The sequence below is a fragment of the Streptomyces tricolor genome, from assembly GCF_002155905.1.
Lineage (GTDB): Bacteria > Actinomycetota > Actinomycetes > Streptomycetales > Streptomycetaceae > Streptomyces > Streptomyces tricolor.
Window position 1 is genome coordinate 217 of sequence record NZ_MUMF01000006.1, and the last position, 48,383, is coordinate 48,599.

General features: G+C 73.0%; 41 protein-coding genes, 1 pseudogene and 1 riboswitch. Of the genes and pseudogenes, 29 read left to right on the top strand and 13 right to left on the bottom strand.

Features of this window, described 5'->3' with window-relative positions; genetic code table 11:
- Positions 1–169 precede the first annotated feature (169 nt).
- A riboswitch (cobalamin riboswitch) is annotated at positions 170–310 on the top strand.
- 103 nt (positions 311–413) lie between these two features.
- Genes CCN44_RS00315 through cobI form a run of 7 tightly spaced genes read left to right on the top strand, consistent with a single transcriptional unit; the run spans position 414 to position 11,186 of the window.
- Entirely contained in the window at positions 414–1,358 is a 945-nt protein-coding gene (locus CCN44_RS00315) for a cobalamin biosynthesis protein (protein ID WP_059248595.1), read from the top strand.
- Positions 1,355–2,863, top strand: a complete 1,509-nt coding sequence (locus CCN44_RS00320; RefSeq protein WP_059248596.1) for a cobyric acid synthase — start codon at positions 1,355–1,357, stop codon at positions 2,861–2,863. Before CCN44_RS00315 ends, CCN44_RS00320 begins: the two co-directional genes overlap by 4 nt.
- On the top strand, positions 2,860–6,510 hold the full coding sequence (cobN, locus tag CCN44_RS00325) for a cobaltochelatase subunit CobN (protein WP_086696558.1): 3,651 nt from the start codon (positions 2,860–2,862) through the stop codon (positions 6,508–6,510). Before CCN44_RS00320 ends, cobN begins: the two co-directional genes overlap by 4 nt.
- The gene (locus tag CCN44_RS00330; protein WP_086696559.1) at positions 6,507–8,504 is read left to right on the top strand and encodes a putative cobaltochelatase; all 1,998 of its coding nucleotides are present in this window, start codon (positions 6,507–6,509) and stop codon (positions 8,502–8,504) included. Before cobN ends, CCN44_RS00330 begins: the two co-directional genes overlap by 4 nt.
- Positions 8,504–9,112, top strand: coding sequence for a cob(I)yrinic acid a,c-diamide adenosyltransferase (gene cobO / locus CCN44_RS00335; RefSeq protein WP_059248599.1), 609 nt, complete (start codon positions 8,504–8,506; stop codon positions 9,110–9,112). Before CCN44_RS00330 ends, cobO begins: the two co-directional genes overlap by 1 nt.
- Complete coding sequence (locus CCN44_RS00340; protein ID WP_086696570.1) at positions 9,109–10,458, top strand: cobyrinate a,c-diamide synthase; 1,350 nt, start codon at positions 9,109–9,111, stop codon at positions 10,456–10,458. Before cobO ends, CCN44_RS00340 begins: the two co-directional genes overlap by 4 nt.
- Positions 10,455–11,186 (top strand): precorrin-2 C(20)-methyltransferase, encoded by a 732-nt coding sequence (gene cobI / locus CCN44_RS00345; protein WP_086696571.1) that lies wholly within the window; start codon positions 10,455–10,457, stop codon positions 11,184–11,186. Before CCN44_RS00340 ends, cobI begins: the two co-directional genes overlap by 4 nt.
- Positions 11,187–11,197: 11 nt before the next feature.
- Here cobI and CCN44_RS00350 read toward each other — a convergent pair whose 3' ends face one another.
- The gene (locus CCN44_RS00350) at positions 11,198–11,926 is read right to left on the bottom strand and encodes a ZIP family metal transporter (protein ID WP_059248601.1); all 729 of its coding nucleotides are present in this window, start codon (positions 11,924–11,926) and stop codon (positions 11,198–11,200) included.
- A gap of 82 nt (positions 11,927–12,008) precedes the next feature.
- Between CCN44_RS00350 and cobM the strand changes: the two genes are divergently transcribed.
- From cobM to cobC, 6 genes are read left to right on the top strand one after another with little or no spacing between them, the layout of a single operon-like run.
- Positions 12,009–12,827, top strand: a complete 819-nt coding sequence (cobM, locus tag CCN44_RS00355) for a precorrin-4 C(11)-methyltransferase (RefSeq protein ID WP_059248602.1) — start codon at positions 12,009–12,011, stop codon at positions 12,825–12,827.
- The gene (gene cbiE, locus CCN44_RS00360) at positions 12,824–14,059 is read left to right on the top strand and encodes a precorrin-6y C5,15-methyltransferase (decarboxylating) subunit CbiE (RefSeq protein ID WP_086696560.1); all 1,236 of its coding nucleotides are present in this window, start codon (positions 12,824–12,826) and stop codon (positions 14,057–14,059) included. Before cobM ends, cbiE begins: the two co-directional genes overlap by 4 nt.
- Complete coding sequence (gene cobJ / locus CCN44_RS00365; RefSeq protein WP_086696561.1) at positions 14,056–15,756, top strand: precorrin-3B C(17)-methyltransferase; 1,701 nt, start codon at positions 14,056–14,058, stop codon at positions 15,754–15,756. The genes cbiE and cobJ overlap by 4 nt, the downstream gene beginning before the upstream one ends.
- Positions 15,753–16,340, top strand: a complete 588-nt coding sequence (locus CCN44_RS00370; RefSeq protein ID WP_059248605.1) for a precorrin-8X methylmutase — start codon at positions 15,753–15,755, stop codon at positions 16,338–16,340. The genes cobJ and CCN44_RS00370 overlap by 4 nt, the downstream gene beginning before the upstream one ends.
- Positions 16,337–17,272, top strand: a complete 936-nt coding sequence (locus tag CCN44_RS00375) for a sirohydrochlorin chelatase (protein WP_059248606.1) — start codon at positions 16,337–16,339, stop codon at positions 17,270–17,272. The genes CCN44_RS00370 and CCN44_RS00375 overlap by 4 nt, the downstream gene beginning before the upstream one ends.
- Entirely contained in the window at positions 17,262–18,335 is a 1,074-nt protein-coding gene (cobC, locus tag CCN44_RS00380) for an Rv2231c family pyridoxal phosphate-dependent protein CobC (protein WP_237481938.1), read from the top strand. The genes CCN44_RS00375 and cobC overlap by 11 nt, the downstream gene beginning before the upstream one ends.
- Positions 18,336–19,073: 738 nt before the next feature.
- On the opposite strand, the gene CCN44_RS00385 is transcribed toward cobC, so the two are convergent.
- From CCN44_RS00385 to CCN44_RS00405, 5 genes are all read right to left on the bottom strand, one after another.
- Positions 19,074–19,982, bottom strand: a complete 909-nt coding sequence (locus CCN44_RS00385; protein WP_086696563.1) for an SCO1860 family LAETG-anchored protein — start codon at positions 19,980–19,982, stop codon at positions 19,074–19,076.
- 135 nt (positions 19,983–20,117) lie between these two features.
- Positions 20,118–21,209, bottom strand: a complete 1,092-nt coding sequence (locus CCN44_RS00390) for an amidohydrolase family protein (RefSeq protein WP_086696564.1) — start codon at positions 21,207–21,209, stop codon at positions 20,118–20,120.
- Between the two features lie 18 nt (positions 21,210–21,227).
- Positions 21,228–22,022 (bottom strand): amino acid ABC transporter ATP-binding protein, encoded by a 795-nt coding sequence (locus tag CCN44_RS00395; RefSeq protein ID WP_059248610.1) that lies wholly within the window; start codon positions 22,020–22,022, stop codon positions 21,228–21,230.
- Positions 22,019–22,852 carry an amino acid ABC transporter permease gene (locus CCN44_RS00400; protein WP_059248611.1) on the bottom strand — a complete coding sequence of 278 codons (834 nt, stop codon included), beginning with the start codon at positions 22,850–22,852 and terminating at the stop codon, positions 22,019–22,021. The genes CCN44_RS00395 and CCN44_RS00400 overlap by 4 nt, the downstream gene beginning before the upstream one ends.
- Positions 22,849–23,700: a transporter substrate-binding domain-containing protein gene (locus tag CCN44_RS00405; protein ID WP_059248612.1), complete on the bottom strand. Its 852-nt coding sequence runs from the start codon at positions 23,698–23,700 to the stop codon at positions 22,849–22,851. The genes CCN44_RS00400 and CCN44_RS00405 overlap by 4 nt, the downstream gene beginning before the upstream one ends.
- A gap of 150 nt (positions 23,701–23,850) precedes the next feature.
- Between CCN44_RS00405 and CCN44_RS00410 the strand changes: the two genes are divergently transcribed.
- From CCN44_RS00410 to thpD, 5 genes are all read left to right on the top strand, one after another.
- Positions 23,851–24,951, top strand: coding sequence for a pyridoxal-phosphate-dependent aminotransferase family protein (locus CCN44_RS00410; protein ID WP_086696565.1), 1,101 nt, complete (start codon positions 23,851–23,853; stop codon positions 24,949–24,951).
- 316 nt (positions 24,952–25,267) lie between these two features.
- Positions 25,268–25,786 (top strand): diaminobutyrate acetyltransferase, encoded by a 519-nt coding sequence (gene ectA / locus CCN44_RS00415; protein WP_059248614.1) that lies wholly within the window; start codon positions 25,268–25,270, stop codon positions 25,784–25,786.
- 13 nt (positions 25,787–25,799) lie between these two features.
- A complete protein-coding gene (gene ectB / locus CCN44_RS00420; RefSeq protein ID WP_086696572.1) occupies positions 25,800–27,071 on the top strand; it encodes a diaminobutyrate--2-oxoglutarate transaminase in 1,272 nt (423 codons plus the stop codon).
- A gap of 21 nt (positions 27,072–27,092) precedes the next feature.
- Entirely contained in the window at positions 27,093–27,497 is a 405-nt protein-coding gene (locus CCN44_RS00425) for an ectoine synthase (protein WP_059248615.1), read from the top strand.
- Positions 27,498–27,503: 6 nt separating this feature from the next.
- A complete protein-coding gene (thpD, locus tag CCN44_RS00430) occupies positions 27,504–28,397 on the top strand; it encodes an ectoine hydroxylase (RefSeq protein WP_059248616.1) in 894 nt (297 codons plus the stop codon).
- A gap of 64 nt (positions 28,398–28,461) precedes the next feature.
- Here thpD and CCN44_RS00435 read toward each other — a convergent pair whose 3' ends face one another.
- The 4 genes from CCN44_RS00435 to CCN44_RS00450 form a co-directional block, all read right to left on the bottom strand.
- On the bottom strand, positions 28,462–29,568 hold the full coding sequence (locus CCN44_RS00435; RefSeq protein ID WP_189397446.1) for an aminotransferase class V-fold PLP-dependent enzyme: 1,107 nt from the start codon (positions 29,566–29,568) through the stop codon (positions 28,462–28,464).
- Between the two features lie 61 nt (positions 29,569–29,629).
- Positions 29,630–30,346 carry a DsbA family oxidoreductase gene (locus CCN44_RS00440; protein WP_059248618.1) on the bottom strand — a complete coding sequence of 239 codons (717 nt, stop codon included), beginning with the start codon at positions 30,344–30,346 and terminating at the stop codon, positions 29,630–29,632.
- Positions 30,347–30,421: 75 nt separating this feature from the next.
- Positions 30,422–30,928 (bottom strand): GNAT family N-acetyltransferase, encoded by a 507-nt coding sequence (locus tag CCN44_RS00445; protein WP_237481934.1) that lies wholly within the window; start codon positions 30,926–30,928, stop codon positions 30,422–30,424.
- On the bottom strand, positions 30,925–31,902 hold the full coding sequence (locus CCN44_RS00450; RefSeq protein WP_059254892.1) for a GlxA family transcriptional regulator: 978 nt from the start codon (positions 31,900–31,902) through the stop codon (positions 30,925–30,927). The genes CCN44_RS00445 and CCN44_RS00450 overlap by 4 nt, the downstream gene beginning before the upstream one ends.
- 70 nt (positions 31,903–31,972) lie before the next feature.
- On the opposite strand from CCN44_RS00450, the gene CCN44_RS00455 reads away from it, so the two are divergent.
- On the top strand, positions 31,973–33,355 hold the full coding sequence (locus CCN44_RS00455) for an MFS transporter (protein WP_086696567.1): 1,383 nt from the start codon (positions 31,973–31,975) through the stop codon (positions 33,353–33,355).
- Here the strand turns inward: CCN44_RS00455 and CCN44_RS00460 are convergent.
- Together CCN44_RS00460 and CCN44_RS00465 are read right to left on the bottom strand one after the other, a co-directional pair.
- The gene (locus CCN44_RS00460; RefSeq protein WP_059248620.1) at positions 33,315–33,917 is read right to left on the bottom strand and encodes a DUF1349 domain-containing protein; all 603 of its coding nucleotides are present in this window, start codon (positions 33,915–33,917) and stop codon (positions 33,315–33,317) included. The two genes, CCN44_RS00455 and CCN44_RS00460, sit on opposite strands and share 41 nt — an antisense overlap.
- Before the next feature lie 37 nt (positions 33,918–33,954).
- Complete coding sequence (locus CCN44_RS00465; RefSeq protein WP_079080920.1) at positions 33,955–35,484, bottom strand: aldehyde dehydrogenase (NADP(+)); 1,530 nt, start codon at positions 35,482–35,484, stop codon at positions 33,955–33,957.
- A gap of 154 nt (positions 35,485–35,638) precedes the next feature.
- Here CCN44_RS00465 and CCN44_RS00470 point away from each other — a divergent pair, with 154 nt between their 5' ends.
- From CCN44_RS00470 to CCN44_RS00495, 6 genes and pseudogenes are all read left to right on the top strand, one after another.
- On the top strand, positions 35,639–36,412 hold the full coding sequence (locus CCN44_RS00470; RefSeq protein ID WP_059248622.1) for an IclR family transcriptional regulator: 774 nt from the start codon (positions 35,639–35,641) through the stop codon (positions 36,410–36,412).
- 25 nt (positions 36,413–36,437) lie between these two features.
- Positions 36,438–36,911, top strand: coding sequence for a GNAT family N-acetyltransferase (locus CCN44_RS00475; RefSeq protein ID WP_059248623.1), 474 nt, complete (start codon positions 36,438–36,440; stop codon positions 36,909–36,911).
- Positions 36,912–37,036: 125 nt separating this feature from the next.
- Positions 37,037–38,491: a peptidoglycan D,D-transpeptidase FtsI family protein gene (locus CCN44_RS00480; protein WP_086696568.1), complete on the top strand. Its 1,455-nt coding sequence runs from the start codon at positions 37,037–37,039 to the stop codon at positions 38,489–38,491.
- 282 nt (positions 38,492–38,773) lie between these two features.
- Positions 38,774–39,343, top strand: a complete 570-nt coding sequence (locus CCN44_RS00485) for a SigE family RNA polymerase sigma factor (protein WP_059248625.1) — start codon at positions 38,774–38,776, stop codon at positions 39,341–39,343.
- Complete coding sequence (locus CCN44_RS00490) at positions 39,340–40,194, top strand: hypothetical protein (protein ID WP_059248626.1); 855 nt, start codon at positions 39,340–39,342, stop codon at positions 40,192–40,194. Before CCN44_RS00485 ends, CCN44_RS00490 begins: the two co-directional genes overlap by 4 nt.
- A gap of 231 nt (positions 40,195–40,425) precedes the next feature.
- Positions 40,426–41,463: pseudogene (locus CCN44_RS00495) on the top strand (glycoside hydrolase family 43 protein); the annotation flags it as partial.
- 7 nt (positions 41,464–41,470) lie between these two features.
- Here the strand turns inward: CCN44_RS00495 and CCN44_RS00500 are convergent.
- On the bottom strand, positions 41,471–42,268 hold the full coding sequence (locus tag CCN44_RS00500; RefSeq protein ID WP_059248627.1) for an HAD family acid phosphatase: 798 nt from the start codon (positions 42,266–42,268) through the stop codon (positions 41,471–41,473).
- Positions 42,269–42,481: 213 nt separating this feature from the next.
- Here CCN44_RS00500 and CCN44_RS00505 point away from each other — a divergent pair, with 213 nt between their 5' ends.
- The 4 genes from CCN44_RS00505 to CCN44_RS00520 are packed head-to-tail and all read left to right on the top strand — an operon-like array spanning position 42,482 to position 48,009.
- Entirely contained in the window at positions 42,482–42,847 is a 366-nt protein-coding gene (locus CCN44_RS00505) for a hypothetical protein (protein WP_059248628.1), read from the top strand.
- Positions 42,837–47,105, top strand: coding sequence for a DUF6531 domain-containing protein (locus CCN44_RS00510; RefSeq protein WP_237481932.1), 4,269 nt, complete (start codon positions 42,837–42,839; stop codon positions 47,103–47,105). Before CCN44_RS00505 ends, CCN44_RS00510 begins: the two co-directional genes overlap by 11 nt.
- Positions 47,102–47,539, top strand: a complete 438-nt coding sequence (locus tag CCN44_RS00515) for a hypothetical protein (protein WP_059248629.1) — start codon at positions 47,102–47,104, stop codon at positions 47,537–47,539. The genes CCN44_RS00510 and CCN44_RS00515 overlap by 4 nt, the downstream gene beginning before the upstream one ends.
- Entirely contained in the window at positions 47,536–48,009 is a 474-nt protein-coding gene (locus CCN44_RS00520; RefSeq protein WP_059248630.1) for a hypothetical protein, read from the top strand. Before CCN44_RS00515 ends, CCN44_RS00520 begins: the two co-directional genes overlap by 4 nt.
- Positions 48,010–48,383 lie beyond the last annotated feature (374 nt).

Below are 48,383 nucleotides of genomic sequence, written 5' to 3' on the forward strand. Positions count from 1 at the left end.
GCGGCGGTGGCGTACGGCATCTACCTGATCGTGGCCAAGCCCTGACGGTCCCGGACCGTACCGACGGCCCTGCCGGGCCACCGCTTCGGCGGTGCCCGGCAGGGCCGTCGCGCGTGTGCGGTGTGGGCCTCAGCACAGTCCGGCGTCCCAGGTCAAAGGCAAGTTGACGGCCGTTCCGGGCGCGTGGTGGACTGCCCAGGCCAGTCACGGCGGCAGGAGAGGAAGCCGGTGCGAATCCGGCGCGGTCCCGCCACTGTCACCGGGGAAGAAACCCCGGGAGCCAGGAACTCTCACCGCCGATTCACGTCGAACCAGGGCGCGGACACCCTGAGTGAGGACACATATCGCCATGCTCGGCTGCCGTTCGAGGACCAGTACCAGGACCGTTCCTGCGCCCACGGCCGGCTGAGCCGATGGGTGCCGATCGCACGTACGCGTACGGCGCCGCCGCAGGCGTCCTCGGTGACCTGCTTCTCGGCGATCCCCGCCGCGGGCATCCGGTCGCCGCGTTCGGCCGCGCGGCCGGGGCCGTGGAAGGCGCGTTGTGGCACGACCACCGCGGCTGGGGCGCCCTGCACACCGCCGTGTGCGCCGGCGGCGCCGTCGCTCTGGGCGCGCTGGCCGCGCGCGCCGTACGCCCCTCCCCCGCCGCCTCCGTCGCGCTGACCGCCGCCGCCACCTGGGCCGTGGTCGGCGGCACCTCGCTCGCCCGGGAGGCCCGCGCCGTCGGGCGCGCCCTGGAGGCCGGGGACATCGAGGCCGCCCGGAACCGGCTGCCCCATCTGTGCGGCCGGGACCCACAGGCGCTGGACGCCGACGGCATCGCCCGGGCCGTGGTCGAGTCGGTCGCCGAGAACACCTCGGACGCCGTGGTCGGCGCTCTCGTCTGGGGCGCCGTGGCCGGGGTGCCGGGGCTCCTCGGGTTCCGGGCGGTCAACACCCTCGACGCGATGGTGGGTCACAAGTCGCCCCGGCTGCGCCGGTTCGGCTGGGCCTCCGCCCGCCTCGACGACGTCGCCGGCTGGCCGGGCGCCCGGCTGACCGCCGTGCTCGCCGCCGCGGCCGGGCCGGACCCGCGCGGGGCGCTGCGCGCCTGGAAGGCCGACGCGGGCAAGCACCCGAGCCCCAACGCCGGTCCCGTGGAGGCCGCCTTCGCGGGCGCCCTCGGCGTGCGCCTGGGCGGAACGCTCTCCTACGGCGGCCGGGTCGAGCACCGGCCCGTGCTCAACGGCGCCGCCGGACGGCCGGTGCGGGTCACCGACATCGACCGGGCCGTACGGCTCTCCCGCCGGGTCGGCCTGCTCGCCCTCGGCGGCACGCTCGCCGCACGCCGACTGCTGAAAGGACGCGGGAAGTGAACGGTGGTCTCCTCGTCGCCGGCACCACCTCCGACGCCGGCAAGAGCGTCGTGACGGCCGGGATCTGCCGCTGGCTGGTGCGCCAGGGCGTGAAGGTGGCGCCCTTCAAGGCGCAGAACATGTCGCTCAACTCGTTCGTCACGCGCGAGGGCGCGGAGATCGGGCGGGCGCAGGCCATGCAGGCCCAGGCCTGCCGGATCGAGCCGACCGCGCTGATGAACCCGGTGCTGCTCAAGCCCGGCGGCGAGCAGAGCAGCCAGGTGGTGCTGCTGGGCAAGCCGGTGGGCGAGCTGAGCGCGCGCGGCTACCACGGCGGGCGCCAGCAGCGGCTGCTCGGCACGGTGCTGGACTGCCTGGCCGAGTTGCGGGGCACGTATGACGCGGTGATCTGTGAGGGGGCGGGGAGTCCGGCCGAGATCAACCTGCGGCGGACCGACATCGTCAACATGGGCATCGCCCGCAACGCGCGGCTGCCCGTGCTGGTCGTCGGCGACATCGACCGCGGGGGCGTCTTCGCCTCCTTCTTCGGCACGGTGGCGCTGCTCTCCCGGGAGGACCAGGAGCTGGTCGCCGGCTTCCTGGTGAACAAGTTCCGCGGCGACGTCTCGCTGCTGGAGCCGGGCCTGGACATGCTGCACGGGCTGACCGGGCGGCACACGTACGGCGTGCTGCCCTTCCGGCACGGGCTCGGTATCGACGAGGAGGACGGGCTCCGCGTCTCGCTGCGCGGCACGGTCCGCGAGTCGACCGTGACTCCCCCGGTCGGCGAGGACGTGCTGCGGGTCGCCGTCTGCGCGATCCCGCTGATGTCCAACTTCACCGACGTGGACGCGCTGGCCGCCGAACCGGGCGTCGTGGTGCGGTTCGTGGACCGGCCGGAGGAGCTGGCGGACGCCGACCTGGTGGTGGTGCCGGGCACGCGCGGGACCGTACGGGCGCTGGAGTGGCTGCGGGAGCGCGGCCTCGCGGACGCGCTCGTACGACGGGCCGCCGAGCAGCGCCCCGTCCTCGGCATCTGCGGCGGCTTCCAGATCCTCGGCGAGCACATCGAGGACGAGGTCGAGAGCCGGCGCGGTCATGTCGACGGACTCGGCGTGCTGCCCGTCCGGGTGCGCTTCGCCCGCGAGAAGACCCTCACCCGGCCGGCGGGCGAAGCCCTCGGCGAGCGGGTCGAGGGGTACGAGATCCATCACGGAGTCGCCGAAGTCACCGGCGGCGATCCCTTCCTGGACGGCTGCCGGGTCGGCCAGACCTGGGGCACCCACTGGCACGGCTCGCTGGAGTCGGACGGCTTCCGGCGGGCCTTCCTGCGCGAGGTGGCCGCCGCCGCGGGCCGCCGCTTCGTGCCCGCGCCGGACACCTCCTTCGCCGCGCTGCGCGAGGAGCAGCTCGACCGGCTCGGCGACCTGATCGAACAGCACGCGGACACGGACGCGCTGTGGCGGCTCATCGAGTCCGGCGCGCCGCAAGGACTGCCTTTCATTCCACCGGGAGCGCCCGCATGAGCACAGTGTTGTTGTTGTCGACCGCCGACACGGATCTGCTGGCGGCCCGGGCCTCCGGCGCCGGCTACCGCATCGGCAACCCCACCCGCGTCGACGTCGCCGGGGAGCTGCCGGGTCTGATCGAGGGCGCGGACCTCGCCGTCGTCCGGCTGCTGGGCGGCAAGCGGGCCTGGGAGGACGGGCTGGCCGCGCTGAAGGCGTCCGGCATCCCGACCGTGCTGCTGGGCGGCGAGGCCGTGCCGGACGCCGAGCTGATGGCCGAGTCGTCCGTGCCCGCCGGTGTGGTCGCGGAGGCGCTGAAGTACCTGGTCGAGGGCGGCCCCGCGAACCTGCTGGAGCTGTCCCGGTTCCTGTCGGACACCGTGCTGCTGACCGGTGAGGGCTTCGAGGAGCCGCGCCGGATGCCGGAGTTCGGCGTGCACGGCGGGTACGAGGTCCGGGAGGGCCGGCCGACCGTGGGCGTGCTGTTCTACCGGGCGCACGAACTGAGCGGCAACACCGCCTTCGTGGACACCCTGTGCGCGGCCATCGAGGCGAAGGGCGCCAACGCCCTGCCGGTGTACTGCGGTTCGCTGCGCGGCGCGGACGCCGGGCTGTACAAGCTGCTGGGCCGGGCCGACGCGCTGGTGGCCACCGTGCTCGCGGCCGGCGGCACGCACGCCTCCCAGGCCTCGGCGGGCGGCGACGAGGAGGCCTGGGACATCGGCGCGCTCGCCGAGCTGAACGTCCCCGTGTTGCAGGGCCTGTGCCTGACCTCGTCGAAAAAGGCGTGGAACGAGTCGGACGCCGCCCTGTCCCCCATGGACGCCGCGATGCAGGTCGCGATCCCGGAGTTCGACGGCCGGCTGATCACCGTCCCGTTCTCCTTCAAGGAGCAGGGCCCCGACGACGTGCCGGTGTACGTCGCCGACCCCGAGCGGGCCGGCCGCGTGGCCGGGATCGCCGTCCGGCACGCCCGGCTGAAGCACAAGCCGAACGCCGAGAAGAAGATCGCCCTGGTCTTCACCGCGTACCCGACGAAGCACTCCCGGGTCGGCAACGCGGTCGGTCTGGACACGCCCGCGTCGGCGGTGCGGGTGCTGGACGCGCTGCGCGACGCGGGCTACGGCGTCACCGGCTACCCGGCCGGCGGCGACGAGCTGATCCACCGCCTCATCGAGGCCGGCGGCCACGACGTCGAGTGGCTGACCGAGGAGCAGCTGGCCGCCGCGCCGGCGCGGGTGCCGCTGGCCGACTACCGGGCGTGGTTCGAGAAGCTGGACCCCGGGCTGCGGGACGCGATGACCGAGGCGTGGGGCGAGCCGCCGGGGTCCCTCTACGTCGACGGGGACGACATCGTCCTCGCGTCGCTCCGGTTCGGGAACGTCGTCGTGATGATCCAGCCGCCGCGCGGCTTCGGCGAGAACCCGATCGCGATCTACCACGACCCGGACATGCCGCCGTCGCACCACTACATGGCGGCCTACCGCTGGCTGGAGAACAGCTTCGGCGCGGACGCGGTGGTGCACATGGGCAAGCACGGCACGATGGAGTGGCTGCCGGGCAAGGGTCTGGGCCTGAGCGCCGGCTGCGCGCCGGACGCCGTCCTCGGCGACCTCCCCCTGGTCTACCCCTTCATCGTCAACGACCCCGGTGAGGGCACCCAGGCCAAGCGGCGCGGGCACGCCACGGTCGTCGACCACCTGGTGCCGCCGATGGCCCGCGCGGACACCTACGGCGATCTCGCCAAGCTGGAGCAGCTGCTGGACGAGTACGCGCTCGTCTCCGACCTGGACCCGGCGAAGGCCCCGGCCGTCCGCGCCCAGATCTGGACGCTGGTCAAGGCCGCCGAGCTGCACCACGACCTGCACGTGGACGAGCAGCCGGACGACGACGAGTTCGACGAGTTCGTCATGCACATCGACGGCTACCTGTGCGAGATCAAGGACGTGCAGATCCGGGACGGCCTGCACATCCTCGGTGGCGGCCCGGTCGGCGAACCGCGCGTGAACCTCGTGCTGGCCGTGCTGCGCGCCTCGCAGGTGTGGGGCGGGCAGGCGAACGCGCTGCCGGGTCTGCGGGCCTCGCTGGCGGCCCATTTCGGGCTGGTGGAGAAGGAGTTGCTGGCCGAGCCGGGCGCCCCGGTGAAGGTGCCGGTGGAGCTGACGGACCTGGTCGAGGGGCCGTCCCGGACCGCCGCCGACACGATCGACCTGCTGGAGCAGCTGTGCCGGCGGATCGCGGAGGAGATGGAGGCCCGGGCCTGGGACCGCGCGGTCGTCCCGGCGGTGCTGCGGGGCGTGCTCGGCGCCGAACTCCCCGACGCCGTCGCGGTGCTGGAGTTCGCGTGCGCGGAGGTCGTGCCGCGGCTGGCGCGGACCACCGACGAGATCGGGCACATCCTGCGGGCCCTGGACGGCGGTTACGTCCCGGCGGGCCCGTCCGGGTCGCCGACCCGCGGCCTGGTCAACGTCCTGCCGACGGGCCGGAACTTCTACTCGGTCGACCCCAAGGCCATCCCGTCCCGGCTGAGCTGGGAGGTCGGGCAGTCGCTCGCGGACTCGCTGGTGCAGCGGTATCTGAGCGACACCGGGGAGTACCCGAAGTCCGTGGGCCTCACCGTGTGGGGCACGTCCGCGATGCGCACCCAGGGCGACGACATCGCCGAGATCCTGGCGCTGCTGGGCTGCCGCCCGGTGTGGGACGAGGCCTCGCGCCGGGTGACGGGGTTCGAGGTGATTCCCCTGGCCGAGCTGGGGCGGCCCCGTATCGACGTCACGGTCCGCATCTCCGGGTTCTTCCGGGACGCGTTCCCGCATGTGGTCGCTCTGATCGACGACGCGGTACGGGCGGTGGCGGAGCTGGACGAGCCGGCCGAGTCCAACTACGTGCGGGCGCACGTGGACGAGGACACCGCCGGGCACGGCGACCGGCGCCGGGCCACGGCCCGCATCTTCGGCTCCAAGCCGGGTGCGTACGGCGCCGGTCTGCTGCCGCTGATCGACGCCCGCAACTGGCGCAGCGACGCCGACCTCGCCGAGGTGTACGCGGTGTGGGGCGGCTACGCCTACGGGCGCGGGCTCGACGGGCGGGCGGCGCGCGGGGACATGGAGACCGCGTTCAAGCGGATCGCGGTGGCGGCGAAGAACGTCGACACCCGCGAGCACGACCTGGTCGACGCCGACGACTACTTCCAGTACCACGGCGGCATGGTCGCCATGGTCCGGCACCTGACGGGCGCCAACCCGGAGGCGTACGTCGGTGACAGCGCCGTACCGGACCAGGTGAAGACCCGCACGCTGGGCGAGGAGACGCACCGCGTCTTCCGCGCGCGGGTGGTGAACCCGCGCTGGATGGCGGCCATGCGCCGGCACGGCTACAAGGGCGCCTTCGAGATGGCGGCGACCGTGGACTACCTGTTCGGCTACGACGCCACGGCCGGCGTGGTCGACGACTGGATGTACGAGAAGCTGAGCGCGGAGTACGTCTTCGACCCGGAGAACCGGGACTTCATGAAGAAGTCCAACCCGTGGGCGCTGCGCGGCATCACCGAGCGCCTGCTGGAGGCGGCGGACCGGGGGCTGTGGGCGGAGCCGGACGCGGACACGCTGGAGCGGCTGCGCGCCACCTACCTGGAGCTGGAAGGCGACTTGGAGGGCGACCAGTGACCACCCCGTTCCCCTTTACGGCCGTTGTCGGTCAGGACGATCTGCGGCTCGCGCTGCTGCTGAACGCCGTGTCGCCGGCGGTCGGCGGTGTGCTGGTGCGCGGCGAGAAGGGCACCGCGAAGTCGACGGCGGTGCGGGCGCTGTCCGCGCTGCTGCCCGCGGTGGCCGTGGTGCCCGGGTGCCGGTTCTCTTGCGACCCGGCCGCCCCGGACCCGTCGTGCCCGGACGGGCCGCACGAGGCCGGCACCGGTACCGAGCGGCCCGCGCGGATGGTCGAGCTGCCCGTCGGTGCCTCCGAGGACCGGCTGGTCGGTGCCCTGGACATCGAGCGGGCGCTCGCGGAGGGCGTGAAGGCGTTCGAGCCGGGCCTGCTGGCCGACGCGCACCGCGGGATCCTGTACGTCGACGAGGTCAACCTCCTCCACGACCACCTGGTCGACCTGCTGCTGGACGCGGCGGCGATGGGCGCCTCGTACGTGGAGCGCGAGGGTGTGTCCGTGCGGCACGCGGCCCGCTTCCTGCTGGTCGGGACGATGAACCCCGAGGAGGGCGAGCTGCGGCCCCAGCTGCTCGACCGGTTCGGGCTGACCGTGGAGGTCGCGGCCTCGCGGGAGCCGGAGCAGCGGGTGGAGGTCGTCCGGCGCCGGCTGGCGTACGACGACGATCCCGCCGGGTTCGCCGCGCGCTGGGCCGACGAGGAGGCCGCCGTACGGCAGCGGATCGTCGCCGCGCGGGAGCTGCTGCCGCAGGTGCGGCTGGGCGACGGGGCGCTGCGGCAGATCGCGGCGACCTGTGCCGCCTTCGAGGTGGACGGCATGCGCGCCGACATCGTGATGGCACGGACCGCGACCGCGCTGGCCGCGTGGGCCGGGCGGACCGACGTGCTCGCCGAGGACGTGCGGCAGGCGGCGCTGCTCGCGCTGCCGCACCGGCGGCGGCGGAACCCGTTCGACGCGCCGGGCCTGGACGAGGACAAGCTGGACGAGACGCTGGAGCAGTTCTCCGGGGACGACGGGGACGGCGACGACGATCCCGGTCCGGACGGTCCCGGTGGGGGCGGCGGGCAGCCGGCGCCGGACGGCGGCCCGCAGGACGACGGCGGCAGCGCCGCTCGGCCCGAGGCCGGCGAGGACGGACAGCCGCAGGCGTCCGGCGCGGGCGAGCAGTCGGCCGTCCGGGCCGCCGAGCCGTTCCGGACCAGGGTGCTGAGCGTGCCCGGCATCGGCGAGGGCGCCGCCGGGCGGCGGTCCCGGGCCCGCACCGAGCACGGGCGGACCACCGGGGCCCGGCGGCCCCAGGGCGCGCTGACCAAGCTGCACCTGGCCGCGACCGTGCAGGCCGCCGCGCCGCACCAGCGGGCGCGGGGCCGGTCCGGGCCGGGGCTGGTGATCCGCCGGGACGATCTGCGGCAGGCGGCCCGGGAGGGGCGCGAGGGGAACCTCGTGCTGTTCGTCGTGGACGCCTCCGGTTCGATGGCCGCGCGGCAGCGGATGAGCGCCGTGAAGGGCGCCGTGCTGTCGCTGCTCCTGGACGCCTACCAGCGGCGGGACAAGGTGGGGTTGGTGACCTTCCGGGGGTCGGCCGCCGAGGTGGCGTTGCCGCCCACGTCGTCCGTCGACGCCGCCGCCGCGCGGCTGGAGTCGCTGCCGACCGGCGGGCGTACGCCGCTCGCCGCCGGGCTGCTCAAGGCGCACGAGGTGCTGCGGGTGGAGCGGCTGCGGGATCCGGCGCGGCGGGCGCTGCTGGTCGTGGTGACGGACGGGCGGGCCACCGGTGGCCCGGAGCCCGTGCTGCTCGCCTCCCGGGCCGCCGGGCTGTTCGCGGCCGAGGGGGTCGCCTCGGTGGTCGTGGACTGCGAGTCGGGGCCGGTGCGGCTCGGGCTGGCCGGGCAGCTGGCCGGGGATCTGGGCGGTACGGCGGTGACGCTGGACGAGCTGCGGGCGGACTCGATCGCCGGGCTGGTGAAGGGAATTCAGGGCAGGAGGGCCGCGTAATGCCGCAGGGACAGCCGAGTGTCGTACCGGACGACGGGCTGACGACCCGTCAGCGCCGCAACCGTCCGCTGGTCGTCGTGCACACGGGCGTCGGCAAGGGCAAGTCCACCGCCGCGTTCGGGCTCGCGCTGCGCGCCTGGAACCAGGGGTGGCCCATCGGGGTGTTCCAGTTCGTCAAGTCGGCGAAGTGGAAGGTCGGCGAGGAGAACGCGCTGCGCGTGCTCGGCGCCTCCGGGCAGGGCGGCACCGTCGACTGGCACAAGATGGGCGAGGGCTGGTCCTGGGTCCAGCGGGACATCCAGGGTGACAACTCGACCAACGAGGAGAAGGCCCGCGAGGGCTGGGAGCAGGTCAAGCGGGACCTGGCCGCCGAGACGTACCGGCTGTACGTGCTCGACGAGTTCGCCTACCCGATGCACTGGGGCTGGGTCGACACCGACGAGGTCGTCGACGTGCTGCGCAACCGGCCCGGCACCCAGCACGTGGTGATCACCGGGCGGAACGCGCCGGAGAAGCTGGTGGACTTCGCCGACCTCGTCACCGACATGTCCAAGGTCAAGCACCCCATGGACGTGGGCCAGAAGGGCCAGAAGGGCATCGAGTGGTGACGAGGTCGGTGCCTCGGCTGGTCGTCGCCGCGCCCTCCTCGGGCAGCGGCAAGACCACCGTGGCCACGGGGCTGATGGCCGCGTTCGCCGCGCGGGGGCTCGCCGTGTCCCCGCACAAGGTCGGGCCGGACTACATCGACCCCGGGTACCACGCCCTCGCGACCGGGCGGGTGGGGCGCAACCTGGACGCGTACCTGTGCGGGCCGGAGCTGGTCGCTCCGCTGTTCCTGCACGGGGCGCGGGGATGCGACATCGCCGTGGTCGAGGGAGTGATGGGGCTGTACGACGGGGCCGCCGGCGAAGGTGAGCTGGCGTCCACCGCGCAGGTCGCCAAGCTGCTGCGGGCACCGGTCGTGCTCGTCGTGGACGCGTCCTCGCAGTCGCGGTCGGTGGCGGCGCTGGTGCACGGGTTCGCGTCCTTTGACCCGCAGGTGCGGATCGGGGGCGTGATCCTGAACAAGGTCGCCTCGGACCGGCACGAGGAACTGCTCCGGGAGGCGCTGGACTCCTCCGGGGTGCCGGTGCTGGGTGCCTTGCGGCGGGTCGCCCAGGTGGACACGCCGTCCCGGCATCTGGGGCTGGTGCCCGTCGCCGAGAGACAGGCCGCCGCGGTCGGCGCGGTGGCGGAGATGGCCGCGCAGGTGGAGCGCGGGTGCGATCTGGAAGCCCTGCTCGGCCTGGCGCGGGGTGCCGGAACGCTGCCGGGTGCCGCGTGGGAACCGCCCGTCACCGCGGCGCCGAGGCGCGAGGTGGTCGCCGTCGCCGGCGGGTCCGCCTTCACCTTCTCCTACGCCGAGCACACCGAGCTGCTCACCGCCGCCGGAGCCGAGGTCGTCACCTTCGATCCGCTCCGGGACGAGCGGCTGCCCGAGGGAACGGCCGGGTTGGTCGTCGGGGGCGGTTTCCCCGAGGTGTACGCCCAGGAGCTGTCCGCCAACGAGCCCCTGCGCAGGGCCGTCGCCGAACTGGCCCTCTCCGGTGCCCCCGTGGCCGCCGAGTGTGCCGGGCTGCTCTACCTCTGCCGCGAGCTGGACGGGCAGCCCATGTGCGGGGTGCTCGACGCCACCGCCCGGATGTCGGATCGGCTGACCCTCGGCTACCGGGACGCGGTGGCCGTCGGCGACAGTGTGCTGGCGCAGGCCGGGACGCGGATGCGGGGCCACGAGTTCCACCGCACCGTCGTGGAGCCGGGCGCCGGCGCCGCTCCCGCCTGGGGCGTACGGGCCCCGGTCCGCCGGGTCGAAGGTTTCGTGCAGCGGGGCGTGCACGCGAGTTATCTGCACACGCACTGGGCGTCCCGGCCCGGTGTCGCCCGTCGGTTCGTGGAGAGGTGCCGGACGTCATGAGCAGCAGGCTGGTCGGAGTGGGGGTCGGCCCCGGGGATCCGGAGCTGGTGACCGTCAAGGGGGTCAACGCGCTGCGTTCGGCCGATGTCGTCGTCGTACCGGTGATGGACACCGGGGAGCGGGGGCGGGCCGAGGCGACGGTGTTGCACTACGTGCCCGAGGAGAAGGTCGTCCGGGTGGTGTTCGCGCTGAACGAGCGGACCGACCGGGCACGGCGGGAGGCCGCCTGGGACGCGGCGGGCGAGCGGGTCGCCGGGCTGCTGGCCCGGCACGGGTCCGTCGCCTTCGCGACCATCGGCGACCCCAACGTGTACTCGACGTTCACCTATCTCGCGCAGACCCTCGCGGAGCTGGTGCCGGGCGTCGTCGTGGAGACCGTGCCCGGGATCACCGCCATGCAGGATCTCGCGGCGCGGTCCGGGGCGGTGCTGACCGAGGGCACCGAGCCGCTCGTCCTGGTGCCGGTGACGGCCGGGTCCACGGTGCTGAAGGAGGCCCTCGCCGGGCCGGGGACGGTCGTGGCGTACAAGTTCGGGCGGCAGGCCGCCGAGGTGGCTGAGGCGCTGCGGGAGACCGGGCGGATCGAGGACGCCGTGTGGGGGTCGGCGCTCGGTCTGCCGGAGGAGTCGATCCGGCCGGCCGCCGAGCTGGACGGGGCCGCGCTGCCGTACCTGTCGACGCTGATCGCGCCCGCGCGGCGCGACGGCGGGCGGGGCGGGAAGCTGTGAGACCGCCCGGGTCACCCCGTGACGCCCACCACCAGCCAGATGAACGCCGCGCCCGCGACCGTGCACAGCAGGGTCGACCGGGCGGGGTGCTCGTGGTGGGCCTCGGGGAGGATCTCGGCCGCGGCGAGGTACAGCAGTGCGCCGCCGAACAGGCCGAGATAGCCGCCGAGGACGCCCTCCGGGACGGTGAGGAACGTGGACGCGGTGGCTCCGGCGACGGGTGCGACGGCGTCCGCGAAGAGCATGGCGAGGGCCTTGCGGCGGGCGTTGCCGTACAGGCTGGTGAGGGTGAAGGTGTTGAAGCCGTCCGCGAAGTCGTGGGCGATGACGGCGAGCGCCACCGCGGTGCCCATGCCCTCGCCGACCTGGAAGGACGCGCCGATCGCCACCCCGTCCATCAGGCTGTGCCCCACCATCGCCGCGGCGGCCGTCAGGCCCACCTCGGGGGCTCTTCGCTTGTGCTCTTCGGCGCCGTGGGCGGCGCGGCGGGCCGCGAGCAGGCGTTCCACCAGATGGGCGAGGAGAAAGCCGGCCACGAACAGCAGGAGCGCGGCCGGGACGCCGTAGACCTCGGTGTCCGCCGCCCGCAGGGCCTCCGGCAGCAGGTCCAGGCCGACCACGCCCAGCATCAGCCCGCCGGCCAGGCCCAGCACCAGATGGCGGCGGTCGGTCACGCGCTGTGCCGTCCAGCCGCCGGCCAGCGTCATCAGGAACGCGCCGAGCGCCACGAAGACCGCCATAGGCCCTTGCTATCGGATCGACCCGCGTTCCCGCACGTCCGACAGCCACAACCGCAGTACTCGTAGGAGAGGACCGATTCCCATGGCCGATGCCACCACCGGCAAGGTGACCTTCGTCGGTGCCGGCCCCGGCGCCGCCGACCTGCTGACGTTCCGTGCCGCGCGGGCCATCGCCGAGGCCGACGTGGTGATCTGGGCCGCGAGCCTGGTCCAGGCGGAGGTCCTCGACCACGCGCGCGAGGGCGCCGAGATCCTGGACTCGGCGGCCATGCCGCTGGAGGACGTCGTCGCCGTGTACCGACGTGCGTTCGAAGAGGGGCTGAAGGTCGCCCGGATCCACTCCGGCGACCCCGCCCTGTGGGGCGGCACGCAGGAGCAGCTGGACCGCTGTGCGGAGATCGGCATCCCCACCGAGGTGGTGCCGGGCGTGTCCTCCTTCTCCGCCGTGGCCGCGCTCGCGCAGCGCGAGCTGACCATCCCGGAGGTCGCGCAGTCCGTGGTGCTGACCCGGCTGGGCGGCGGCAAGACGCCGATGCCGCCCGGCGAGGAGGTCCGCGAGTTCGCCCGCCACGGCACCACCATGGCGATCTTCCTGTCGGCGGCGCGCAGCGGGCAGCTGGTGCGGGAGCTGCTGGAGGGCGGCTACCCCACGACCACGCCGGTCGTGGTCGCGTACCAGGCGACCTGGCCGGAGGAGCTGGTCGTGCGGTGCACGATCGGCACGCTGGAGGAGACGGTCAAGGAGCACAAGCTCTGGAAGCACACCCTGTTCCTGGTCGGCCCGGCGCTGGACGCCCACGGCACGCGGTCGCACCTGTACCACCCGGGGCACTTCCACGGCTACCGGAAGGCCGACCCCCAGGCGCGGCGGGCGCTGCGCGAGCAGAGGGCGAAGAGTTGATCACGGTCGTCGGTACCGGGACCGGGGCGCCGGTGCCCGAGGACGTCCTCGCCGGGGCCGCGCTGGTGGTCGGCGGGCGGCGGCACCTGGACGCCGTACGGCTGCCCGGGGGCGCGGAGCGGGTGGTGCTCGGGCCGCTGGCGCCCGCCCTGGACACGATCGCCGGGTACGTCGGCAAGGAGCTGCCGGTCGTGGTGCTGGCCTCCGGCGACCCGGGGTTCTTCGGGATCGTGCGGGCGCTGGCCGAGCGGTTCGGGTCCGGGCTGCTGGACGTCCGGCCCGGAGTGTCCTCCGTGGCCGCCGCCTTCGCCCGGATCGGGCTGCCCTGGGACGACGCGGTCGTGGTCAGCGCGCACGGCCGGGAGCTGCGGACGGCGGTGAACGTGTGCCGGGCCCGGCCGAAGGTGGCCGTGCTGACCGGTCCGGGCGCCGGGCCGGCCGAGCTGGGCGCCGCGGTGCCGCCGGACCGGGTGCTCGTGGTGGCCCGTGCCCTCGGCGATCCGGAGCGGGAGCGGGTGGAGCGGGTGACGCCCGCCGAGGCGGCGGCCCGGGACTGGGGTACGGCGGTGAGCGTGGTGCTGTGCCTGGACGAGGCGCGGGCGCTCGGCGCGGTGCGGACGGTCGCCGGGGTGCCCGGGGCGCCGGCCCGCTGGGCGCTGGACGAGGGCGAGTTCGGTCACCGGGACTCGATGATCACCAAGTTCGAGGTGCGGGCGCTGGCCCTGGCCCGGCTGGGGCCGCGCCTGGGCGACCTGGTGTGGGACGTGGGCGCCGGGTCGGGCTCGGTCGCGGTGGAGTGCGCGCGGCTCGGCGCGGCCGTCGTCGCCGTCGAGAAGACCCCGGACGGGGTGGCGCGGATCCGCGCCAACGCGGACGCCCACGGCGTCGACGTGGACGTGGTGCACGGCTCGGCGCCGCAGGCGCTGGCCGCGCTGCCCGACGATCCGGACGCGGTGTTCGTCGGCGGCGGGGGCCGGGAGCTGCCCGCCATCGTGACCGCGTGTGCGCGGCGGGCCCGGCGGACGGTCGTCGTCGCCATGGCCGCGCTGGACCGGGTGCCGGCGGCGCGCGAGGCGCTGACGGCGGCCGGGTTCGGCTGCGAGGGGGTGCTGTTGCAGGCCTCGCGCCTGGCGCCGCTGCCCGGGGACGTGACCCGGCTGGCGGCCACCAATCCTGTGTTCCTGCTGTGGGGCGTGCGCACCCCGGCGTCTAGTGAAGGAGTAGTCCAGTGATCGGCCTCATGTCCGCCACCGCGGCGGGAGCGGCGGCGCGGGACCGGCTGGCCGCGGCCTGGCCGGAGCGTACGCGGGTGTACGAGGGCCCCGTCGGGGAGGCCGTACGGGCCGCGTTCGCCGAGTGCGAGCAGGTGGTGTGCTTCCTGGCGACGGGCGCGGTGGTACGGCTGCTCGCGCCGCTGCTCGCCGACAAGGCGGCCGACCCGGGCGTGGTCTGCGTGGACGAGGGCGGCCGGTTCGCGGTGTCGCTGCTCGGCGGGCACGGCGGCGGCGCCAACGAACTCGCCCGCGAGGTGGCCGCGGTGCTGGGCGCCGAGCCGGTGGTGACGACCGCGACGGACTCCGTCGGGCTGCCCGGTCTGGACACGCTCGGGCTGCCCTGCGAGGGCTCGGTCGCCGTGGTGTCCCGGGCGCTGCTGGACGGCGAACCGGTCGCGCTGGAGGCGGAGGTGGCGTGGCCGCTGCCGCCGCTGCCGGTCGCGCCGCAGGGGCCGTACACGATCCGGGTCACCGACCGGGACGTCCCGCCGGGCGAGCGGGAGGTGCTGCTGAGGCCGCCGTCGCTGGTGGTCGGGGTCGGCGCGTCGAAGGGGGCGTCGGCCGAGGAGATCCTCGCCCTGGTCGAGGGGGCGCTGCGGGAGGCGGGGCTGTCGCCGAAGTCGGTGGCCGAGCTGGCCACCGTGGACGCCAAGGCCCAGGAGCCGGGCATCGTGGCCGCCGCCGAGCGGCTCGGGGTGCCCGTGGTGGCGTACTCCGCCGCGGAACTGGCGGGCGTCGAGGTGCCCAACCCCTCGCAGGCGCCGCTCGCGGCTGTCGGCACCCCGTCGGTCGCCGAGGCCGCCGCCCTGCTGCGCGGCGGTGAACTCCTCGTGCCCAAGCGGAAGTCGGAGCGCGCCGACGGACAGCCGGCGATGGCGACCTGTGCCGTGGTGCGGCGGCCGGGGCGCGGGCGGCTCGCGGTGGTCGGGCTCGGACCGGGCGCCCGGGACCTGCTCACCCCGCGCGCGGCGGCCGAGCTGCGGCGGGCCTCGGTGCTGGTCGGCCTCGACCAGTACGTGGACCAGATCCGCGACCTGCTGCGGCCCGGCACCCGGGTGCTGGAGTCGGGGCTCGGCGCGGAGGAGGAGCGGGCCCGTACGGCGGTCGCGGAGGCCCGCAAGGGGCACGCGGTGGCGCTGATCGGCAGCGGGGACGCGGGCGTGTACGCCATGGCCTCCCCGGCGCTCGCGGAGGCGTCCGACGACATCGACGTGGTGGGGGTGCCCGGGGTGACGGCCGCGCTGGCCGCCGGGGCGATCCTGGGCGCGCCGCTGGGCCACGACCACGTGTCCATCAGCCTGTCCGACCTGCACACGCCGTGGGAGGTCATCGAGCGCCGGGTGCGGGCCGCGGCCGAGGCGGACCTCGTCGTCACCTTCTACAACCCCCGCTCCCGGGGCCGGGACTGGCAGCTGCCGAAGGCGCTCGCGATCCTCGCCGGGCACCGGGAGCCGGCCACGCCCGTCGGCGTCGTCCGCAACGCCTCCCGGCCGGACGAGTCGGCCCGGGTCACCACGCTCGCCGCACTGGACCCGGCGACGGTCGACATGATGACGGTCGTGACCGTGGGCAACACGGCGACCCGGGAGATCGCGGGGCGCATGGTGACGCCGCGCGGGTACCGCTGGCAGGCAGCGCAGGAGGAGACGGAGTGAACCGCGTCGTCCACCCGATCGAGGAGGAGTCCTACCGGCGGCTGCGCGCCCGCCTGGACACCTCGCACTTCCCGCCGCTGACCCGGGCGGTGGTGGAACGGGTCATCCACTCCGCCGCCGACCTGGAGTACGCGACCGACCTCGTCATGGACGAGGGCGAGCTGGAGCGGGCGCACGCGGCGCTGCACGCCGGGGCGCCGGTGGTCGTGGACGTCGAGATGGTGGCCGCCGGGATCACCCGGCGGGAGACCGTCTGCCGGCTCCGGGACGCCGTCGCCGGGCCGGGTCTGACCCGTTCCGCGCACGCCATCCGGCTCGCGTACGAGCAGGTCGGCCCCGGTGCCCTCTGGGTGATCGGCAACGCGCCGACCGCGCTGGAGGAGCTGCTGACCCTGGACGCCTCCCCCGCGCTCGTCATCGGCCTGCCCGTCGGCTTCGTCGGCGCGGTCGAGTCCAAGGCCGCGTTGCGCGAGAGCGGGCTGCCCGCCGTGAGCAACGTGTCCGAGAAGGGCGGGTCGGCGGTCGCGTCCGCCGCGCTCAACGCCCTGCTGTACCACCCCGTTTCGTCTGAGGAGACCTCGTGACCACCCCCCCTGCCCTGCTCATCGCCGGACACGGAACCCGTGACGACGCCGGAGCCGAGGCATTCCGTGACTTCGTCCGCGAGCTGGGCCGCCGCAACCCCGGGCTGCCCGTCGCCGGCGGCTTCATCGAGCTGTCCCCGCCGCCCCTGGGCGAGGCCGTCACCGAGCTGGTCGGGCAGGGCGTGCGCCGGTTCGCCGCGGTGCCGCTGATGCTGGTGTCCGCCGGGCACGCCAAGGGCGACATCCCGGCCGCGCTGGCCCGGGAGAAGGAGCGGCACCCGGGCATCTCGTACACCTACGGCCGTCCGCTGGGCCCGCACCCGGCGCTGCTGACCGTGCTGGAGCGGCGGCTGGACGAGGCGCTCGGCCGAACGGCCCGCACGCCCGAGGACCGCGCGGACGTCACCGTGCTGCTCGTCGGGCGCGGGTCCACCGACCCGGACGCCAACGCCGAGGTGTTCAAGGCGGCGCGGCTGCTGTGGGAGGGCCGTGGCTACGCCGGGGTGGAGACGGCGTTCGTGTCGCTGGCGGCGCCGGACGTGCCGAGCGGCCTGGACCGGTGCGCCGCGCTGGGCGCCAAGCGGATCGTCGTCCTCCCCTACTTCCTGTTCACCGGCATCCTGCCGGACCGGGTGCGGCAGCAGACCGAGGGCTGGGCCGCCGCGCACCCGGAGGTGGAGGTGCGGTCGGCCGACGTCATCGGGCCCGAGCCGGAGCTGCTGGACCTGGTGATGGAGCGGTACGAGGAGGCGGTCAAGGGTGATCTGCGCATGAACTGCGACTCGTGCGTGTACCGGATCGCGCTGCCGGGCTTCGAGGACAAGGTGGGGCTGCCGCAGCAGCCGCACTTCCACCCGGACGACGACGGCCACCATCACCACGGGCACGGGCACCACCACCACGGGGGGCACTCCCACAGCCATGCGCACTGAAGCGACCGGCGGCTCCGGGCACGACCTGCGGCACCACGGGGACGCCGAAGTGCGGGACGACGGGGCGGCGTTGGTCGACCTCGCCGTCAACGTCCGCGCGGACACGCCCCCGCCGTGGCTGCGGGAGGAGATCGCCGGCTCGCTGTCGTCCCTCGCGGCCTACCCGGACGGGCGGGCCGCGCGGGCGGCGGTGGCGGCGCGGCACGGACTGCCGGTGGAGCGGGTGCTGCTGACGGCGGGCGCGGCGGAGGCGTTCGTGCTGCTCGCCCGCGCGCTGGAGGTGCGCCGGCCGGTCGTGGTGCATCCGCAGTTCACGGAGCCGGAGGCCGCGTTGCGGGACGCCGGGCACGCCGTGGACCGGGTGCTGCTGCGGGAGGCGGACGGGTTCCGGCTGGATCCGGCGGCCGTGCCGGAGGACGCCGACCTGGTGGTGATCGGCAACCCCACCAATCCGACGTCGGTCCTGCATCCGGCGGAGACGATCGCCGGGCTGGCCCGTGCGGGGCGGACGCTGGTGGTGGACGAGGCGTTCATGGACGCGGTGCCCGGTGAGCGGGAGGCGCTGGCCGGGCGGACCGACGTGCCCGGCCTCGTCGTGCTGCGCAGCCTGACGAAGACCTGGGGGCTGGCCGGGCTGCGCATCGGGTACGTGCTAGCCGCACCCGGGGTGATCGCCGAGCTGGAGCGGGCCCAGCCGTTGTGGCCGGTGTCCACGCCGGCGCTGGCCGCGGCGCGGGCGTGTGTGGCGCCGCGGGCCCTCGCGGAGGCGGGGCACGCGGCGCACCGCATCGCCGGGGACCGGGCGCATCTGGTGGCCGGGCTGGCCCGGTTCGCGTCCCGCGGTGTCAGGGTGGTGGAGCCCGCGGAGGGCCCCTTCGTGCTGGTCCGCATGCCGGACGCGGCGCGGGTACGGCGACGGCTGCGGGACCTCGGCTACGCGGTGCGCCGTGGGGACACGTTTCCCGGGCTCGGCGAGGACTGGGTGCGGGTCGCCGTCCGCGACCGCACGACAGCGAACGCCTTCTTGCAGGCCCTGTCCACCGCCCTGCCGTCACCCGCCTGACAGCCTGCGGCACCGGCCCACCGTCGGCTGAGAGGCCGGGGCGGCCGACGCTCCGGCTGAGGGGCCGACGTGCCGGCGCACTGTCGGCCGCGGGGCCCTGGGGCGGGCCAGCGCTCCGGCAGAGAACCGACGCTCCGCACACCGTCGGCCGCAGCGCCCTGAGGCGGGCCAGCGCTCCGGCAGAGAACCGACGCGCCGCACACCGTCGGCTGCCGGGCCCTGGGCGGGCCGCCCCTCCGGCTGAGGGACCGACATGCCAGTGCACCGTCGGCCGCAGGGCCCTGGGACGGGTCGACCCTCCGCTGAGGGACCGACGTGCCAGTGCACTGTCGGCCGCGGGGCCCTGGGACGGGCCGGCGTTCCGGCGGAGAACCGACGCGCCGGCGCACAGTCGGCCGCAGCGCCCTGAGGCGGGCCAGCGCTCCGGCAGAGAACCAACGCACCGCACACCGTCGGCTGCCAGGCCCCGGGGCGGGCCGACCCTCCGCTGAGGGACCGACATGCCAGTGCACCGTCGGCCGCAGGGCCCTGGGACGGGCCGGCGTTCCGGCGGAGAACCGACGTGCCGCACGCTGTCGGCTGCCGGGCCCTGGGGCGGGCCGACGCTTCGGCGCCTGGAAGGCCCCGGGCAGGCGGAGCCGCGGGCGGGAAAACCACGCGCCCGTACCCCGACGGCCGCGCAGCCCCAGGCCGCTCCCTCCCCGGGGTGGCCCGTGGGACGGGGAGCGGCGGGAGTCGTCAGTGCTTTCTGCGGCGGGCCACCGTCGCCGCTCCGCCGCCGACCAGCAGCAGGGCCAGCGCGCCGCCGGCCAGGTACGGGGTGGCGGAGTCGCCGCCGGTCTCCGCGAGGTTGGCCTCGGCGGGCGCGCCCTGGGGGCGGGTGCCGGCGGCCGGGTCGTGGCTCGGCACCGGCTTGCCGGTGGGCGGGACCATCGGGGACTCGCAGGTGGCCTCGGCCAGCGTGACCGTGCCCTCGACCTCGGCCACGTTGAGCTTCAACGGGTTGACGGAGACCGTGAGTTCGAGGGCGGTCGCGGCGGCCGTACGGGTCGTGGTGCGCCGCTGGGAGAGGTCGAGGCGGACCTCGCCGACGCCGGGCACCTCGACCTCGGTGCGACCGCCGGCGGTCAGGGTGACGCGCTTGCCGAGGACGGTGACGGTGCCGAGGACGTCGGCGGAGGCGGTGGGCGCCGTGCCGACCGCGCAGGTCGCCCTGGCCGTGATCGTCTCGGCCTCGATGAGGGACAGCAGGGGCAGGCCGGGGAGGTGCAGCCGGGCGTGGGCGACCCGGACCGAGCCCTCGGCGCGCCGGGCGTTCACCGTGGCCCTGGCCTCGGCGACGTCCGCGCCGAGGACGGTGAACGGCTTGCCGCCGTTCACCCCGTCGAGCCGGGCGGACAGCGCGGTCCGGTCGGCGCTCCGCGGCGCGCGGACCTCGTTGAGGGTGACCGCGAGCGGGACGTTCACGGTTTTGTCGAGCAGGGACACGTCGAGCCCGGTGCGCAGGACGACGGCGGAGGCGCGGCCGTGGTCACCGGTCGCGTGCGCGGCGCCCGCGCCGAGGACCGCGGGCACCGCGGTGAGGGCGGTGACCGTGGCCAGGGCGGCGAGACGGCGTGCGGGCAGGCGGAAGCTGTTGCTGTTCAAGGCGGTGGGACCCCCAGAAGGAACATGCTTGGGACCCGTCAACCTTGTCCCCGGTGTGGGTGAACGGTCAGCGATCCGAGGTCACTTCACCCGAACGTGGATTTCCCGCTCACTCATTCGACAGGGTGGGCACGGCTACTCGACGACGCGCCCGTTCAGCACCACCCGCCGCGGCCCGGCCAGCACCCGAACGTCGGCCCGCGGGTCGGCCTCGTACACCACGAGGTCGGCCGGGGCGCCCTCCTCCAGGCCGGGCCGGCCGAGCCAGGCCCGGGCGCCCCAGCTCGTCGCCGACAGGGCCGCCACGGGCGGGATGCCGGCGGTGACCAGCTCGGCGACCTCCTCGGCGACCAGGCCGTGGGCCAGTGAGCCGCCGGCGTCCGTGCCGACGAAGACCGGGATGCCGGCGTCGTAGGCGGCGCGGACGGTGTCGTAGCGGCGTTCGTGCAGTCGGCGCATGTGGGCGGACCAGCGCGGGAACTTCTGCTCTCCGCCGTCGGCGAGCCGGGGGAAGGTGGCGATGTTGACGAGGGTGGGGACGATCGCGACGCCCCGCTCGGCGAACAGCGGGATCAGGTCCTCGGTGAGGCCGGTCGCGTGCTCGATGCAGTCGATGCCGGCCTCGACCAGGTCGCGCAGGGAGTTCTCGGCGAAGCAGTGGGCGGTGACGCGAGCGCCGAGCCGGTGGGCCTCGGCGATGGCCGCCTCCACCGCCTCGCGCGGCCAGCAGGGCGCCAGGTCGCCGAGGTCGCGGTCGATCCAGTCGCCGACCAGCTTGACCCAGCCGTCACCGCGCCGGGCCTCCTGGGCGACGTAGGCGACGAGGTCGTCCGGCTCGATCTCCCAGGCGTAGTTGCGGATGTAGCGGCGGGTGCGGGCGATGTGCCGGCCGGCCCGGATGATCTTCGGGAGGTCGTCCCGTTCGTCGATCCAGCGGGTGTCGGAGGGCGAGCCGGCGTCCCGGATCAGCAGGGTGCCCGCCTCGCGGTCGGTGAGCGCCTGCTTCTCGGCGGTCTCCGCGTCGACGGGGCCGTGCGCGTCGAGGCCGACATGGCAGTGCGCGTCGACCAGGCCGGGCAGCGCCCAGCCGGTGACAGTGGTGATGTCCCGGGCCCCGGCGGGGCGGTCGTAGGAGACGCGGCCCCCGACCACCCACAGCTCGTCACGGACGTCGTCCGGCCCCGCCAGGACCCGGCCCTTCACGTGCAGCACGGCACCATCGCTCATGCACTGCACCCTAACGACCTACGGCTCGGACTTCCCCACCTGGTCGGAGGTCTCCTCCTCCACCTCGGCCATCGCGGGGTCGAGCAGCCGGGACAGGAAGTGCCGGGTGCGCTCGTGCTGCGGGTCGCCGATCACCCGCTCGGGGCTGCCGTCCTCGACGATCACGCCGCCGTCCATGAAGACGACCCGGTCGGCGACCTCGCGGGCGAAGGTCATCTCGTGGGTGACGACCATCATCGTCATGCCCTCGCGGGCGAGCCGGCGCATGACGGCGAGGACGTCGCCGACCAGCTCGGGGTCGAGCGCGGAGGTCGGCTCGTCGAAGAGCATCACCTCGGGGCCCATGGCGAGCGCGCGGGCGATGGCGACGCGCTGCTGCTGGCCGCCGGAGAGGGAGGACGGGTAGGCGTCCGCCTTCTCGGCGAGGCCGACGCGGGCGAGGTTCTCGGCGGCGATCTTCGCGGCCGTCTCCTTGTCCCGCCGCAGCACCCGGCGCTGCGGCAGCGTCAGGTTCTCGGTGACGTTCAGGTGCGGGAAGAGGTTGAACTGCTGGAAGACCATGCCGATACGGCGGCGTACGGCGTCGATGTCGACGTCGGGGTCGGTCACCTCGGTGCCGCCGACGAAGACCTGGCCCTTGGTGGGCTCCTCCAGCAGGTTCACGCAGCGCAGCAGCGTCGACTTGCCGGAGCCGGAGGGGCCGATGACGCAGACGACCTCGCCCTGGCCGATCTCCAGGTCGATGCCGCGCAGCACCTCGTTGTCGCCGAAGGACTTGTGCAGTCCGCGGACCTCGATCTCGGGGCGGGTCACCGGATCGCCTCCTGGGCCTTGGATTCCATACGGCGGACGACGAAGCTCAGCGGGATGGTGACCAGCAGGTAGCACAGGCCCGCGACCAGGATCGGCGTGGAGTTGGCGGTCGTACTGGCGAGGTCGCGGCCGAACTTGGACAGCTCCCGCTCCTCCAGGGTGACGCCGAGGAACAGCACCAGCGAGGAGTCCTTGAAGAGCAGGACGAGTTCGTTGGTGAGCGGCGGCAGGATGATCCGGAAGGCCTGCGGGACGATGATCGAGACCATCGCCTTCGCCGGCGAGAAGCCGAGCGAACGCGCCGCTTCCATCTGCCCCTTGGGCACCGCCTGGATGCCTGCGCGGATGGTCTCCGCCATGTACGCGGCCGAGACCAGGCCGAGCGCGAGGGCGACCTTGCCGTAGGTGCCGCCCGGGATCTCCGTGCCCGGGAAGGCGAGCGGGACGGCCACGCCGACGAAGATGAAGATCAGCAGGGCGGGCAGGCCGCGGAAGATCTCGATGTAGACGCCCGCCAGCCAGCGGTACGGCCCCACCGAGGACAGCCGCATCAGCGCGATGACCATGCCGAGGACGAGGCCGACGACGAAGCCGGACAGCGTGTACAGCACGGTGTTCTTCAGCGCCAGCGTGATGACGTCCGGGAACATCTGCCGGGCGAGGTCGGCCTGGGCGAACTGGTTCTGCAGCCGGTCCCAGTCGGCCGTGACCGCGAAGGCGATCACGGCGGCGACGAAGACGGCGTACTGCACGCCCCGCGACAGGCTGCGCTTCTGGCGCCGGGTCAGCCCCTTCTTCTTCGGCTGGAGGGTTGTGTCCGTGTCGGTCATGAGGCGGCGGGAGAGGCGACGGAGGCGTCGTACGGGCCGATCCACTGCTCGTAGATCTTCTTGTAGGTGCCGTCGGCCTTGGCGGTCTTGAGCGCCTTGTTGATGGCGTCGAGCAGCGCCTTGTTGCCCTTCTTCACGGTGAAGCCGTACTGCTCACCGGTCTTGAGGTTGTCGACCACCTTGAACTTGGCCGCGGTGGCCTTGTCCTTCAGCCAGCCCTGGACGACCGGGTAGTCGATGACGACGGCCTGGACCTGGCCGGTGCGCAGGCCGTTCAGGACGGCGTCGGAGGACTCGAAGGAGACCGGGTCGTAGCCCTTGGTCTTGGCGTAGTCCTCGCCGGTGGTCTGCGCCTGGGCGCCGAGCTTCTTGCCCTTGGCCTTGACGTCGGCGAGCGAGCCGATCCCGCTGTCCTTGTCGACCAGGACGGCCTGGGTGGCCTCGAAGTACGGGTCGGAGAAGTCGACGTTCTTCTTGCGCTCGTCGGTGATGGTCATACCGGCGGCGGCCAGGTCGCACTCGCCGGAGTTCAGGAAGGCGCCGGTCTTGAAGTTCTCGAAGGGCGTGTCGCGGATCTGCTGCTTGACGCCGAGGTCCTCGGCGACCAAGTCGATCAGGGAGACGTCGAAGCCCTGCACCTTGCCGTCGACCTCCGACTGGAACGGCGGGTAGGGCAGGTGGGTGCAGGTGGTCAGCTGACCGGCCTTGGCCAGGTGGACGCCCTTGACCGTGGTCTTGCCGCTCCCCCCGTTGTCGTCCGAGGAGCAGCCGGCCGCGACGAGCACGAGTGCGGCGGTCGCGGTGGTGGCGGCCAGAAGGCGGGTCCGGCGCCCTACGAGCGTTTTCATGGGGAGATCTCCTGTGGTGGAACTGTGGCTTCCGATTATAAGGAAGGGTTTGAGTCTCTCAAATCAAACCCATGGTTACGAAGCCTTTCGACCTAAGATCGGTGAAGTCGACCCGCCCAGAGCGAATCCGAGAGCGAAGAGAGCACCGCCGTGACCCACCCCTTCCTCGACCTGCCCCCGCTGAGTGCCGAGCGCTTCGCCGCCATCGAGGACGGGGTGGCCCGGCTGCTGGACACCCGGCAGGACGTCCTGATCACCCAGGGCGAGGCGCTGCTCCCGCTGGAGGGCGCGATCCGCGCGGCGGCCGGTCCGGGCACCGTGGCCCTGAACGTGATCACGGGCCCGTACGGCCAGACCTTCGGCAACTGGCTGCGGGACGCCGGCGCCACGGTGCACGACCTGTCGGTCCCCTTCCACACGGCGGCGACCGCCGAGCAGATCCGGCAGGCCTTCGCCGAACACCCGGAGATCGACTTCGTGTCGCTGGTGCACGCCGAGGCGGCGACCGGCAACACCAACCCGGTCGCCGAGATCGGCGAGGCGGTGCGGGCCCAGGGCGCCCTCTTCTACCTGGACGCGGTGGCCTCCGTGGGCGCGGAGCCGGTGCTGCCGGACGCGTGGGGCGTGGACCTGTGCGTGATCGGGGCGCAGAAGGCGATGGGCGGCCCGGCGGGCGTGTCGGCGATCTCGGTGAGCGAGCGGGCGTGGACCCGGATGGCCGCCAACCCGAACGCCCCGCGCCGCTCCTACCTGTCCCTGCTGGACTGGAAGGAGCGCTGGATCGACGCCGGCCGGACGGCGCTGCCGCATGCTCCGGCCCAGCTGGAGATGCTGGCGCTGGAGGCGTGCCTGGAGCGGATCGAGTCGGCCGGCCTGCAGACGGTGATGGCCCGGCACCGGCGCGCCGCGCTGGCCACGCGGGCCGGTGCGGTGGCGCTGGGCGGGGGCCTGGAGCCGTATGTGTACGAGGAGCGGGACGCGGCCCCGGTCGCCACGACCCTGCGGGTGCCGTCGGGGGTGGCGGCCTCGGACCTGGTGGCCCGCGCGCTGGCGACGGACCCGACGCTGCCGCTGGCGGCCGGCGGCGGCGCCCTGGCCAAGGAGATGATCCGCGTCAACCACTACGGCCCCGACGCGACCCCGGGCGCGGTGCAGAACTCCCTGGCCGCCCTGGGCGCCGCGCTCGCGGAGCAGGGGCTGCCGGTGGACCCGGCCGCCGCCCGCCGGGCCGCGGAGCTGGCCTGGGGGTAGTCAGCCCGGAACGCACGGAAAACGGCCCGCGCACCTCACGCGGGCCGTTTTCACATCCTGAATTCCAATTACTTTCACAATCTCCGCCAATTTACCGGACGATAGCTTCCCATCTTCTTCTGCCCGCTTTTTGCAGAGCTAAACAAGGGACTTTGCGGACGGATTTCCGGGGGCTTTCGTGCTGTGACACACTCCACAGCGAGCACGCTTTGTCCCGATATTTCACGGGGCATTCCGGACATATCGCCTGGGCGACGAGTGGCCCCCGTGATCACTCCCGTGCATTTTCGAATTCGCCTCGCTAAATTCGTGCCGCATGACTGCCGCACCCGCAGACCTGCTCATCGAACGGCCGGCGACGACGGACGGAGCCGCGCTCTGGCGTCTCGCCAAGGAATCGAAGACCCTCGATCTGAACTCCTCCTACAGCTATGTGCTGTGGTGCCGGGACTTCGCCGGCACCTCGGCGGTGGCGCGCGGTGCGGGCGGGGAGCCGGTCGGCTTCGTCACCGGGTACCTGCGGCCGGACCGCCCCCGCACCCTGCTCGTCTGGCAGGTCGCCGTCGACCCCGCCCACCGGGGTCACGGCATCGCCGCCAAGCTGCTGGACGGGCTGACCGCCCGGCTCACCGCCGAACGCGGCATCACCGAGCTGGAGACCACCATCACGCCCGGCAACACCGCCTCCGAGCGGCTGTTCACCTCGTTCGCCGAGCGGCACGGCGCCGGGGTCAGCCGCGAGGTGCTGTTCCCCGCCGACCTGTTCCCGGACGGCCCGCACGACCCCGAAGTCCTCTACCGCATCGGCCCGCTGACCGAGTTCACCGCCCACTGAGGAGCGATTGACCGTGACCATCACCCAGCCCGACCTCAGCGTCTTCGAGACCCTCGAATCCGAGGTGCGCAGCTACTGCCGCGGCTGGCCCGTCGTCTTCGACCGGGCGCAGGGCAGCCGGATGTACGACGAGGACGGCCATGCGTACCTCGACTTCTTCGCCGGTGCCGGATCACTCAACTACGGCCACAACAACCCGGTGCTGAAACGGGCGTTGCTCGACTATCTGGAACGGGACGGGGTCACCCACGGCCTGGACATGTCGACCACGGCCAAGCGGTCGTTCCTGCGGGCGTTCCAGGAGCTGGTGCTGCGTCCGCGTGATCTGCCGTACAAGGTGATGTTCCCCGGCCCGACGGGCACGAACGCGGTGGAGTCGGCGCTGAAGCTGGCGCGGAAGGTGAAGGGGCGCGAGGCGATCGTGTCGTTCACCAACGCCTTCCACGGCATGTCGCTGGGTTCGCTCGCGGTGACCGGGAACGCCTTCAAGCGGGCCGGTGCCGGGGTTCCGCTGGTGCACGGCACGCCGATGCCGTTCGACAACTACTTCGACGGTACGGTGCCGGACTTCCTGTGGTTCGAGCGGCTGCTGGAGGACCAGGGGTCGGGGCTGAACCGGCCGGCCGCGGTGATCGTGGAGACCGTGCAGGGCGAGGGCGGGATCAACGTGGCCCGGCCGGAGTGGCTGCGGGCGCTGAAGGATCTGTGCGAGCGGCAGGACATGCTGCTGATCGTCGACGACATCCAGATGGGCTGCGGCCGTACCGGTGCCTTCTTCTCCTTCGAGGAGGCGGGGATCACTCCGGACATCGTCACGGTGTCGAAGTCGATCAGCGGGTACGGGCTGCCGATGTCGCTGTGCCTGTTCCGGCCCGAGCTGGACATCTGGGAGCCGGGTGAGCACAACGGCACCTTCCGCGGCAACAACCCCGCCTTCGTCACCGCCACCGCCGCCCTGGAGACCTACTGGACCGACGGCCCGGCGATGGAGAAGCAGACCCGCGCCCGCGGCGAACAGATCGAGCAGGCCCTGATCTCCATCACCGAGGAGAACCTCGCCGATGTGAAGGAGTACCGCGGCCGCGGGCTCGTGTGGGGCCTGGAGTTCCACGCCAAGGACCGGGCCGCGCGGGTCGCGCGGCGCGCCTTCGAACTGGGGCTGCTCATCGAGACGTCCGGCCCCGAGGGCGAGGTCGTCAAGCTGCTGCCCGCCCTCACCGTGACCCCCGACGAGCTGGACGAGGGCCTCAGCGTCCTCGCCCGCGCCGTCCGGGAAACCGCCTGAAGCAAGGAGGAGACGCACCCCATGATCGTCCGATCGTTCAAGGACATCGAAGGCACCGACCGGCACGTCAAGGCGAAGTCCGGCACCTGGGAGAGCAAGCGGATCGTCCTCGCCAAGGAGCGGGTCGGCTTCTCCCTGCACGAGACGATCCTGTACGCCGGGACCGAGACGTCGATGTGGTACGCCAACCACATCGAGGCCGTCGTCTGCACCAAGGGCGAGGCCGAACTGACCGACCACGAGGCCGGGAAGACATACACGATCACCCCCGGCACCATGTACCTCCTCGACGGGCACGAGCGGCACACGCTGCGCGTCAAGGAGGACTTCCACTGCATCTGCGTGTTCAACCCGCCGGTCACCGGACGGGAGGACCACGACGAGAACGGCGTCTACCCGCTGCTCACCGAGCCCGAGGAGGTGTGAGACACGATGACCACTGCCACCGTCACCGATCTGTACCCCACCCGCGGCACCACCGAGGTGACCGTCCCGCGCCAGGACCCGGTCGTCTGGGGCTCCCCGGACACCCCCGGCCCGATCACGACGGCCGACCTCCAGGCGTACGAGCGGGACGGCTTCCTCGCCGTCGACCAGCTCATCACCGAGGACGAGGTCGCGGTCTACAAGCGGGAGCTGGACCGGCTGGTGTCCGACCCGGCGATCCGCGCCGACGAGCGGTCGATCGTGGAGCCGAAGTCCCAGGAGATCCGCTCCGTCTTCGAGGTGCACCGGATCAGCGAGGTGTTCGCGAACCTGGTGCGCGATCCGCGCGTGGTCGGCCGGGCCCGGCAGATCCTCGGCTCGGACGTGTACGTCCACCAGTCCCGGATCAACGTCAAGCCGGGCTTCGGCGCGAGCGGGTTCTACTGGCACTCCGACTTCGAGACCTGGCACGCCGAGGACGGCCTGCCGAACATGCGCACGGTGTCCGTGTCGATCGCGCTGACCGAGAACTACGACACCAACGGCGGGCTCATGATCATGCCCGGCTCGCACAAGACGTTCCTGGGCTGCGCCGGTGCCACGCCGAAGGACAACTACAAGAAGTCCCTGCAGATGCAGGACGCGGGCACGCCGTCGGACGAGGCGCTGACCTCGCTGGCGAGCGAGTACGGCATCCGGCTGTTCACCGGCAGGGCCGGCTCGGCGACCTGGTTCGACTGCAACTGCATGCACGGCTCCGGCGACAACATCACGCCGTTCCCGCGCAGCAACGTCTTCATCGTGTTCAACAGTGTGGAGAACACGGCGGTGGAGCCGTTCGCGGCGCCGGTGCGGCGGCCTGAGTTCATCGGTGCGCGGGACTTCACGCCGGTGAAGTAGCCCCGCCCCCGGAACCACCGGGCCGGGCCTCCTCGTGTGGGACGGGGGGCCCGGCCCGGTCGTGTCAGCCGGACAGCGCCGCCAGCAGCCGGTCCACGTCCGCGGCCGTGTTGTAGAGGTGGAAGGCCGCGCGCAGGTTGCCCGCGCGGTCGGAGACCTCGACGCCCGCCGCGCTCAACGCGGGCTGCCGGGAGCCGAGTCCGGGGACCGAGACGATCGCCGAGCCGGGCGCGGGCACCGGCTCGTGGCCGAGGTCGGCGAGGCCGGCGCGGAACCGGTCGGCGAGGGCGAGGTCATGGGCGTGGATCGCCTCGACGCCGAGTTCCTCGATCAGTTCGAGGGAGCGGCGCAGGCCGGCGAAGGTGAACAGGGCGTGGGTGAGGTCGAACCGCCGTGCCGAGTGGGCGAGTTCGGCCACCGGGCCGTAGCAGCTGTCCCACGGCCGCTCGGCCGCGACCCAGCCCGCGAGCACCGGGGTCAGTCCGCCGAAGTCCTCGGGGACGGTGAGGAAGGCGGCGCCGTGCGGGCCCATCAGCCACTTGAAGGAGACGGTGGCGGTGAAGTCGTAGGCGTCCGCCGCCATCGGCAGCCAGCCGGCGGCCTGGGAGAAGTCGACGTAGGTGCGGGCGCCGTGGGCGCGGGCGGCCTCGCGCAGGGCGGGCAGGTCGGCGATCCGGCCGTCGGCGGACTGGGCGGCGCTGACCGCGACGAGCGCGGTGCCCGGCCGGACGGACTCGGCGATCCGCTCCAGCGGGACCGTGCGCACCTTGAGGTCGCCGCGGATGTGGAACGGGTTGAGCACGGAGGTGAAGTCGTCCTCTGCGGTGAGGACTTCGGCGCCCGCCGGGAGGGAGGCGGCGATCACACCGGTGTGCGCGGCGACGGAGGCGCCCGCCGCGACCCGGGTGGCGGGGACGCCGGCGAGCCGGGCGTACGCGGCCCGGCACACCTCCACCTCCTCGTACAGCGGCAGCAGCGGCCGGCCCTCCGCCCGCAGCAGGGCCGCCTCCTGGAGGGCGGTGACGGTGCGGGCGGGCAGCAGGCCGGTGCTCGCGGTGTTGAGGTAGCTGCCGCGCGGGCGGAACTCGGCGCGGACGAGGCGGTCGAAGGTCTCCGTGGTCTCCGTGGTCTCCATGGGTCCACTCTGCGTCCCGGGGAACCACCCGTCCATTGCGGACTTTTCCATGGTTTCCCTCAGGATCGCTTATACGACCGCGCCGACCTGCGGTTTCTCAGTGCTGCGGGACCGCGCAGCCGTCCGGGCCGCAGGCCTCGGCGCCGCCCTGGTCGACGAGCTTCAGCGGGGAGCGCTCGCCCCATGCCTGGGTCAGCGCCTGGGTGAAGACCTCGGCGGGCTGGGCGCCGGAGACGCCGTACGTCCGGTCGAGGACGAAGAAGGGCACGCCGGTGGCGCCGAGCCGGGCGGCCTCGCGCTCGTCGGCGCGGACGTCGTCGGCGTACGCGTCCGGGTCGGTGAGCACCGCGCGGGCGGCCTCGGCGTCGAGTCCGGCCTCCACGGCCAGTTCCACGAGCCGCTCGTCGCCCTCGGTGAAGACGGACCGCTCCTCGGCGAAGTTCGCCCGGTACAGCAGCTGGAGCAGTCGGTCCTGCCGTCCGTGCTCCTTGGCGAAGTGCAGCAGGCGGTGCATGTCGAAGGTGTTGCCGTGGTCCCGGTCGCGGGTGCGGTAGTCCAGGCCCTCGGCGGCGGCCTGCGCGCCCAGGTTGTCCTCGCCGGCCTGGGCCTGCGCCTCGCTCATGCCGTACTTCCTGGTCAGCATGGTGATGACCGGCTGCACATCGCCCTTGGCGCGGCCCGGGTCCAGCTCGAAGGAGCGGTGCACCACCTCGACCTCGTCGCGGTGCGGGAAGGCAGCCAGCGCCTTCTCGAAGCGGGCCTTGCCCACATAGCACCAGGGGCAGGCGATGTCGCTCCAGATCTCGACGCGCATGTCTTCGGCTCTCTCCAGGTCGTACGGGCACGGGGTCTCTCCCCGACCGGTACGTGAACGTTCAAACAGAACGTCTCATTCCCCGGGCGGCACGGAGAGGCGCAGGAAGAGGTGGTGGTCGCCCGGCGCGGGCGGGTGCGCCGGGTCCGGGACCCAGCCGTGGCGGGCGTAGAAGGACCGGGCGCGCAGATTGTCCACATGCACGTCGAGGACGGCGCAGTGCCTGCCGTCGGCGCGCCACCGCGCCACGCAGGCCGCGTGCAGGGCCGTACCGATGCCGCGGCGCCAGTGGTCGGGGTCGACGTGGAACTGGAAGAGCTTGACCGTGCCGGCCGGGCCGTCCTGCGGGGGCCGGAAGGAGGCGATGCCGAGGATCGTGCCCTCCTCGACCACGCACAGCACCTGCCCGTCGGGGCGCTCGACGGCACCGCGCCAGGCCGCGGTCCAGTCGATGCCGTCGTCCGGCAGTCCGTCGGGGTAGTACGTCGAGCGGGCCCGGCGGTGCAGTGCGGCGATGTTCTCCGCTTCGGCGGGCAGCGCGCCGCGGATCGTCCGGGGGCCCCGCTCGTGGTGACTGATCACGCAGCGGAGGACGCGGCCGTCGGCCGGCCGGTTGCGTGGCGGCTGAACTGCGCACGGTACGCGCTCGGGGTGAGGCCGGTGCGGCGGACCAGGTGGGCGCGGAGCGAGTCGGCGGTGCCCAGACCGCAGGCGGCGGCCACCTGGTCCATGGGCAGCCGGGTGGTCTCCAGCAGTTCCTTGGCGCGCTCGATGCGCTGGTGCAGCAGCCACTGCAACGGGCTGACCCCGCTCTCGGCGTGGAACCGGCGGGTGAGGGTGCGCACGGAGACCCCGGCGTGCCGGGCCAGGTCGGTCAGGGTGAGCGGCTTGTCCAGGTTGCGCATGGCCCAGCCCCGGGTGTCGGCGCAGGCGGTGCCGCGCTCGGGCGGCAGCGGGGTCTGGGTGAACTGGGTCTGGCCGCCGGGCCGGACCGGGGCGACCAGGGCGAGCCGGGCGACCTCGTTGGCGACGGCGGCGCCGTAGTCCGTACGGATGATGTGCAGGCACAGGTCGATGCCGGCGGCGTAGCCGGAGGAGGTCAGGAACGGGCCGTCCTGGGCGTACAGGACATCGCCCCGGACGTCGATGTCGGGGTGCCGGCGGCGCATCTCCTCGGCGTGTGCCCAGTAGGTGGTGGCCTTGCGGCCCTTGAGGAGTCCGGCCTCGGCGAGCGTGAAGGCACCGGAGCAGATGGAGGCGATGCGCTTGCCCCTCCCGGCGGCCTCGCGCAGCGCCTCGATCACCCGCGGGTCCGGGGCGAAGGGCTGCCCGGTGCCGGCGACGAGCACGGTGTCCGCCTCCCCCAGCGCCTCCAGTCCGCGCGGCACGTGCAGTTCGAGCGTGCCGGTGGTGGGCACGGGCCCGGGGTCGGGCGCGCAGATCACCACCTCGTAGCCGGGGCGGCCGTCGACCCGCACCTTGTCGAAGAGCAGCTCGGGGATGGCGAGGTTGAACATCGACACGGGCGGGGACGCGACGACCGCGATACGCAGCATGGCCAGAACCTCCGGATGCATGGCATTCAGGTCACTACTGTACGTCGCGGAAGATCAGCAGCATGGGGGCATGCGAACGAAGCAGACCCCACGCGTCCACCAAGTGCCGGACAACACAAGGGAGTTGAAAGCTCCCGCTCCTGCCCTCACCCTGGCCGCCGCCGTCCTCGGCTTCGCGTTGATCACCCTCGACGCGTCCGTGGTGACCGTGGCCCTCCCGGCCATGGGCTCCGCCCTCGGCGGGGGGATGTCCGGGCTCCAGTGGGTGGTGGACGCCTACACCCTGGCCTTCGCCGCGCTCATGCTCTCCACGGGCGCCTTCGCGGACCGGGCGGGAGCGAGCCGGGCGTACGCGCTCGGCACCGCCCTGTTCACCCTGGCCTCGGCGGCCTGCGGTCTGGCCCCGAGCCTGCCGGCGCTGATCGGCGCGCGGGTGGTGCAGGGCGTCGCGGCGGCCGTGGTGCTGCCCGCCTCGCTGGCGCTGGTGCGGCAGGCGTACCCGGAGCCGGGGCGGCGGGCCCGGGCGGTCGCCACCTGGGCGGCCGGGGGCTCGGTGGCCGTGGCGCTGGGCCCGGTGGCGGGCGGCGCGCTGACCACGGTCTGGGACTGGCGGGGGATCTTCTTCATCAACCTGCCGCTGGGCGCGGTCGCCCTGGGCCTGCTGCTGCGCGCCCCGCGCTCCGAGCGCCGGCCGGCCCCGCTGGACCTGCCGGGCCAGCTGACGGCCGTGGTCGCGCTGACGGCGCTGACGTTCGCGGTGATCGAGGGCGGTACGGCGGGGGTCGCGGCCCTCGTCGTGGCGGCCGGCGCGGCCGGCCTGTTCCTGCGGATCGAGGCGCGTCAGCCGCACCCGGTCGTCCCGCTCGGTCTGTTCCGCGACCGGGCGGTGCGGGTGGCGGTGACGGCGGGGGCCGCGTGCAGCGTGGCGTTCTACGGGGTGGTGTTCCTCTTCTCGCTCTTCTTCCAGCAGGTGCAGGGCCGTTCGGCGCTGTTCGCCGGCCTGATGTTCCTGCCGATGTCCGGGCTGATCGCGGTGACGAACGTGGTCTCCGGGAAGCTGGCGGGACGGTACGGGCCGCGGCTGCCGATGCTGGTGGGCGAGGCGCTGGCGCTGGCGGGCCTGCTGGGTCTGCTGTACGTCGACGCGGGCACGTCCGCCGCCGTGGTGGCCGTCCTGCTGATCCCGATGGCGCTCGGCTGCGCGCTGACCGTGCCGCCGCTGACGGCCGTGATGCTGGACGCGGTGCCGGCCGAGCGGGCGGGCCTCGCGGCCGGGGTGCTGAACGCGGCCCGGCAGGTGGCCGGCGGGCTGGGGATCGCGGGGTTCGGTGCCCTGGTGAACGGTGACTTCGCCGCCGGCCTGCGGACCAGCCTGCTGCTGGGCGCGGCCCTGTTCGCCCTGGCCTTCGCCCTCAGCTGCCGTCTCGCAGGTCGCTCGGCGGGCCGGCCCTGAACGCGATGCGGTCGTACGTCACCGCGCACCCCTCCCCCACCGGTGACTGGGCCATGAATCCGACCAGCGCGGCACCGGTCTCCTTCTCCTCGCCCAGGGTGAACAGCCGGACGAAGGTCCAGCGCTCGCCGTCCCGGGAGGCGTGGAAGGCGAAGGCCCGCCCGATCCGGCTGACCCGCAGCCACACGGCGTCCCCGTCCACGGTGACGGAGTTGGCGTCGTCGGAGTGCCCCCGGGTGACCACCGTGCAGACGGTGGGCACGTCCGGGGAGTACTCCAGACAGAGCTTCGCCCAGGCCCTCTCGCCGACGTGGACGTACAGGACGCCGGCGTCGAAGGGCGCGCGGAACGCGACGGTGACCCGCGCGATCAACTGGAAGTCCCCCTCGGGCGCCCCGAGCAGCCGGGGCGCGTCGGAGGCGGGTTCGAGGCCGTCGCCGGTGGGCGGGACGAACCGGTCCTGCCGGGGCCCGGCCCGCCCGGTGAGCACGCCGTCCCGGTAGGACCAGTCGCCGTCCGGCCCGTGGGCCGTCAGGGGGAAGGGCAGCTCGGGGAGTTCCAACTCCGTCCACCTCCTGTCGATGTGCGGCTCCGCCGCGCTACCGCTCCAGCACCCCGTTGAACCGCCGCGGCAGCCCCAGGGGGTTGTCGTCCTTCAGCTCGGCCGGCAGCAACGCCTCGGGCGCGTTCTGGTAGACGACCGGCCGCAGCCAGCGCTCGATCGCCGTGCCGCCCACCGAGGTGGACGTGGACGTGGTCGCCGGGTACGGCCCGCCGTGATGCTGAGCCGCCGCCACGGCGACCCCCGTCGGCCACCCGTTGACCAGCACCCGCCCGGCCAACGGCGTCAGCTCGGCCAGCAGCTCGGGCCCGCGCCCGCGCCCCGCGGCCTCCTCCGAGGACACCTGGACGGTCGCCGTGAGGTTGCCCGGCAGCCGGGACAGCACCGCCGCGGCCTCCGCCTCGTCGGCATAGCGGGCCACCACGGTGACGGGCCCGAAGCACTCCTCCAGCAGCAGGTCGTACGCCCCCTCCGCGGTCAGCTTCTCCGCCGGCACCGTGAGGAACCCGGCGCTGACCGCGTGCTCGCCGCCCGCGCCCGGCGTCACCGGGGCGTCCACGTCCGGCAGTTGCGCGCGCTCGGCCACCCCGGCGACGAAGTTGTCCCGCATGCGGTGGTCGAGCAGCACCCCGGCGTCGGTGTCGCTGACGGCGTCGGTCAGGGACTTCACCAGCCGGTCCCCGGCCGCGCCCGACGGCACCAGCACCAGGCCGGGCTTGACGCAGAACTGGCCCATGCCGAGGGTCATCGACCCGGCGAGCCCGCCGCCGATCTCCTCGGCCCGCTCGGCCGCGGCGGCCTCGGTGACCAGGACCGGGTTGAGCGAGCCCAGCTCACCGTGGAACGGGATCGGCACCGGGCGCGCGGCGGCGGCGTCGAAGAGCGCCCGGCCGCCCCGGACCGAGCCGGTGAAGCCGGCCGCGGCGACCAGCGGGTGCTTGATCAGCTCGACGCCCGCCTCGAAGCCGTGCACCAGGCCGACCACGCCCTCGGGGATGCCGTGTTCGGCGGCGGCCCGGCGCAGCACCTTGGCGACCAGCTCGGACAGGGCCGGGTGGTCGGGGTGGGACTTGACCACGACCGGGCAGCCCGCGGCCAGCGCGCTCGCGGTGTCGCCGCCGGCGACGGAGAAGGCGAAGGGGAAGTTGGAGGCGGAGTAGACGGCGACGACGCCGAGCGGCACCTTGTAGCGGCGCAGGTCCGGGACGGGCGGGGTGGCGGTGTCGTCGGGGTGGTTGATGATGACGTCGAGGAAGGCGCCCTCGTCGACGATGTCGGCGAAGGCCCGCAGCTGGTAGCAGGTGCGGGCGAGTTCGCCGGTCAGCCGGGCCGGACCGAGCGCGGTCTCGGCGTCGGCGGTCTCCACCAGGCCGTCCCGGGCCGCGTCCAGGCCCGCGGCGGCGGAGCGCAGGAACGCGGCGCGGACCGTGCGGTCGGCGAGGGCGCCGCGCGCGGCGTGGGCCGCCCGGACGGTCGCGTCCACCTCCTGGGCCGTGGCCTCCACCGCAACCTGTTCACGCTGCTTCCCGGTGCGCGGGTCGACACTCCAGACTGGTGCTGCTGCCACCGCGGGTCCCTCCCAGTAAAGGCCGCACTCTCTCGGAACTGTCCAGGCTCATCCGTCGACCGCGTTCGATATACTGAACACCGTCTCTGATGATGAATACGCTGCTCGGAGACTATATAACTCAGGTCCTCGCGGAACGAAGGGGTCAAGGGCGATGACGGCAGGCGACACAGGGGGCGGGGCGCAGGTCAAGTCCGCGGTACGGACCGTTGAGCTGCTGGAATACTTCGCCGGCCGGCCCGGTATGCACTCCCTCGCGGCCGTCCAGGAGGCCGTGGGATATCCCAAGTCCAGCCTGTACATGCTGCTGCGCACCCTCGTGGAGCTGGGCTGGGTGGAGACGGACGCGACCGGCACGCGGTACGGCATCGGGGTGCGGGCGCTGCTGGTCGGCACCTCCTACATCGACGGCGACGAGGTGGTGGCCGCCGCCCGCCCGACCCTGGACCGGCTCTCCGACGACACCACGGAGACCATCCACCTGGCCCGGCTGGACGGGACCAACGTGGTGTACCTCGCCACCCGCCAGTCCCAGCACTACCTGCGCCCCTTCACCCGCGTGGGCCGCCGGCTCCCGGCCCACTCCACCTCCCTCGGCAAGGCGATCCTCGCCACCTACACCGACGAGCAGGTCCGCAAGCTGCTGCCGGAGACCCTCCCCGCGCTCACCGAGAACACCCTCACCGACCGGGAGCGGCTCATCGAGGAACTGCACCAGATCCGGGAGCAGGGCTTCGCGGTCGACCGCGAGGAGAACACGCTGGGCCTGCGCTGCTTCGGCGTGGCGATCCCGTACCGCACGCCCGCGCGTGACGCCATCAGCTGCTCGGTGCCGGTGGCCCGGCTGACCCCCGCCCACGAGCAGATGATCAAGGACGCGCTGTTCGACGCGCGGGACCGGCTGACGCTGGCGACCCGCAGGCTCTGAGCCCGCCGGGCCGTAGGCTCGGCTCATGGAGATCGCGCTGCGGGCCGTACGGGACAGTGACGTGCCGGTGTTCCGCCGGCTGATGACCGACCCGGAGGCCGTCCGGATGGCCGCGTTCGGCCCCGAGGACCCGCACGACCGGGCCGCCTTCACCGCCCACTGGGAGCGCCTGCGGGACTGCTCCGAGGTGCTGCGCACGGTCGTGGCCGACGGCGAGGTGGTCGGGAACGCGGCCGTCTACGGCGTGGCCGGCGAGCGCGAGGTGACGTACTGGATCGACCGGGCGTACTGGGGCCGGGGCGTGGCGACGGCGGCGCTGCGGGCCCTGCTCGCCGAGGTGACCGAACGGCCGCTGTACGCCAGGGCGGCGGCCGACAACGCCGGCTCGCTGCGCGTCCTGCGGAAGTGCGGCTTTTGCGAGACGGCCCGGGCGCGGGGGTACGCCGGCGCGCGGGGCCGGGAGATCGAGGAGGTCGTGCTGGTCCTGGGGGCTTCCTGAAGGCCGGGCGGAGACTTCCCGGAGGCCGGGCGGACGCTTCGTGAACGCCGGGCGAGATGAACACCGGATGAGAAATCCGGTCGTACGGGAACGATCGCCCCTCTCCCGCACGTCTTCCCAGCGGGATGAACAAGACGATCAGGCGGGCGTCCGTCTTCGCGCTGCTGCTCGTGCTCGCCCTGCTGGTCAGGGCGACATGGCTGCAGTTCTACGACGGCCAGGCCCTCGCGGACGACAACGACAACCGGCGGAACGCGATCGCGACCTACTCGCGGCCCCTCGGGAACATCATCGTGGCCGGAGACGCGATCACCGGCTCGGCGCGGACGAAGGGAAGCGACCTCGCGTACAAGCGGACGTACAAGGACGGCGAGCTGTACGCCGCGGTGACGGGGTACGCCTCGCAGGCCTACGCCCCCACCCAGCTGGAGGGCATCTACAAGGACCTGCTGAACGGCACGGACAACCGGCTGAAGACCGTGATGGACACCGTCACCGGGGAGCGGGCCGACCCGGGCAACGTGCTCACCACGATCGACCCGGCCGTGCAGAAGGCGGCCTACCGCGCCCTGGGGGACAAGAAGGGCGGGGCCGTGGCGATCGACCCGAAGACCGGCCGGATCCTCGCGGCCGTGTCGACACCGTCGTACGACCCCTCCTCGCTCACCGACGCGAGCACGGCCGGCAAGGCCTGGAAGACGCTCAACGCGGACAAGGACAAGCCGCTCACCAACCGCGCGCTGCGCCAGCCGCTGCCGCCCGGCTCGACCTTCAAGCTGGTCGTCGCCGCCGCCGCGCTGGAGGACGGGCTGTACGACAGCGTCGACCAGCGCACCAGCAGCCCGGACCCGTACACCCTGCCGGGCACGGTGCGCCCCCTGGAGAACGAGAACAAGTCCGCGCCCTGCAAGAACGCCTCCATCCGCGTGGCCCTCCAGTACTCCTGCAACAACGTCTTCGGCAAGATGGCCGTCGACCTCGGGCAGGACAAGGTGAAGGCCATGGCGGAGAAGTTCGGCTTCAACGACGACGAGCTGGACGTACCGGTGCGGGCCTACGCCAGCGTGTACCCGTCGGGCATGGACAAGGCGCAGACCGCCCTGACCGGCATCGGCCAGTTCGACGTCACGGCCACGCCGCTCCAGATGGCCATGGTGTCCGCTGCCATAGCCAACGGCGGCAAGCTGGTATCCCCGCACATGGTGTCCCAGATCACCGACAGCGGCGGTGATGTGCTGAAGGACTACGACGACAGCACCGACCCCCAGGAGATCATCAGCTCCACCACCGCCGAGCAGCTCCAGTCGGCGATGGAGACGGTGGTGAAGGACGGCACCGGCACGAACGCGCTGATCGACGGGGCGACCGTCGGCGGCAAGACCGGCACCGCCCAGCACGGCGAGAACAACAGCAAGACGCCGTACGCCTGGTTCACCTCCTACGGCAAGTCCGACAGCAACGGCAAGGAGGTGGCCGTCGCCGTGATGGTGGAGCAGTCCGACGCGGCCCGCTCGGAGGTCAGCGGCAACGGCCTGGCGGCACCAGTGGCCAAGGCGATGATGCAGGCCGCCCTGAAGTAGCGGGCCGCGGCACAGGGCCCCGCGATCTGCGCGACCGGCCACGGTGAACCCGTGGCCGGTCGCGCAGTGCTGTTCATGGCGGGATCGTTTCCCTGTCGAACCCGCTGCGGGCTTTCCCCGTGGTACACAAACGAGTTCGGTGGGTCATACGCTGTCCGACCCCCCGCACAAGAGCACGAAACGATCACTGCTACGCTTCCGGATCTCCGTCCGGGCCCTCCCCCGGACCCTCGCATGTCATTCACATGACACACGCAGCGCCGCACCGAGAAGAGGTCGCCCGTGGGCACAGTCGTGGACGACGCCGCCTCCGTGGAGTTCCATGCCTTCTTCGAACGGCACTACGCCGAACTCGCGCGCCTCGCCCACCTGTTGACCGGAGAGCCGGACGCCGCCGACGACCTGGCGGCGGATGCCCTGCTGGCGCTGTGGCACCGCTGGGACCGGGTGCGCGCGGCGGACCGGCCGGTGGCGTACGCGCGGGGCGTGGTCGCCAATCTGGCCCGCACCCGGATCCGCGGCGCGGTGCGCGAGCGGCGGCGGATCGCGCTGTTCTGGCCGCGCGGCGAGGAGCGGACCGAGAACCCCGACGTCGCCGGCGTGGTGGACGTCCAGGAGGCGCTGCGCAGGCTGCCGTTCCGGAAACGGGCGTGCGTGGTGCTCCGGCACGCGTTCGACCTGTCGGAGAAGGACACCGCGCTCGCGCTCGGGATCTCGGTGGGTACGGTTAAGAGCCAGACGTCCAAGGGCATGGCCGAACTGCACCGGCTGCTCGGCTCGCAGGGCGACCCGCGGCGGGTGCACGCGGCGATGGCCGCCCGGGCCGGCGAGAGCGGAGGAAGGAACCGATGAGGCAGCAGGACGTGCACGAGGAGCTGCGCGCCCGGCTGCACGAGGCGGCCGAGGCCCACGAACCCGACCGGGCGCGGATCCTGGCCCGGGTGGAGCGCGGCATGGCCGCCTCCCGTACCGGCCACCGGGCCGTACGCCCGCCGGCGCTCGGCTGGTTCCGGGTGGCCGGTGCGACGGCCGCGGTGGCCGGTGTGCTCGCGGTCGGCGGTTACGCGGTGGCCTCGGCGGTGAAGGACGAGCCGCCGGCCCGGCAGACGGTGGCGGTCTCGCCGACGCCCACCGGGCCGCCGGACCGGACCGAGGCACCGGCGCCCCCCGTCCGCTCGGCGGACCCGACGCCCGGCAAGGGCGCCGGGGAGCCCTCCCGCACGCCCGACGCCTCACCTTCCCGCACTCCGGGGGCCACCGCGCCGGCCGAGCCGCCGGCGGCGCGCGCCGAGCAGGACGGCCCCCTGTGGTCGGACGGCTCGGTGGACCCGCACAGCAACGACTTCTGGGCGCAGAGCAATCTGACCCTCAAGACCTCCGAGCCCCTGTCCTCCCTCACCGTCGCGTTGAAGGTCGCGCAGACCGGCGGGGTCACGTCGACGGGCGCGTGGCGCTCGCTGCCCGAGCAGGACTTCACGCAGAGCGTCAGGGAGAAGGACGGGTTCGTCGTCTACACCTGGACGCTGAAGGAGGGGCGTACGGTGCCGGCCGGGCAGTGGGTGTTCGCGGGGCAGTACGACCATGCGCGCGGCGGGCGCGACGCGGGGGCCGACAGCTATGTCATGACCGGTGCGACCGCGGGGCGTACCTATGCGGTGACGGGGAATTTCGCCGCGCACGACAGCTCGGGCGGCGACTCCTAGGTCCGCGACCGGGACCCCCGGCATCGCGCGCCAGGCGTGCCGTGCCCGTCTCGGAGAAGCAGCCGGCCCGCGCAGGGGCGTAGGCGATGGAGGCCGGGCTCGGCGCGAAAACCACCGAAACTTTCGGCCGCCCCGCGCCCGCGCACACCGATTGACGCGCTCCGCCCCGCTGGTGACACTCCGAGAACGCACAGCACCCCACAGAAACCCTCACGCCCCCACAGGACGGTCATGCGCCTCAGAACCCTGCTGGTCCCGCTCCTCGCCCTGCTCCTCACCCTGGTGGCCGCCCCGCCCGGCTCCGCGCACCCCGCGCGGTCGCAGAACGCCGGCTATCTGTTCGTCTACTTCACCGGCGAGGGCACGGCCGACGGCGAGCAGATCCGCTATGCGCTCAGCCGGGGCGACGACCCGCTGCACTGGCGGGAGCTGAACGGCGGGCGCCCGGTGCTGACCTCGACCCTCGGGGAGAAGGGACTGCGCGACCCGTTCGTGATCCGCTCGCCCCAGGGCGACAGGTTCTACCTCATCGCCACCGACCTGCGGATGTACCGGAACAGCAGCGGCAGCTGGGACCAGGTCCAGCGGCACGGCAGCAAGTCCGTGATGGTGTGGGAGTCCACCGACCTGGTCCACTGGACCGACCAGCGGCTGGTGAAGGTGGCCCCCGACACCGCGGGCAACACCTGGGCGCCGGAGGCCTACTGGGACAGCCGGCTGCGGGAGTACGTGGTCTTCTGGGCGTCGAAGCTGTACGCCGCCGACGACCCGGACCACACCGGCTCCACGTACAACCGCATGCTCTACGCCACGACCAAGGACTTCCGCGCCTTCAGCGCGCCCAGGGTCTGGAACGACCCCGGCTACTCGGTCATCGACTCGACCGTCATCAAGGACAGGGGGACGTACTACCGCTTCACCAAGGACGAGCGGGATCCGTCCTCCGGCTCGCCCTGCTCGAAGTTCATCACCGCGGAGAAGTCGCGGAACCTGACCGACACGTCGTACGGCTTCGTCGCCGACTGCGTCGGCAGCGGTGCCCTCGCGCGCGGCGAGGGCCCGACCGTCTTCAAGTCGAACACCGAGAAGAAGTGGTACCTGTTCGTCGACGAGTACGGCCTGCGCGGGTACGTGCCGTTCGAGACCACCGATCTGGCCTCCGGGAAGTGGACCCCCGCCACGGACTACGCGCTGCCGGCCAGCCCCCGCCACGGCACGGTGCTGCCGGTGACGGGGGCCGAGTACGAGCGGCTGCTCGCCGCCTACCCGGAAGGGATCAGCTGACGAAGTACGTCGGGTTCGGCAGCTTGTACGTGCGGTTCGCGTAACCGCCCTGGAGGTCCGAGTACTGGTCGCCGAAGTTGGCGATGATCTCGTAACCCAGGTCGTCCTCGATGTGCTTGCGCGTCCCCGACTTGTACTGCACGGTCGTGCAGTTCCAGGTGCCCGGGGTGGCGCAGTCCTTCAGGTAGGCCGGCGGAGCGGCCTTGTCCTTGAGGAACATGTGGGCGGCGTCGAGGTTCACATCGGCGCCGACCTTCTTCAGGTTGGCGACCGCGGCGGCCCGCTGGGCCTCGCTCAGACCGGAGTTGTAGAAGACCTCGACGCCCTTGGCGTCCGCGTACCGGACCAGCTCCGGGCTGCCGAAGACGGCCGGGCGGTCGGCCTTGTTCACGTAGTCGTTCCAGGTGGCGGAGTTGTACGTGTAGTTGGTGCGCTTCTCGTAGTCGAGGCTGAGCAGCAGCGTGTCGTCTATGTCGAAGACGACGGCCGGCTTCTGGCCCTTGTGGTGCGCCTTGCGGGCCGCCTTGTCGATGTAGCGCTTGGCGTCGGCGTCGATGCGCGCCAGGTCCTTGGCGTACGGGCTGTCCGGGGACGCCTGGTAGACACCGTCGCTGTCGGCGGTGGTGCCGTAGTAGGTGTCGATGTCCTTCACCAGGAGCCCGATGTTGTACGGCTCGTGGGTGGAGTTCGCCGTCGACTGCCCGGCGGTGGCCGCACCCGCGCCGTACAGCGCCGCACCGGCGACGACACAGGCGGCACCGGCCGCGACCGCCTTGAGGGACTTCCGCATGGATTCTCCGGATCTGGTGGATGGGAGTGATGGAGCAGGTCAGAGACTGTCTACGCGCATCACACACACAGGGGCGAGCCCTGTTATGCGATCGATACGCACGCCCTGTTGCGCAGCCACCCGGAGCATTACCTTCCGATTACCTCGATCTGACGCTCCCTTGACTCGATGGCCCTAGGGTCGGGTACCGCGACAGCGAACGGGGGTTCATCGGTGGGCGACGGCAAGGTGCCCGGCAAGGTACTGGACATCAAGACCGCCGACATCAAGGCGGCGGCACCGGCCTTCCAGCAGGGGGCCATCGATCTGAGCAAGGCACTGACCACGCTCATCAAGACCCTGGACGGCCTCGGCGAGCCCTGGGGCCACGACGAACAGGGCGACAAGTTCGGCAACGCCTACACGCCGCAGCAGAAGAAGATCGAGAGCGCGGCGGGCGTCCTGGTGCTCGGTCTGACGAGCATTCACGAGGCCATGGTGGACCTCTCGGACGGGCACGTGGACAACGACCAGCTCATCGCCGGCATGTTCACGCAGGTGAAGACCGACAAGCAGAGCGACGGTACCGGTGAGCGTTGAGGACACGGCCCGCAGCATCCTTCTCAAGATGGGGCTGTGGTGGCCCGAGGCGGACGCCGACAAGCTGCGCGAGGCGGCGAAGGCCTGGCGCACCTTCGCCGGCTCCGTGGACGACGTCCGCTCCCCCGTGCACCGCAGCGCGTCCTCGATCATCCACCACAACACCGGTGAGTCGATCGAGGCGTTCCGCAAGTTCTGGGCCCGGTACGCCACGGACCAGGACGGCGGCTGGCTGAAGGACCTGGCGGACTCCGCGCGGGAGATGGCCAAGGCGCTGGAGAAGTTCGCCGACGCCATCGACGACGCGATCAACCGGCTCTGGACCCAGATCGGCATCGACGCGGCCGTGATCGCCGGCGGTGTGGCGCTCGCCTTCTTCACCGCGGGTCTGGCCTCCGGGGCCGCCGCCGTGGCCGCCGAGGCGCTCATCGAGTTCGGGGCCGCGATAGGCGTGGCGGTCACCACGACCGTCGCCGAGATCGCCGCGGGCGCGCTCGTCGCCGCCGCCTTCGGGGGCATCGAGTCGGTCACGGTCGACCTCGCCGTGGCCCAGCCGCTGAAGATCGCGACCGGACTTCAGCAGGGCTTCAGCCTGGACGAGATCAACCAGGCCGCCAAGGACGGCATGATCTTCGGCGGCGCGCTGGGCGCGGGCGGCGGCGTGCTCAAGGCCGGCCTGGAGGGCGGGCTCACCAGCACCACCCCGCTGCTGCTGCGCCCGCCCTCGCTGCGCCCCGGCCTGGTGGAGCTGGGCCCGGCCGCGCGCAACGCCGAGCGCACCCCCTGTGTCGGCGAGCCGATCGACGTGGCGACCGGCGCGATGCTGATGACGCAGACCGACCTGGTCCTGCCGGGCAGCCCGCCGCTGGAGTTCACGCGCACCCACCTGTCCTCCTACCGGGGCGGCGTCTGCTTCGGCCCGACCTGGATCTCCACCCTGGACGAGTGCCTCCAGATCGACGGCGAGGGGGTCGTCTTCGCGGCGGCCGACGGCATGAGACTGGTGTACCCGGTGCCGGAAGCGGGCGTGGCGACCCTCCCGGTCAAGGGCCCGCGCTGGCCCCTGGAGTGGGACGGCAAGCCGGACGGCGCGATGACGGTCACCGACCCCGCGACCGGCGTGGTGCGCACCTTCGCCGCCCCCGTCCCCTCGCCCTCCTTCGGCGTCTTCCACCTGGCCCTGGACTCCTGGTCCGACCGCAACGGCAACCGCATCGACGTCGAACGCGACGACGAGGGGATCCCGTTCGGCATCCGCCACTCCGGCGGCTACTACGTCGCCGTCGACACCGAGGGCCCGCGCATCACGGCCCTGCGCCTGCTGGACGAGCCGCCCTCCCGCTACCGCCCGGACGCCGCGTCCGACACGGGCACGGTCGTCATGCGCTACGCCTACAACTCCTCCGGCAACCTCACCGAGGTGATCGACTCCAGCGGCGAACCGCTGCGCTTCGCCTACGACACCGAGGGCCGCGTCACCCGCTGGACCGACCGCAACGGCACCTGGTTCGCGTACGTCTACGACGACCGCGGCCGGGTGGCCCGCACCGAGGGCGTCGACGGCATCCTCTCCGGCACCCTCACCTACGACGACACCGCCCGCACCACGACGTACACCGACTCCCGGGGCCACACCTCGGTCCACCGGTACAACGCCGAGGGCATGGTCGTGGAGGAGACGGACGAACTGGGGCACGTCACCCGCACGGAGTGGGACGAGTACGGCTTCCGTCCCGTGGCGGTGACGGATCCGCTGGGCCACACCACCCGTTACGCCTACGACGACGCCGGCAACCTCACCGGCGTGCACCTACCCGACGGCAGCCGGGCCGAGGCGCGGTACAACGCACTCGGCCTGCCCACCGAGGTGATCGAGCCGGGCGGCGCCCTCTGGCGGCACACGTACGACGACCGGGGCAACCTGCTGACGACGGTGGACCCGACCGGCGCCGAGACGCGGTACACGAACGACGCGGCGGGCCTTCCGACCGCCGTCACCGATGCCCTCGGTCACACCCGTACGGCGGCCTACGACCCGGCGGGCCTGCCCGTCGCCCTGACGGACGAGCTGGGCCACACGACGACGGTCCGCCGCGACTCGTTCGGCCGCGTGATCGAGGTGACCGATCCCCTCGGCCACACCGCACGCCTGGGCTGGACGACGGAGGGCAAACCGTCCTGGCACGAACTGCCGGACGGCACACGGGAGTCGTGGACCTGGGACGCGGAGGGCAACCTCCTTTCCCACACCGATCCCGCCGGCCGTACGACCCGGCACACCGCGACCCACTTCGACGTGCCGGCCACGAGGACCGATCCGGACGGCGCCCACTACGTGTTCACGTACGACACGGAGCTGCGTCTGACAGGGGTCACCAACGCGCAGGGCCGCACGTGGTCGTACACCTACGACGAGGCCGGGCGTCTCGTGACCGAGCGCGACTTCAATGGCCGCACACTCACGTACACCCACGACGCCGCGGGCCGGGTCTCCACGCGGATCAACGGAGCCGGCGAGACGCTGTCCTTCACGAGGGACGCGGTGGGGCGGCTGGTGGAGCAGCGGTCCGACGGGGACGAGGTGACGACTTTCACCCACGCGGCGGACGGGCGCCTGACGCGAGCAGTGAACGCGGACGCGGACGTCGTGTTCACGCGGGACGCGATGGGCCGTGTGCTGAGCGAGACGGTCAACGGCCGCACCACCACGTACGCCTACGATGCCCTGGGCCGTCGGGTCCGACGCGAGACCCCTTCGGGGGCGGTCTCGCACTGGACCTACGATCCGGCGGGCCGGCCGGCGCAGCTGCGTACCGAAGCGGGATCACTGGCCTTCGCGCACGACGCGGCCGGACGGGAGACACAGCGGCTCCTGGACAGCGGCGTGACGCTCACGCAGACCTGGGACGCGGTCGACCGCCTCACCGCCCAGTCCCTCACCACGGGTGCGCAGAGCCTGTTGCAGCACCGCGCGTACGCCTACCGCGCCGACGGCCACCTGACCGAGATCCGCGAACTCACCACGGGAGCACGCCGCTTCGACCTCGACGCCGCGGGCCGTGTGACGGGGGTGCGCGCCCACGGCTGGAAGGAGACCTACGCCTACGACACCGCGGGCAACGTCACCGACGCGTCCGCGACCGCCCACGCGGCCGGTGGTGGTCGTGACCTCGACGGCATGCTGATCCGGCGAGCGGGCGACACCAGGTACTCCTACGATGCCCAGGGCCGCCGGACCCGGAAGACCCGTCGGCTGTCGAGCGGGCAGGAGCGGACCTGGGAGTACGTCTGGAACGCGGAGGACCGGCTCGTCGAGGTCGTCACGCCGAAGGGCGACCGGTGGCGGTACGCCTACGACCCGCTGGGCCGGCGCGTGGCCAAGTTCCGCTGTGCGCCGGACGGTACGGCGGCCGACCGCACCGACTTCACCTGGGAGGAGACCCTTCTCGCCGAGCAGCTCCTCGCGGACGGCACGGCCACGACGTGGGACTACGCCCCTGGCACCCACCGCCCCGTCGCCCAGACCAGCGGCAGGCGGGTGGCCGGACCCGCGGGTACGTCCTTCCTCTCCCGGCTCGCCGAGGAGACCACGGCCGACCGCAACACCCGGTTCCATGCCGTGATCACGGACGTGATCGGCACCCCGACGGAGCTCGTCTCCTCCGACGGCACCGTCGACTGGCAGCGGCGTACCACGCTGTGGGGGACGGTGTATCCGGCACCCGCGGACGACACCGAGTCCGTGGACTGCCCGCTGCGTTTCCCCGGGCAGTACGCCGACGCGGAATCCGGGCTGCATCAGAACCTCCACCGCTACTACGACCCGGAGACCGCCGGGTATCTCTCGCCCGATCCGATCGGTCTGGAAGCGGGCCCGCATCCGTACTGGTACGGCCCGCATCCGCTCACCTGGACGGACCCTTACGGACTCGCGCTCTGCCGTACCGCTCCGAGGCTGGAGAACGGGAATCCCAAGGAGGGCTGGCAGCACATCGACGAGCGTCATGTCTCCGGAACCGCCCAGGGCGGTCATGGCGATCTCATGCCCCCGTCGACCACCCGTGAACAGGTGGAGAAGGCCGCGAGGACAATGATCGAGCGCGGCCAGCGGGTGTCGGATCCCGCGCGCCGGATCCAGACGTTCGAGAAGAGGATGACCGTGAACGGCATGTCGGCCCGGTACCGGCTCATCGTCGACTCGGAGGACGGCAACCGCGTCATCACCTTCTTCCCGGTAGGAAAGAGCTACACCCCGTGATCACAGTGCAGTTCACCGTTCGGCCCGGCCAGGGCGACGCCAGCGGCTTCGATCTGGGCGACATGACCATCACCGGGGACCTCGGTACCGCCGGATCGGCCGGCCATGTCCCCGACCAGGGGATGATGATCTACCTGTCGGTCGTCCAGTTGCTGGACAGCCTGGGTGACTTTCTGCGGGGGAACGTCCGTGTGTTCGGCTTCACCGCTGCCGACAGCTCCTTCCGCCTTGTGGTGCGACGGACGAAGGACGGCCTGTCGGTCGCTTCCGAGGACGGCGTAGTCGCTCGGACGACGGCTGGGGAACTCGCCTCCGCCGTGCTCCACGCGGCCGAAGACCTGGCTCGCGCTCTCCCCCCGGAAGACCCGGTCGCGTCCGATGTGCAAGCCGCCCTCGCCGCGTTCCGTCCCCTCGTACCAGGCGGCACGGGATGAGGTTCGTCAAGGCGCACTGGCACGACCACGGATTCCTCGTCGACGCGTCCGCCTACCTGGCCGAACTCCCCCGGCTGGGCAACGCTCTCCCACCGGGCGCCCGGTCCTTCGCCACCGACCCCGGCCACTACGACATCGCGGGCGCCGGCCGCTGTGTGAAGGACCTGGAGCTGGCCGGGATCCACCTCGCCACCGACAAGAGCGGCGGGCTCGTCCTGGACTTCGCCCCCAACAGGTTCAAGCACGACTCCGGCCTGCGCATCACCTACGCGCGCGTGACGCACTTCTCCGTCGACTACGAGCACTCCATCGACTGGATGGCGGTCGACACCGTGCTCCTGGACGAGATCCTCCCCGACGAGAACGGCGGCTGCGTGCACGAGATCGCCCTCACCGACGCGGTGATCACCGTCCGGTGCGAGGACTTGCAGGCCGTCTGGGGAGAAGGTTCGCCGGCCGGCACGGGGTGAAAGACGCGCTGCGGAGCCGTCGGTGGTGTTCTCGGTGTCACCGAACCACCCGACGAGGCGACGCCGCCTGCCATCCGTGACGCCGCGCGGGGTCAGGCCGACGGCGCCGGCCCGCACCCGGGCGGCCTCGCGGGACGTCCCCGGGTGCGGCAGGAGCGTCCGGCCGGGGCCGGTGACGGCGTCCACGGTGGCCTGCACCGAGTCCCCGGGGCGGTCGTGGGCGGCGTCCCGGGTGCCAGGGCGACCGCCCCGGCGGCGAGTCCCGCGAGGAGCGTGCGTCTGCGGAGCGTCAGCGTCCCTCCCACGGCGTCCAGTCGCCGAGCCAGACCGCCCTGGTCGCCGACGCGGCCTGCTCGTCGGTCAGCTGCGGCCGG

What these genes read in the sequence shown, in the direction of transcription:
- CCN44_RS00315 (WP_059248595.1), top strand. Translation starts at nt 414, where the DNA reads ATGGGTGCCGATCGCACGTACGCGTACGGCGCCGCCGCAGGCGTCCTC.
- cobN (WP_086696558.1), top strand. Translation starts at nt 2,860, where the DNA reads ATGAGCACAGTGTTGTTGTTGTCGACCGCCGACACGGATCTGCTGGCG.
- cobO (WP_059248599.1), top strand. Translation starts at nt 8,504, where the DNA reads ATGCCGCAGGGACAGCCGAGTGTCGTACCGGACGACGGGCTGACGACC.
- cobI (WP_086696571.1), top strand. Translation starts at nt 10,455, where the DNA reads ATGAGCAGCAGGCTGGTCGGAGTGGGGGTCGGCCCCGGGGATCCGGAG.
- CCN44_RS00350 (WP_059248601.1), bottom strand. Translation starts at nt 11,926, where the DNA reads ATGGCGGTCTTCGTGGCGCTCGGCGCGTTCCTGATGACGCTGGCCGGC.
- cobM (WP_059248602.1), top strand. Translation starts at nt 12,009, where the DNA reads ATGGCCGATGCCACCACCGGCAAGGTGACCTTCGTCGGTGCCGGCCCC.
- cobC (WP_237481938.1), top strand. Translation starts at nt 17,262, where the DNA reads ATGCGCACTGAAGCGACCGGCGGCTCCGGGCACGACCTGCGGCACCAC.
- CCN44_RS00390 (WP_086696564.1), bottom strand. Translation starts at nt 21,209, where the DNA reads ATGAGCGATGGTGCCGTGCTGCACGTGAAGGGCCGGGTCCTGGCGGGG.
- CCN44_RS00400 (WP_059248611.1), bottom strand. Translation starts at nt 22,852, where the DNA reads ATGACCGACACGGACACAACCCTCCAGCCGAAGAAGAAGGGGCTGACC.
- CCN44_RS00405 (WP_059248612.1), bottom strand. Translation starts at nt 23,700, where the DNA reads ATGAAAACGCTCGTAGGGCGCCGGACCCGCCTTCTGGCCGCCACCACC.
- ectA (WP_059248614.1), top strand. Translation starts at nt 25,268, where the DNA reads ATGACTGCCGCACCCGCAGACCTGCTCATCGAACGGCCGGCGACGACG.
- CCN44_RS00425 (WP_059248615.1), top strand. Translation starts at nt 27,093, where the DNA reads ATGATCGTCCGATCGTTCAAGGACATCGAAGGCACCGACCGGCACGTC.
- thpD (WP_059248616.1), top strand. Translation starts at nt 27,504, where the DNA reads ATGACCACTGCCACCGTCACCGATCTGTACCCCACCCGCGGCACCACC.
- CCN44_RS00435 (WP_189397446.1), bottom strand. Translation starts at nt 29,568, where the DNA reads ATGGACGGGTGGTTCCCCGGGACGCAGAGTGGACCCATGGAGACCACG.
- CCN44_RS00440 (WP_059248618.1), bottom strand. Translation starts at nt 30,346, where the DNA reads ATGCGCGTCGAGATCTGGAGCGACATCGCCTGCCCCTGGTGCTATGTG.
- CCN44_RS00450 (WP_059254892.1), bottom strand. Translation starts at nt 31,902, where the DNA reads ATGCTGCGTATCGCGGTCGTCGCGTCCCCGCCCGTGTCGATGTTCAAC.
- CCN44_RS00455 (WP_086696567.1), top strand. Translation starts at nt 31,973, where the DNA reads ATGCGAACGAAGCAGACCCCACGCGTCCACCAAGTGCCGGACAACACA.
- CCN44_RS00470 (WP_059248622.1), top strand. Translation starts at nt 35,639, where the DNA reads ATGACGGCAGGCGACACAGGGGGCGGGGCGCAGGTCAAGTCCGCGGTA.
- CCN44_RS00475 (WP_059248623.1), top strand. Translation starts at nt 36,438, where the DNA reads ATGGAGATCGCGCTGCGGGCCGTACGGGACAGTGACGTGCCGGTGTTC.
- CCN44_RS00480 (WP_086696568.1), top strand. Translation starts at nt 37,037, where the DNA reads ATGAACAAGACGATCAGGCGGGCGTCCGTCTTCGCGCTGCTGCTCGTG.
- CCN44_RS00490 (WP_059248626.1), top strand. Translation starts at nt 39,340, where the DNA reads ATGAGGCAGCAGGACGTGCACGAGGAGCTGCGCGCCCGGCTGCACGAG.
- CCN44_RS00500 (WP_059248627.1), bottom strand. Translation starts at nt 42,268, where the DNA reads ATGCGGAAGTCCCTCAAGGCGGTCGCGGCCGGTGCCGCCTGTGTCGTC.
- CCN44_RS00520 (WP_059248630.1), top strand. Translation starts at nt 47,536, where the DNA reads ATGAGGTTCGTCAAGGCGCACTGGCACGACCACGGATTCCTCGTCGAC.